The organism is Bacillus sp. GW823-FHT06A11, assembly GCF_058795355.1.
The window spans coordinates 57,672-115,342 of the sequence record NZ_JBXAHS010000005.1 but is presented as its reverse complement, the minus strand read 5'-3'; the positions used below and the strand labels follow the sequence as shown (position 1 = coordinate 115,342).

Here is a 57,671-nt window from a genome sequence, read left to right as displayed (position 1 = left end):
AACCAAATAATGATATGATTTTCTTTACGTTTAACCAATATTTTATTGAGAAGGAAGTAAAGTTATCAGATGCTGAAAGTGATTTAGGAAACGGTACCGGTTCAAAAAAATCATTTAATTTGCCATTTTCAAATTTTGATGAAAGTCGTTTTATGGTTTATAGAAATAATCAGATGGTCGATCCGGGGGAATATACAATTTCAGATACAGCAATTGAATTTCAAACTGCCCCAAAAAGTTCCGAGAACATTAAATTTTCTGGAGTGTATTTTTTAGCACCAAAGGCAGACGGAACGTTAGATACTTTAGTAGCAAAGACATCATTTGACGTGCAAAAAATGGAAAGTATTATGGCTGAAGTATACTCTACAGTTAATTTTGTAAACCCTTCGCCTTATACACCAATTAGTTTTACACCGGACGCTCGTTTTACGAAAGATTGGAAACGTGATTCTGTCGTTTATATGTATGGAAATGGAAACAAAGACCGTATTGTTATGTTTATGCGTGTAGATCCAACACCAAGTCCTGTTCGAGCATTATTTGTACCATTATATATTGGAAGAATGTACACATTTGATAATGCACCGCGTAAAAACACTGTAATTATTGGTGGTTGTCGTAACGGAGATCAATATAATTATGCGCCTAATAAAAAAATTGGAAATGCAAATTTAGACTACGGAGAAAATACAGGTAATGGAAATGATTCTGTATTATTAGCTCAATCATACACAGGTGCAATGTATCAAAAACATTATTTATCATTTATTACGCACGATATGGATATTGATAGTGGACAAGGTCGATTTAATCCATCTGTCTATAGTGGAAAATATCATCTGTCACAGATTTATATCGTTCATCCTAATGATGGATATGTTGGGAAATTAGATGATGTTTATGCTGTTCACCCAAAAAATATTCAACAGGCCGATGAATTGGAAATTGAAAAGGAAGTTACAAGTGAATCTTTAGGAAAAGGAAATGGAATGAGAAAAGTTTTCCATTTAGAGCATAAACCTAAAGCAGGAACACTTAAGTTGTTAAGTGGATGTACTTTAGTTCCTAATACTGACTTTGTTTTAAATGAAGATGATAAAACAGTGACGTTTAAAGAAATTCCAATTAACGGGGTAGAGATTACAGCAAGTTATGAATTTGCACAATTATATCGTTATACGTTGCCGACTACCGCAGTCTCTCCGATGACACAAGCGAAAGCAACGCCATTTAATCCAATTGGTCTAGCTATTTATAAAGAAGATATTTAATCATTAATCATATAAGGGGGAATGCAGAGAGTGAGTGAGAAAATTTATTCTATTGCTTCCCCTTCTTTATGTACGAAAAAGAAGAGTCATGTTGTTTCGATTCCTTTGGGATCAACAATGAAGAAAACATATAGTCTCTCGCTTTCTGTTTTAAATCCTTTTGTAAAAAATGCGAATAATTTTCCAGTCAGTTTGCCACCATATTCAAGATTCAAAGCTGTTAAGGAAGAAGATGCTGGGGTATTTGCAACCAAAATAGTAAAGGGAAAAGGTATATTAACAGACCTTGTTGTAGAGGCAATAAGGCAAGTTGAGGTGACTGCTAATATTGCTAAAGTGGATATTGCAAACCTAATGCGGAGTATCAACATGGAACTGTTAAGCATACAGGATTCTAAACCGCTTAAAGAAATTCTTGCAGATGTTCATTACTATCAGAAAGCAATGCAACATGACCGAACTTTTGATATGGAACATATGGAAGGGAACAATGGAAGCAGATTAGATACAAAGTATGCAGATGTAACAGAAATGTCTAGTACAGATCGTAAGATATATAAAGCAGGTAATATGCTCCCAATTGAGCAAGAGAGAGTAAAACAGAAATTACGAGAATTTGCAACCAATGTAGATGAAATACCGCGATGGGTACAGATTGCACGTATTTTATATGGCGAAGGGTTTTATGAAACAATATTGACTGAAAGAAGAGAGCAAGAAATATGTAGTACTCTAGTTAGAAATGTGGATCATGTAGAGATTAGCCAAAAAGAATTACCTGTACAAGATATAAGTGATTTTGAGCTTTATAATAACATGTCAAGAGAAGTAACTACTTCTTATGAGGAATTTGATTTATTTACTGATACAGGAATTCCGGTTTATATGCCAGATTATGATTTGTTTGCTCGTAAACAAAGAGAAATACAGGCTCGTAATATAAATTACAATACAGCGAATAGAAATGCCATTCAGCGAAATGGTGAAATAAATTATTTTGAATTTGTAAATAGAAAAGCGCTGAAGATAGATGGAAAATTTATTAATATAGAAGATTTAGAGCGTAAAAAGTTGGAACTTCAAACTAATGAATATGATGTGTCATTTGCGGACCGCATAATGCAAGACATATATACATATGGTGGCCATGTATATAATAACGCTCAAAAACTATTAATAGAATATGATTCATCTCACATAGAAATGAATGACATGAATCATATAACGCATGAATATGAAAGTAAATTCATAAGTGAATATGAGTTATTGGAGAGACAGTACCATTCTAATGAGGTAATTTTAGTAGAAACATTGATGGTATCCAGTCAGAATTATTTGTACATGGATTATAATCTTCCAGAAATGATACAGAGTGATGTGCTCACAAAAGAAGTAGAAGTAAAATTAGCTGAAGACGAACAAGTTAATAAGAAAACGAAACATGTATGGACTGAATATATACACCATGAGGAAATGGACCTAATACATAAACAATTATGGGGGACTATTCAAGATAACTATGAATTTGCTAGTAGACAAATCAAAAAATTGACTGGATTTTATGAGGAATTTGATCTTTTTAATAGTTTAGGAATCCCAGTTTATATGCCAGACTATGATTTATTTGCTCGTGTACAGAGAGAACTACAAGCGAAACAAATAACAGTTAACTCAGCTAAAAGAGACATACGTTCAGTATATGGTAATGTTCGTGATACGGATCTAGCAGATAGAAGCATACAAGAGAAAGAGGGAGTCTTTTTCGATGTAGCTGCTATTGATAGAAAAGTATTACAAATGGAAGTGAATGTACCTTCTTATGAACTTTCTAATCGAGTTATAGGTGAGCAAGAAGATATAGGGATATATGGATATGAACATTTCAATCGAGTAAATGGACAGTATCATACTGCTCAAGCAGATATATCTTCCATGAATCGGATTCTATGTGAAATAGAAACTCCATTTACAAATGCGTATGAATTAGCAAAGCGTGACCTTCATGAGTTGTTAGTGGAGGATGATAAAGTAGCGGATTCTGTATTGTATGATCGGTTGTTTATAAGTGAAGAAAGTAATGAACCAATAACAAGTGAAAGAGTTAGAGTCGATAATGAATCAGAATGTATTAGCCCTGTAGAGTTTACAAAGCAAGAACAATTGATAGCGCATAATGATGAAGGATATGAACTTGTTAATAGACGCGTAAAAGAACAGGATTCTCGTTACGAAGAATTTGATCTTTTTGATTTAATAGGAACTCCAGTTTACTTACCGGAGTATGATTTGTTCGCAAGGATTCAAAGGGAATTACTAACGAATATAGAGACAGCTGAAATAGCAAATAGAGAAAATAATATAGAAGCAGAAATTAATACGGTTGATTCGATTGGTCATCTAGTGAAAGAAGTAGCAACTAATATAATTGATAGTAATGATATAGGACATATTGAGAAAGAGTTACAAACTAGTATTGAACAATATGAAACTGCAACGAATGATAGGAATTGGTATGCAGAAAGTACTATATCTAATCTGATGACAAAGCGAGTGCCAGAAATAGATACGCATATAATCGTTACTGATCAATTAGAGAGAATAATAAAAGAACGTAATACAAATGTAATTAAGGATGAAGAGTTAGAACGACTTACGAAACAACTCATAATGAAAATTAAGCATTTTGATGATATGCGACAAATTAATAATGAGTACGAGTCAAATATTTTTGAAGCAGACGAATGGCAAAGAAAAGCAGATAATAAAGCATCAATACATGAATATGATGTAAGTGAGTCTGAAAGAGAACTAGCTAGTGAAGAAATCCGTACAACTTTAACGAATAAGTACAATACTTTTAATACTACTATTGGTGAGATAGAACAATCCAGCCGAACAGTAGACAGCGAAAGTATACTTGTTGAAAGTGATACTTTTGTATTAGAAAAAGAAAAAGAAATAGAAGCATTGTATGAAGAGTTTGATCTATTCGAAGGATTAGGGATTACAGTTTATTTACCAGATTATGATTTGTTTGCAAGAATCCAAAGAGAATTACAAACAAATATAGATACATATGAAATAATGAATAAAGAAAATGAAACAAGAGCAGAAATTAGTTCATTCTATCAGTTTGGTAATGTCTTGCAAGAAGTTGATGCGACCGTTGCAACGATAGATAATGTAAAAGTCGTAAAAGAATTAGCTGCAAAAATGATCGATAAAGAGAATTTTAAGATTATTGACAGAGAGTTACAGATTAGTATTGAACAATATGAAACCGCAATGAATGATCGAAATTGGTATGCAAAGAATATTACATCTGCCCCAATGGAAAAGCTTATGAAAGAGGCAGAGGCAAATATAGTAGTCACGGATCAATTTCATAAAGATGTAAGAGAATTTAATACAAATGTAGTGAAGAATGAAGAAGTAGAACGTACAGTACGAAATATAATGATGAATATTTTAGAATTGAAGGATATGCATCGGAAGTCAATTGAAGAGGCTTCAAATATTCATGAGCTAAATGAATGGGAAAGAAAATCAACTCATAAAGCATCTATAAATACATACGGTATGTTTGAAAATGTAAGAGAATTATCTAGTATAGAGATCCAATCAACTCCAGTGAATAGAAGAAATCTCGTTCATACGAATATAGATGAAATAGAACAATTTAATCGCATTTTAGAAAACGAAAGTATACTTGTTGAAAACGATACGTTTAAATTAGAAAATATCTATCAGGCAGAAGAACCGGTTGAATTTGAGGAAAGCGATATATTAATCGAAGAAGAACCAAAAATATGGTTAAAACATAGCCGGGAATCTTGGTGGAATAATTGGAATTGGAAGAAAACGAGATAATAAAGTAGAGTGCTAGATTAGCTTTTATTTAATTATATTATATCGAATATTCGTATTTTATGGCATTATGTAATTGTTAAAATTGAACTGCTAGAGCTGTTGTAAAAGTAAAAGCTTAAGCAGTTCAATTGTATTTTAAATGTCTTTTAGTAAGTAAATTAGTTCCTTTCTGTTATGCATGAAATATTTAAATTTATTGATCCATCAAGCTGTTGGCTAGTATGGTTATGCCATAGTAGACCTTACTGGTGGAGCAAGCGGAATTATCGTAAGACAAAATAGAGAGGTGATATTATGGCAAAACTTGGTGACCAATTACTTCAGCCAGAAACGGGCTGGAGTCGTTTTGATGATATAAACACGAATATTTTTTATACAGGTGATTGGCTAGTATCTACAAATAGTCCTGCTACTTATAATAACTCAGTTCATATGAAAGCTTACCCTAAGACTACACCTTACGGGATTAAGTTTACCTTCACCGGTACAGGGTTACGTTTAATGTCTCAGAAAACGTCCGTTACTGAGTTTAAAGGTTTAAAAACAAATGTTGTTATTGATGGAGTAGATTCCGGAACCTTTGAAATGTACGACAGTTCTGTAAGTACTGTATATCAATGTATAATGTTTGAGAAATTAAACTTAGCACCCGGTCCTCATACAATAATTATCAGTACAGATGCATTGTATTTCGATGCAGTTGATGTTCAGGGAGGGTCTATTTTTACTCCTAAAGTAGACCAAGTACTGACAGAACCAGAATCGGGTTGGACTCGAATTGATGATACAAATGAGAATATAACGTATATAGGTCAAACTTGGACACCTCGTACGTCATTAACTGGTTATTACAAAAATACTTACACAAACAGGTCTTCTAATGCTACTGACGAGGGTACTGTTCAATTCCACTTTAAAGGTACAGGTATTCGAATAATTAGTCCGAGATATCAATCACAAAGACCTGATATGAATGTTCAAATTGATGGTGTTCCTTACGGTAGTTATAAAATATGGGATTCGAAAGTAAATAACCTTAAGGGTCAAATTGTAGCTTACGAAGTCCTAGGTCTCGAAGATAAAGTACATGAAATTAAGTTAACCGGAACAACTCACATGGTTGTTGATGCATTCGATATTTTAGGTGGCACTATTGTTCCTAAAGCTAAACAAGGTGACCTCCTACCAAACCCGGAACCTAGTTGGAAGCGTCATAAGTTTAATGCGAAATTAAGTGATGGTACAGTAGCTATAAAATACTACCCCGAGGGTGCATGGGAACCCTACAAGGACACTGATAAATATACAACAACTCGAGATTTCGGTTACCTTAAATTTAAATTCTATGGTAGTGCTATTAGAGTTATATCAACTCACTTTAATAACTCAGCAACTAATGCAAAGATAACTATAGACGGCATCTCGAGTTACTACAACTTCCGAGGAGATTCAGATGGAGATCGGATATCTGTTGAAAAGTTAGGGTTACCATTAGGAATTCATACCGTAGAAATCTACGCTAACAAGTCGGGTAATTTAAGTTTATCTGCTATAGACTTAAAAGATGGTGAGTATTTTGTTTCTGAAATAAATGTGGGTGAACAATTGCTAGAACCTCAACTGGGTTGGAAACGAATTGACGATACAGATAATAATATTGAATACACTGGTGTATGGGCAACGAGTACAGCTGATGCTAGATACTACAACAACACGTTTCATTATAAACATGCAACTTCAAACACGCCAGCTGATTCTAACCCGGTTTCGATAAAGTTTAACTTTTCAGGAACAAAACTTAGAATTATCGGACTTGCATTATCATTGTATGACGCAAATGCTAAGATTTTAATCGACGGTGTAGAGGAAACTATCAATTTCTTCAGACCTAAAGACTTCCCACCTATCCACAAGGCGTTAATATACGAGAAGACAGGTTTACCTAATCAGTTGCATACTGTTGAAATAAAAGGTAAATTTATGAATCTCGATGCTATTGACATTGATGAATCTGGTTCAATTGGAGGTAAGCCACCAGTAAAGGTTGGGGACCAACTGTTACAACCTGAAGATGGTTGGAAACGAATTGAAGATTCTAATTCGAGCTTTAAATATACAGGAGACGGATGGGCAACTCATTCAGATGCCAAATGGTCTGGAGGATCTACTCACTATTGTCCGAACTCAGATAAACTTGCTACGGTTGAGTTTGTATTCAATGGCACTAAGTTACGAATAATAGGATTACTTTCTGCTGGGTATAGAGAAGGTCAAATTTGGATTGACGAACAACCGGTTGAGACTATAAACTTCGAGCAACCAAATGCTCAATATCAGTCCTTAGTTTATGAGAAACTAGGTTTAGCAAACGGTGAGCATAAAGTTAAACTATCCGGTCTTAATATAAACTTCGATGCTATTGATATTGATAGTGACGGAAGTATTCAAAAACCGCCTGCTAAAGTAGGTGACCAATTAATTCAACCAGAACCGGGTTGGAAACGAATTGATAATATAGATACAAATATTCAGTATCTAGGTAGCAATTGGACAAGTGATTCAGATTCTACCAGACAGTACTACAATAACACTTGCCATAACAACCTGAACACCGATAAATCAGCTCAAATTAAATTTAATTTTAAAGGTACTAAGCTGAGATTGATGTGTTCTGTTTATGAGAATCATAGTAACAAAGTTGCAATAAGTATAGATGGTCAAGTTCAGTACTATTCAGAGTCGAGAGTTGTAGATAGAGCTTATGGAAGTGTTTTATGCTACGAGAAATTAGGATTAGCTGATGCCGTTCACGAAGTTACTATTAAGTGTGAAAACCCTGGTGCACTCTCACTTGACGCTATAGACATCGACGACAATGGTTCAATGAGTAAACCTCCTATTAAAGTAGGAGACCAATTATTACAACCGGAGGCGGGTTGGAAGCGTATTGACGATACCGATTCTAGTTTTAAATATGTAGGTGATTGGTGGAAGTCGGGTGATACTACTCCTGAATGGTTTAACAATACATTCCACTATGTTGACGGAGCTTCAGGGGAAGTACAATTCCAATTTTCAGGCACTAGACTTAGAATTATTGGTTGTATACACGAGTCCCAGTATCGAAGTAACGATATTAAGATTATAATCGATGGTCAAGAGGAATTTTACAGTGAGCAAGCTACTAAAGTTGGATATCAAACATTGGTTTATGAGAAATTAGGTTTGGCAGAAGGTGTTCACGATGTGGTTATTAAATCCGGAACTAATTCGCCTTTCCCGTTAACTTTTGATGCTATTGATATTGATAGTGACGGAAGTATTCAAAAACCACCTGCTAAAGTAGGAGACATTCTATTACAACCCGAACCAGGATGGACTCGTGTAGATGATACAAATCCGTTAATTCATTACAGAGGTGATTACTGGGCTTTAGCTAAGGATGGAGGGTATGAAGGCGGATACAATAAAACAGCAACTTTTAGAGTTCCTGACCACTCGAACAGAACATTAGGGACAGTAGAGTTCTCTTTCAAAGGTACAGGCCTTCGTGTCATTTCAGAAACCTACTCCGAAAGTTCTTGGGAGGATGTTTCCATTGAAATTGACGGTGTGACTGAGAAATATAAGGTTAACACTACAACTGATCGGGCCAAGACTCAGTATCAGGTTATACTATACGAGAAAAACTTACCCGACAGCGTTCATAAAGTAAAACTTTCAGGTACTCAATGTACATTCGATGCTTTTGATATAAAAGGAGGAGAATTAGTAGAAACTCCTACTAACTTTGGTGATGTATTATTCGAGCCTCAACCTGGTTGGCAACGAATTGACGATACAGATAGTAATATTGAATACAATGGTGTATGGGCAACAACCGATGCTGATGGTAGATGCTACAACAAAACCGTTCATTATAAACATGCAAGTTCAAACATCCCACCTGATTCTAACCCAGTTTCTATAAAATTTAATTTTACAGGGACAAAGCTTAGAATTATTGGAATTGGGTTATCTGAGTATGAATCTGGCGCTAAAATTCTAATTGACGGAGTAGAAGAAACTATCAATTTCTTTAGACCCTCAGGTTTAACTGCTGTCTACAAGTCGTTAATATACGAGAAGTTAGGTTTATCAAATAAATTGCATACTGTTGAAATAAAAGGTAGATATATAAATCTCGATGCAATCGACATTGATGAATCTGGTTCAATTGGAGGTAAATCACCAGTTAAGGTCGGGGACCAACTGTTACAACCTGAAGCTGGTTGGAAACGAATTGATGATACTGACTCGTTACTTAAATACCAGGGTACTTGGGAAAAAGGGACAAATAATTCTTGGTATAACGGTTCTTGGCATTATGTACCATCTAAAGACTCTACTGGTGCAGTTGAATTCAATTTCTACGGAACTCGACTCAGAATTATTTCTCTCTTAGATGCAGCAGCAGACCATCCAGATGATGTAACAATTACAATTGACGGTGTAACTGAGCAGTATAGTCAAGTATCACCTGCTAGGGTATATCAAGGACTTGCTTATGAAAAGTTAGGTTTAACTAAAGAGTTGCATAAAGTTAGAATTCAGTGTGGAACAAAGAATATTCTTTATCGACTTTGCTTAGATGCAATTGACATTGATGCAGATGGTTATATTGAAAAACCACCAATAACAGTTGGAGATTTCTTAGCTACACCAGAATCAGGTTGGCAACGTTTTACGAAGGAGAATATGTATTTCGATTATACTGGTGGCATGGATTACCAAAATCAAACACCACCTATCAAGTACTCGTTCGATAAAATTCAGTTTAGATTCTTCGGTACAAAATTTAGATTGATTTATTCGTCTAACTTAGGCTCAAATGAAGAACAACTTGGTCACGTATTAATTGACGGAGTGAAGTATCCTGTTAATATGTTCCCTGTATCCGGACCAGCTAAAGTTGCTTGTGAAGTACTTAACCTAGATGAAGGATACCACGTGGTAACAGTCAACGGTGGAACTCATGAAGGTTGGGACCCTCAATTTATTGGTGTTGATATCGACGCTACTGGACACATTGATAGACTACCTGTAAGTATTGGTGATGTTTCTACTTATCCAAACTATGGATGGAAACGTTATGATGACAACGCCACATACATTCAATATGATGCTAACTGGAGTAAAAACGTAGCCTATAACGGTGCTTATGGCGGAAAAAGTACTTGTGCTAAAAAGGGTAAAAATGCAAGTATGGTATTCAGATTTAAAGGTACTAAGTTACGACTCATTGTTGGTTGTGCTACTAAACAATATTATTCAGATAGAATCAGAGTAAAAATAGATGACTTACCTGAAGAGGATTTTGACGCTATTGCACTACAAGATACAAACCAAGTCTTGAAATATGAGAAACTCGGTTTAGAAGATATTGAGCACGATGTAACGGTAACAGTTATCACAACTCAACCCGGTGCTTTAGAATATGACTTCCGAATGGATGCTATTGATATTGATGACACTGGTAGTCTTGTTTCACGACCTGGTGTAGGTACTGTTCTTACAGAGCCTGAAAAAGGTTGGAAACGAATTGATGATAATGACCCTTTAATTCGATATATCGGAAACTGGAAACTAGCCACGGGTAATGATAAGCACTACAACAAGACAACTCATTACAATCTCGACAAGAAACTTGACACGAGTTTCGAATTTGAGTTCGTAGGTACTAAACTTAGACTTCTAGCTTATGGCGACAGTGGTTACGATGCAACTTCTAAAGTACTTATTGATGGTAAAGAAGAAACTATGGTTTACAATAGTCCTTCAGGTAACCAAGTCATACGTTACGAGAAAATAGGTTTAGACCGTGGCAAGCATACTGTAAAAGTGATTGGTAAAGCTATGTCATTAGATTCCATTGACATTGACGCTGACGGATACTTACTTGCTAGATTAGGTGACCAGTTAGTTGAGCCGGAACCTGGTTGGGTACGTTTTGACGATACTCACAAGAATATTGAATACAACGGTTTCTGGAAAACAACTGAAGCTGATGTTAGTTGCTACAATAATACTCATCATTGGAAGAGTAAGGAAGACAATAACGATAGCACCATATCAGCTAGATTTTTATTCAAGGGTACTAAGTTCCGATTAATTAGTATGACAAGTCCATCTTATCCGGAAGACATTGAATTGAAAATCGATGGTAAAAAGGAAATCCTTAAACTTTCAGGAGAAGATATGCAATACCAAACACTTGCATATGAAAAGAAAAACCTTGAAGATATGATTCACGTTATTGAGTTGTCAGGGAAATACATCAGTATCGATGCTATTGACTTAGAAGAAGGTGCAACACTATTAAAACTACCTGATGAGAAATTAAAACCATATCAAATAAGAAGTGGTTTAATCTTTAAGGATGATTTTGATACGTTTGATTCCAGATGGATTGCATCTCCTGTCGGTAGCTATTCTTTAATTGATCGAAAAGGATATTTTAGAATGCTACACAATGTTTCGCGTGACACATTATTACTTGCAGATCTTCCAAATGAGAAAGAATTCGCATTTGAAGTATCTGCTGATTATACGCCAACCCATGAAGATGACAAAGGCGGTATTATCGTTTGGAAAAACGGTGAGGAAAATATCGAGTTCTTAGAAACAGAAGATGGTACTCGAGAAACAACTGAATTGAAGTGGATGGCGTGCAAAGATAATGAAGATTGGACGTTTTTTTCTGATTATGGCGAAGGTTTTAATTTTTACGACTCAGATAGAATGAACTGTAGTAAGTTTGGTGTTGTATTAAAAAAAGGATCGAATTCAAAATTTGTGAATCTTGATATTGATTCCATTATTGCTACAAGAGGAAGAAAGTTAACCATTGCTAATATAGCGCCGAATATAAGTGTGGAGATGGAAGATGAATTTGGGAGAATTATATTCAATGGAAATACAGGGTATAACACTGGTATTCAAATTACTCTCCCGTCACTAGAATTTGCAGGTAAAGTTATTTTGAAAAATGTAGAAGGTAAAGAATTGGGTGTTATTAAGAATACATTTTATGGTGGAGATGTATATGGGTTCGGATCTAATTTAGAAATTAAATTTTCAGGTGAGGAGCTTTCAACATTAGCACAAACTCGATTGCCAGATATGATATCAGGGAAATCAGAAATTATGCTAGAACTTGTGAATCCTTCAGTTGCACGAGCGAATAATGTGAATTTAAGTATTGCTCAATATGAAGATAAATTTGGATGGTCATGGGCGGATCTTGCGTTAGACAGTAATGGTAAACCAGGTCAATATCAAGATAGTATCAATATTCCTTATGTAAATCCAGAAAAAACAATAAAGTTTTGGTTAAAAGTAACAAAGGGAACAGATTATGTTGGGCTTGCTCCATTACAATTTCAAATACATCTTGAACATGAGTAGTTGGGGGTGAAAAGATGGGAACATCAATGGTCGTAAATCGATATTATAAGCAAGAGGAACAAACAGAAAATATTTTTCCAAAGCTTATCGAAAAAAAAATAAAGGTTGAGATTAGTAGTAATGAAAAGAAGTATATACCTATTGAACTAGGTATAAACAAGTATGAACTTAGGACAATCTTTATTGAAAATACAGCAAATAATGACTATGAGTGTACAATTTTTGATAAACAAAAAGATGGACAAATTCAGTACAGCAGTATTAAAGAAAAAAGAACATACGATATAATCAATATTCCTTGTGACGATAAAGATCAAACAAAGTCTTGTCACCTATTTATTGAAAATTTTAGTAATGTTCCTTCGTTGTATACTGTGGTATTAAAAGTAACGACGTTAGTATAAAGTAAGTTTTATATATACAAGTAGTTTTGGGTTATCAATAGAAACAGTGAGGAGGATAATTTATGACAAAAGCTATTTTTACAAAAGGAACTTGCAAGAAATCTGAATTATTCGAAACGTTAATTAATATTATGAAAAATGCAGGTTGGATATACCATAACGAAGATACGCCAACTTCATATCCCGTTTTGTACACAAACGGTAAAAATGGCAACAGGCATTTTGCTATTAATTTATGTTGGGAGGATGGTTTCGTAACTGCTGCAGATATTCGAAAGACAACATATGCAGATGGAGTTTTTAAATTAGGCTGTGTTACCAAAGATCCTGCAAGCAACTCTATAAGTTTCCGTAGTGGAGACCAATGGGATACATTAGCATTCTTCCCAGGGCGGAGATATGATACGTGGCAAAATGGAAGTAGCTACAATCGTGCAGGTTACGAGTTAAACTGGGATATAGATTATTATTACTATGCAGATAAGGATTGTGTTATCTTTGTTATTTTACCATTTAAATATACAGGAAAAGAAAATACTATTATGTACTTTGGCTTTCCGGAACAGTCGTTTGTGGAGGAAGCTCAACGAAACTACACTAAACCATTTTCAGGTGGAATTTATGCTAATAGTGGTCATGCTGGGACAACGATTGGTTCTAAGCGTATTCGGGTTGTAGACAATCCGAAAAATCTACCAGAATTAGCTACTTTAACAAGCCAACCACATTCTGTAAACAGTTTAATACCTCAAATGTCACCAAACCTAGATAATAAGTTTTGTTTAAGTGAAATATTTATTAGTTATGGTAACAATATCGGAATGCGTGCACGGCTAGGGAGAGTATACGCATTACCGCCGGGTGGGATGCTTGATGGTGATATTATTCAAATTACGATTAATAGCGAAGTTCAAAGATATCGCTATACAACACTGGGAGCGGCTGATCAGACCTATACATCGTTCCCTACACAAGCAGTAGCAATTCGAGTAGAATGAGGTGATATAAAATGGAAGCTATTTTTACAAAGGGTTCAACGACAAAAGCTGGGTTATTTGATACATTTATTAATATAATGAAGGACGTAGGTTGGAAAGTTATGAATGAAGGCATTAAGGTGTCGGCTGACGGTAGTGTAGTCCTTCACTCAAAAGGTAGTTTAGGAAATACACCTATGTATATTGAATTTATTCCATATGAAGGTACTAACGTATTTGATAATGTTAGCTACGATATAAGAAGAGGGACCTATGGGTCAAACTGTTTATATCGATACTTTACAAACTGGGATGACGAGAAGAAAACTGGGATAGGGGGTTCTGGCTATCAAAGATTTAATTTTTTCAATGGTAGATATCCTACCACTTCCTCGTCTGGATATATCTCTATGCGTTCTGATATTAAAGTAGATTACTACTATTATTGTGATTTGGATCGAGTAATATTTGTAACCGTACCTGATAATAATGATTTTACTACGTATAAGCCAGGGGGATCAAGTTATCAGGCATGGGGGCAAGTTATTCAACCTCATATTAACTTTTTTGGAATACCAGAAGAGTCTTACTTGGAAGAGAGGAATGAACCAAGTTACTCATTTGTTATTCATGCTGCGTCATCGACTTCTTATTACAACGTTGATTCAAAATGGGGGGCGGATAATTATCCGTATATCATAATGGATAAACCTGCAAATGTTATTACTAATAATAGTCCATATTATGCAAGGTTCGACTATATGGGGATAAGTCCAGGACCCGAAGGTATGATGTATCTTACGGACTTTTATTTAAATATACCAACGGAAGGATTAAGAGGTAAATTAGGATTTATAAAGATATGTCCTTCTAATGGTAAAATAGTAAATGGTGATATTATTGAGGTGACCACTGAGAATAATATAGAACGTTATTTGTATATAGTTCATCCTTCTGGATATTTTGGTAGTGACTCTAATTATAAATCTACAGGTTCATTTTTTGGTACTAACATAGCAATTAGAATAGGGTAGGGGGATATCAATGGAGGTATTTAAAGCTCAGTATTTCACTCCTTTGTTAGTTCAAAATAACTATTCAAAAATATATCTTCATAGAGCGAGTGAGTTTGTTCTTACAACTTATTATTCTGGTGACAAATTATCTCAGAATAATACGATGAGTGAATTTCCAGCAGTATGGTATGGTGATGGTGAAGCAATGAGTATGCTTAATGAGGCAGGTGATTACTTTGTACGGTTTTTCTACCTTGGTGGTGTTCGAGTAACCCCCAGGGATACAGAAGGATTCTTTTTGCAGAACTCATTTTTATCAAAAGAAGAAATTTATGAGCAGAATTTACCAAGAAAAGAACCATTAGAATCACCATGGAAAAAGCGAACATATAGCAAGTAAAATAATTACAAATTTTATTGAGAGGAGTATACAAATTACAATTGAACCAGGGAAAGTTCTATATACGCCACTGGATGTAGGGTGTAACAAATACGATATTCGTACGATTCAAGTTACAAATGATTCAAACGTTGAAGCAATGTTATTTATGTACGATCAAAAAGAGAATGGGAATCAAGTCTATAAAAGCTTATCAGAAAAAAGAACATATGATATTTTGGCTATTCCTTGTGAGGATAAAGATCATACAAACAAGGTACATCTTTATATAGAAAATAGGGCGTAGCAACCTCTACTTTTAATGTTTCTATGAAAGCAATACGTTTAAATTAAGGAGGAACATATAAAATGACAAATAAAATTTGTAGGTTACACAGACTAGAGCGCAGAGAAGTCTTTATGAAGATTATCGATGAAATGAAAAAGGCTGGATGGCAGCAATTAAATGCTGACAAACCGGATAAGAATAATATTTTTGTTATGTATTCTACAGGTAATGATGGAACCAAAAACAATTATATTGAGCTGCGTCCTTATGATACGCTTGCAAAAAATTCTTCATTATCAAGTTCGTATGACATAAGAGAACCGAATGTGAAATATACAGATGGTAGTTACAGACTAATCAGAGGTTATGATAAAGAGGGTGGGAGTGGAACTGGAGAAGAAGTTTGGTTCTCTTTAGTATTCCATCAAGGGAAAGCAAATTATTCTAGTGGGGCAATTGCTTTAAATTATGAAAAATATATGGTTGACCTATATCTATACGTCGATAAAGATACTGTCATTTATTGTGTATATGCAAATGATGATGAAATCCCATCTCACAAAGGAAAGACAGTGATTGGTTTTATAGGTCTGCCAGAGGAATACTATCAACCGGAATTATTTTCACCTTATTCATGTCCCTTCAGTGTTATGTTAAGCTGCGGCTCTCGCAGTCAAACAGCTACACATATAACTGATAGAAGTAAATTTTTAGGTACCGTTTCATATTCTGATACAAACTCTACATTTTATTGGGATAAAGTCTTTCTAAAGGCACCCTCTAATGAAGGAAAGATAGTTTTCACTCCTTTATACATGGGAGATAGTCGTGAAGGATTTAGAGGGAAGTACGATGGCTTTTACATCTATAAAGGTAGCGGTTTTATTTATGGTGATATTACAGAGGTTGTTGAAAATGGGGGAATTCATAAGTACAAATTATTTTACACGTCGGCCCCTATATCTAATCAATTTAATTCATTTAGTGATTACTATGTAGCTTTACGAATTGAATAAGTAGGAGGTAAGTATATGGCAGTACTTCAAGATATGATCATATCTCCAACAAATCTATACCGTACGGGAACACGCGAAATTAATACACATCAGGGTATAATCATATCTCCAACAACGCTATATCATGAGGGAATACGTGAAATCAATACACATCGTCAAGGGGATATTGTTAATCCAATCGATTTTTCACATACAGGCGTTAGGCAACTCCTAACACATCAAGGGGGTATTTTAAATCCCGATGATTGGATACGAACAGGTATTAGGCAAATCTCTATTCGTCGAGGCGTTATGCATAACTTATCTCAAAATAAGGGAGGAACTTCTGAAAAAGAAGTAATGAAACCGCCACGAAATGAACCACTAGAGTATGCGTGGAAGAAAATGAATATGTAAATCTTTTATACGATAGCGTGCCAAAGCAGGCTTTTTTATTTTGCTTTGAAATGTAAAAAGGGGGGGTGAAAGTTTGGAACGGATTCATGAGCTTGTAAAAACATTAAATGTACTGGATGTTATTAATAACACCCAATTTAAAGTTGCTTCCGTAATTAGTGGTGGATTGGGAACTATATTTAATTTTTTATATGGTAAATCTAATTTAATTTGGATTATCATTTTGGTATGGGTAGTTGTATTAGATTGGATAACTGGTAGTAAGGCTTCAAAATTAGATGGTACGTATTCATCACAATATGGAATTGAGGGCATTGCACGAACTGTAGTGCTTTTTTTATTACCTTCTTTAGCGCATTTATTTGATATTGCATTTAAACTACCAGAGTTTTTCTATTTTATGGTAACGGGTGGTTTGATTTATCATATTTTTAATAGCTTTACAGCCAATTGTGTACGGATTGGCTGGGATAGATGGATTCCTACTTGGTTGTTAGAAAGTGTATCTTCTGAAATTGAAGCGAAAATTAGAAGATCGGAATCTAGAAAAGAAAAAAATTAAATAAAGACAAATATAAATAATGATAGCAAAAGGAGCAGTCTCAATTGAGTTGCTCTTTTTGTTTATCGAGATTTTATTTCAGGTATTCAATAGGGAGCATGCGCAGCATTATTTGTGTGGATGCTTTTTCCTACACAAAAAAACAACGAACAGCGTGAAGACAGTACCAAGCTGTTATTCAAAAGAACCAGGAAGTTATTGAAGAATAGGCAAAAGCTTTTGGATCTATTTCTAAAGACGTAAAAGGAAGTAAACAAAAACTATTTGAAGGAGATGTTCAGTAATGGGACACATTGTAGATATTTCAAAATGGAATGGAAGTATTAATTGGGATGTAGCAGCAACACAATTAAACTTAGTAATTGCTAGGGTACAATATGGTTCAAATCTAGTAGATCATTTGTATAATGAACATGTAGCAAAATCAGAACAATACGGTATTCCACATGCTGCATATGCTTATGGATGTTTCGTATCAGTAGCAGATGCAATTGTGGAAGCTAAGGATTTCTTAGCAAGGGTAAATCCTAATGCTAAATTCCTTGTATTAGATGTGGAAGATGACACAGTAAAGTCAATGAAAAGCAAAGGTAACCTTAGTGATTTAGCTAAAGCATCACAAGCTTTTATTGATACATGTAAAGCTGCAGGTTGGAAAGTAGGATTTTATGTAGCACATCATATGTACGGTGACTATAATTTACAAAGTGTGCAAGCTGATTTTATTTGGTTACCACGATACGGAACAAATGACGGTAGTCCACAGAAGAAACCATCCTATACTTGTGACATTTGGCAATATACCGACAATGGTTATATTGATGGTATTGGGAAAGTGGATATTAATTTATTGCAAGGTGACAAAACCCTGGATTGGTTTACCGGAGAGAAACAATCAAAACAATCTGTTGCTAATGGCGGTTATCAATATGTTAAATCTGGTGGTTTTGGTATTTCATTGGTTCAAGAGGCTCTATATGCTATGAATGAGCGTGGAACTAAAGGACAAGTTATTTCTAATCCATTAACTGGTTTAGCATACTTGCAAACCGAAGTGTTACCAAATGGTGAGCTTGATAAGATTACAGCTTGGATGGACGAAAGAAACTGGTGGTACGAGTATTTGAAATAAAACAAAAGCCGTCCTGTTGGGCGGCTTTTTTTATTTCTATGTAAGTGAACTACCCGCCACTTAACGTCCTAACGGACTGTTTGAAGTGGGGTAGTTCAACTAGAATATCAGTTCATTAAATTAGAATCTTCTAAGCCAAATGAACATCAATTTGAACTAAAATATGCTGGATTTATGGAAATGAAAAAATAAAATATATAAGAGATTGGAAATACATTGAAATTAAAATAGATATCTTACCTTTTGGACTATTGATAAAGGAAAACTATGATGAATTTGTTCTACTTTACATGTTGGCATGCAGTATTATAAGTTAAAAGGCGATTCCGAATTCTGGTAATGAAAAATCGATCAGAAGCTTTCTTATATAATGTTTCAAAGTCCATTTCAATTGAAATGGACTTTATTATCTAAAGAAGTTTATTTGAATTCGGTTCTATTTGGTTAATAAAACATTTTTATTGAACAAAAAACTCAATTAAAGATTGAATTTTCTTAATAATTAGTCTGAATTTTATAAAAATGTTATATAATCCCATGGAATAAAATGTATGATATATTTGGATTGTAATATATAAAATTAAGAGGAGGAATTATAATGGGTAAATTCAGAAAAATAATGGGTGTTGCGTTAGTAAGTGGAATGGTAATTAGTGGATTGGGAGGGATTGGTACAACTCAAGCCAATGCCGATGAAATGAGAGCGCATTCATATATGAATGCGCTCCAAGCGGAACCGATTAAAAAAGGAATTGGTGGCCGTTCAATCTTAAATAGTACAGGCTCAGTTTTAACTACAAAAGTAACATTACCCGAAATCAAAAATAGTAATGGAACTCTTAAAGCGAAAGGTGGCGAACTTTATATTTATTCTGGTTTTTCTGGTCCGGTGGAATCAGATATTGGATTTTTGTATAGTGAAACATATAATGTTTGGAAACCTTATATGAAAGTAGGCGGCAATAAAGAACCCATTTATATTGAGGGGAAAGATGAGTTTACGAACTTGAATGGCTTTAAACCAGGAACTGAAGTTCAACTTACGATTTATAAGAACTTAAATGGCAACACTAGGGCAACCTACTGGGGAACAAACGGAAAAGGCTATACAGGAAGATTAATTTCTGAAATGAAGAATACTAATATTAGTAAAGTTAATAATTGGAAAGCATTATCTACAATTGCAGTAAAAGATGACAGTCAAACGAAAAATATTAAAGTAAATACCCAATATAGAGCTACGTTTAGTGATATTTTAATAGATAACAAACCTGTTAATCCTATTAGTAATGCTACTGAATTTGCAAAAATCTATACAAATAATAATAAAGTATCAATTGATATTATTGAGAAAAAGTAGTTATTAAATTATTAATTAGATATTTATCTACTATATGTTGAATTTAATCTATCCATACAAATTACACAGAAGTAAAGGCAAAACGTACTATGTCACTGCTAATCAAGCATATGTATATGTGAGATAAGAACAATAAAAGCAGAATCCTCGCAAGGTTCCGCTTTTATTGATTGTAATTAAATCCTATTACTTCGTATAAACCCTCATATGATTTTTTCTTCAATTAACTCCAACATCTATTTAATTTATCTTTATATGAAATTCTCTACAAAATGATACAACCATTGATAATGCATTCCTAAATCGAGGGTTATTTATTTTAATTATGCAAAATAAAATATTCCGAATAATCAATCTATTGTTTGGAAATATCAGAATTGAAGGTGGTATCCATATAGACGGAATATTCTGTTAGAATTAAATAGATATACATAATATGGGTGAGGGGATTTATCATTTTAGCCAAGAAAACTCCTTCCTCAAGGAGCGTGAGGGGTCACGGCCCAGTGAGTAGGTGGGAGATGAATTGGCTTTGAACAAGGGATGGCAGGGAGCTATCTTAATTGTTCGACATACATAAACCGTGACTTCACTATCTATCGAATATACGTTTGGTGTATAGTAGTCATATACCGAAATGGAGGTGAATCAAATGATGATTAATAAAGCCTATAAGTTTCGTATCTATCCAAATCAAGCACAAGCAATTCTAATCAACAAAACAATTGGTTGTTCGCGCTTTGTATTCAATCATTTCCTTTCCCTATGGGATCACGCATATAAAGAGACAGGAACAGGTTTGACATATGGTACATGTTCTGCCAAACTCCCTGCCATGAAGAAAGAGTTTGTTTGGCTAAAAGAAGTGGATAGTATTGCAATTCAGTCGTCTGTTCGCAACCTTGCGGATGCGTATACACGCTTTTTCAAAAAACAAAACAGTGCCCCACGCTTTAAATCTAAGAAGAACAACGTACAATCCTATACCACAAAACAAACAAATGAAAACATTGCTGTTATAGAAAACAAAATTAAATTGCCAAAACTAGGTCTTGTTCGATTTGCCAAAAGTCGTGAAGTAAAGGGACGTATTGTAAATGCTACAGTTAGACGTAACCCTTCTGGCAGATACTTGTAAATACCCAATATAGAGCTACATTTAGTGATATTTTAATAGATAACAAGCCAATTAATCCTATTAGTAATGCTACTGAATTTGTAAAGATCTATACAAATAATAATAAAGTATCAATTGATATCATTGAGAAAAAGTAGTTTTTAAATTAATAATTAGATATTAATAATCAGTGTATTTATTTTGTATATCAATTATGGAATATAATTAAAGTAATCCAATACTAAAAAATCAGATTGCAAAAGGACAAACCTAGGCAGAAACATGACGGAGGGTTGTCTTTTTGTTTAAGGAGAAAAAGTTATTGGAAAAACGTTATTTTTATCATCAATTTCATATCACTCTAAAGGAGGTTTTTCACACATTGTACTTTTTTCTATTATAGGAAAAGAATTGTATGTAAAGTGTAAGGCCTATGTTTTTATGTGCATGGAAAAGTTGTAGCTTCCAAGAAAACGAAACTACAACTTGTTATTTTTTTATGGGAGAGGTACTGGGTGAAGAAAAAGTATTTAGTAGATTTATTTTATTTTGAAATTAGTTTGAATGATAGGGATAATTTGCTAAATACACTATGTTGTTCATTACCTTCTTGATTCATACTTGCTTGATAAGTTGAAAATCCTTTATACGTTTTTCTTTTCCATTGCCACAAACCATTACTTTGACTGAATTCCCCAAAGTAATGATTGGAATCAAGTTTGTTTCCGGAGTTTTAATTGAAATTATTGCTAATAAAAATACAGTTATTGCTTGCATAGAGGTGGTTATTGGTAATTACGTTGTTGTGGGTATCGTAATTTAATTCGATTTGCCCAATCTCTTGATCTTTTGTGTCATTTTAAATAAATAATGTTATTTGTAATTGCATTATTTTCGGCATATCCCTGTTTACTGTCATATCCACCAATTGCAATTCCGCTCATTATATTATTGGATATTGTATTGTCCCTAACAGTAATTTGACTTGTACTTTCTCCCGCATGTTCGCTAGCTACTTCAATACCGAGATCATTTTCGTAGCTTTGATTTTGCTCAATGATAATTCCCTTCCCACCATCTACGTAAATACCATCTGTTGAATATTTATTATAACTAGTATTATTGAATAATGAATTGTAACGAACAATTCTATTCCGTGCTTGATTTAAAGCCGTTACTGGAGATACTCCTTCATGTCCAATCAGAACAATCCCTATGTTGTTATCATGTACTTTGTTATTGGTAACCTCAAAAGAATCTACATTCTCATTCACTACAATTGCTTCACTCATTCTTAATTTGAAATTTGTTACTTCGGTATCGTCTATGAAAATATGATTTAAATTATTTTGGGTATGAGATGAAGTACCATAGACAGCAATCCCGTTTGCGTTTCCATCTTTTACATTCGTTTCAATGTGATGGATATAATTATTTTTAATATCAATGTAATTTCCTGTGCCAGTGATATAAATATCAATAGGGGTTTCATTAACTTTTGTTGATTTTAAATTGCGAAATTCTAACCATTTTACCTGAATATAATTTTTATCTTCTATGGTAAATAATCCATTATCCTCTAACTTGACTTTAGAACCATTGAGAATTACCTTTTCATTCTGGTAATTTTGAAAAGTAATCGGTGCTTCTGAGGCTCCTGAATAAGTTACATGTATTTTTTGGTTATAAACTCTGCCTCTTATGTAGAGACGGTCCTTCCTTCTTTAGCGCCGTTTGTTGCTTATTCTTAATCCACTTAGAATTATTTTGTCTATTTTTGATATTGTGATATTACAATGAGTGCTATAAAATAAAAAATGTATAATAAATGGTAATAATATTTTATTCGCTTCATTTATAAAAAGGTCTGAAAAGTAAGCAAACCTTTTTATGTGTTTGACTCTTGGGTTGGATATTATATCATCTCAAATAAGATATATATAAATGTGTTTTTTGAAGGGTATCATGTAAGAAAGAGGCTTTATTTCATCAATTTAAAAAATGTGGGGTGGAGAGAATAAATGAATAGTGTAAATTTAGATTGTTTAATTAAAAAGAAACAAGTAGAGATAGAGGATAGAAGTTCAGTAAAAATAAACGAAAAACATAACAATTTAATTTCTCTCAATGATTTATTGAGTAAATCAGCATTCTTATCAAGTATAAGAAAGCCAATACATCAAAGGAAGTTTTCTTGGGGAATGTCATCTATTATTGAATATTTAGAAAATGTAATAGAAAGAGAAACATTGGTAGTAGTTAACGTTTTGAGATTAAATGATGATGAGGTCTTGATAATTGATGGTTTTCATAGATTAAGTACTTTAATAGGATGGGTAAATGATGATTATGGTGATGGTACTATATCAACAGAATATAATAAAGTAACAGAAGAGGATAAACAAAATGCTGAACAGTTTCGTTCATATATTAATGATAGGATTGGTACATATAAAGAAAAAAAGCATACAGAAAAAGTAAAGGCAATTAAAATACACTTAAAATATTTAGATAAATTGAATGAATTAGAATTAAGTCAAATATATAGTGAAATTAATCAAAAAGGTACTGTGATGGTTGAAGAAGTAAAAGAGAATGAAGTGTTTTTTGCATTTTTAGATATATTGGGATTCAAAGATTTGGTACATAATAATAGTAATAAAAATTTAATAGATTTATACTCTAAGATTATTGACGGAAGTGTAGAAAATGCCCTTTCAAAGGGACAGATAAATATTGATGAAAATGGAAATACTAAACCAAATTTAGATTACGCTTCAGTAAATACACTGGTTATTTCAGATAGTATATTATTATGGACTAATCATGATCACCCTTGGAGTTTTATGGATTTAATACTTGTAGTTAGAGAAATCTTATATAATAGTATGGAAGCTGGAATTCCATTAAGAGGTGCAATTGCGAAAGGGCCCCTTGTGACACAACAACATGACAAATCTAAAAGGGATATTTCAATCCATAGGTTTACAGTTGTAGGAAAAGCTTTAGTAGAAGCATATAAAAAAGAAGCTATTCAAGAATGGTCAGGCTGTCTAATAGATGAAGCGTGCATTAATGCAGCAAGTGATAATCTAGATATACTACTGAAGAAGAATATAATAATTAAGTATAAGGTACCTTATAAATTAGGAAATATAAAAGAAGAATACGTCTTAAACTGGGTTGGTGAAAAAATGTCTACTAAAACAGTTCGTGAGTCTTTTTCGAAATATAACAAAAATGTAAATAACTGGGCTGTCGAATCTAAAATAAAAAATACACTTGAATTTTTAACTCATGTTCAGGATTTACAGAAAACTATGAATTCAAAAAGTAATTTAGTATAGGGATAAAAAGTTACGTAAATTTATTGTCATTAAACAGGAGATTTAATTGAAGAATAGGGATCAAAATAGTTGGAATTCTGTGCCATAAGGTTTGGAATATCTTATTGAAAAAATAGATATAAAGGTTTTAAAAAAGAGAGTGAATTTTAACTATTTAAATTATCATATGCAATTTAACTTAAGTAGAAAGAGATATGTAAAACTGATAGTTTACCAGAAGTAAGAAGACATTTATATTTATTTTCAAATGAAGCAGTCTAACGTTAGTTTAACCCCTTTAGATATGATGTATCAAAAGGGGTGCTTTTCTACTTAATATTAATTTGATATTTATCTACAATGAAGAAAAATATCAAGATAAACATGAGGGAAATGTAAATACAATTAGGCTTAACAACTTTTAGTATGAAAAATGTGTATAAATAAATTGTTTTTACCTGTAAACAATTGTTATTACATCTTTTTTTCTATGATTAACGTAGCTATTACCAATCATAATAAATGCATCAAAAATACTATAGTCTAAATTAGTTTGTTTATAAAGTAATTTACATACATTTTCGAAAGTAGGGTTTTTCGGTAAATAACATATATCTAAATGTCTTTTAGTAATTAGACTTTGAGAATTTTGTAGTATCAATTTTATATTATTGTATTCTACATTTGCATCGAGTTCATAATTATCTATTAACAATATAGTTTTGTCATGTCGTGAAGTTAGCAGAGAATATATATTTAGTGTCTCTAAATAGTCACTTTTTAAACTATCTAAAATATTATATTCGCTATTTAGAAAGAGAGCAGGTAAAGAGCGAAAATCTTCTGCTATTATATATGAACTTTGCTTAGTGGGGATACATGAGAATAACGCATTCAAAAAAGGTTTTTTATTCAATGTAGCACTACATAAAATTAAAATATGATTTTGATTAGAGATTAGATTTCTTAGTTGTTCTATAGTAGTAGATGGTATATTATTTATTTTTTGATATTCATCCATTGTATGTGTTTTTTCGAGTTTAAAAATGTCTATAGATGGTGTTAAGCATGCTTGAGAAATTACTTCTAAAAATGACATATCCTCAATTGTTAAATATCTAAAAAATTCATTGGATGATCTTGAATTTGCTTTAAGGTACATGGAAATTTTTTGGAAGTCATAATAATTTTTGTTTTCAATCCTTAAAAATTCATCAGGTTCGGCTCTAATAAATAGTTGTTCAGGCTGAATTGAAATTTCGTTTATTTTCAAATTCATTAAATAAGCAATAAGTCCAAACCCTTTTCCGTACCATATGAATCTATTAATCAATGCATTCAAATCTGTTTCAGGTCGGAATTTTCTTTTGATTTTAATGAAGTATTCTTTTATTGAAGAGGAATTAAGTATATCTACATGTTTTTTTAAAGACTTGAAATCTTGAAATTCTATATTAAAATTAGACAAAATGTTCTCTTCATTTAGGTTTGCTTTTTCTTCTATTTCTATTAGTTTAAGTTCAAGTATATCTTCTATATATTCATCTAAATATTCTTTGTAATCATTTATATAAGCGATAACGTCTTTTTTAGATATTTTTTTGTGCTCTCTGTAATCCACTACATCTTTATTCTTAAATAGTGAATTTGCTACAGTTGAATCAAAAAATTCCATGGCAATTTTATTAGCAATAGCATTTAAAATTACATCGTCTAATTCCTTGGTTAGACATTTGAAATTCTCTTTGAGGGAATTAATAATTTTTTTTTTAATATTTGTATTGAATTGTAATTTATTTTCGTTTTCAAAATTAAATTGTATTTTAGTAGCAAAAGATGTGAAATCAATATTTGTATCTATAGTTATAAACTCTTTTAATTTAGTTATATCAGTAGCAATAAAATATTCTATAAAATTTGATATACATTTATTACACAAATTGCAGTTGGTTTTGTTACAAGAAATATTTTTTTTCTTTATAGTATTCATTAATTTTTCTTTTAATTGTTTATCTTTAGTTAGAATGAACTTAATTAATAGATGAGCTATATATTTAATTTTTTCTTTTTGGATTTCATAACTATATAATTTACTATCTAGTTTATTGAAGAATTCTAAGTTTGGCCTTTCAGTATTTGTACAAAATCTTAATTTTATATCAGAGTATGACTGCTGATAAAAATTATATATCGTTTTTGCAATTTCCATTGAGTATGGACCCAAATCTCCTTTATAAAATTTTACCTCAATGGATTCTTTTGAACCATCCTCGTGAAATATTCTTATATCGGCGCCGCACTCTATTCCCACGCTTGAAGTTTCTTTCTTTAAATTTAATAGTTCAAGTACAGCAATGTGGATTTGTTGATAGTAACCTCCAATTGCTCCTGAAACGTCAGTTTTCAAAATAACAGCACTCCTTTTCTACATAAACTGAATAATTTGGTTGTTAATATGATAACATAATTATATAAAGATATACTTATGTATAAGTTTCTATAAGGAAAGGTCACATTGCTATAAAATATGATTTCCTAATATAACTTATATTAATTAAGAAATAAAGAGCAGCTTTTTATAATTAAATTGATGAAGATTTATAGAAAAAATACTCAAAAATTGTTAAAGCAGGATAAAAAATTATATTTTATTTGGAGAGGAATTGATTGTGAGAAGAAAAGAGGTCAGTTAAAAAAGTTCTATTTCTATGCTTTAAGATGTATCTATTTGGATTAATTATTTTGTAAAGTTAAGATTATAAGCGATAGTGTGTAAAAAACATCCATATGATTTCGGAAATTAAAGGATTATATAAAAGAGTTTTACTAGTAAGATTAACTTAGGGAGATTTGAACAATGGATTTATACTGTGAACGAGTCTTTTTTAATTATAAAAGACAAGCATATGAGGTAGTCTTTGATTTTAATAAAATGTCAGATTTAAAAGAACTAGCTTGGTTTCTAAATATAGAGATCTTAAAAGAATCATCTAAAACATTACTAATCCTTAATGATGTTAAAGTAGAAAGTTATCAGGGACCAAAAGCTGGATGTTGGTATAACATACCAATTTGTTTTTTTAGTGATTTTAACATAGTAAATGAAGATGATGAAAATAGATTAATTAGGTTCAATTTAACAATGCGTGACAATCAAAAACTAAACTTCCGAAAATTTAGAGTGATAGATAAATATCTATATAACGACCATTTATACAATAAACATGAGAAAACTATTGATTTTAAGAATTCTAAGCTTTATAGAGATATGAAGGAAATAGAAGACATCCCAAAATTGAAATTAATTGTTAGGGATGTTGGGTGTGGTAATTGGAATGAAGTCGTTGGAGATAGATTTCGTCTTATTTATGATCTTGGTGGAGATATAAAATTTAGTAATAAAGAGATGGAGAATATATTTACTAGAGTAAATTTAACAGGACCTTATTATGCTGTTATTAGTCATTGGGATTTGGACCATTATAGAGCGGTTTTAGATTTAGATGATGCTCAACTAGCATTAATGAAAAATATAGTTGTACCTTCTAAGATGCCTAATACCCTTCAGTTAAATAAGGCGTTACATCGTTTGCAATCATTTGGGATAACTATTGATATCATTACACCTGCATTTAAAAGTGGAAGAGGTCGAGGAGTTGAATTAATTTTTCGGGGAGGAGTAAATAACTTTAAATTCTTTCGTTCAAGTGACGGTGCGAATATCAATCAAAGCGGTATAGTACTTACCATTGAGGGTATTAAAAAAGTTGCGGTATTAACTGGAGATCACCATTACACACAAATTTATAACGGTGTATTAAGTAGAAAATTTTTAAAACCTTATGAGTTTGTTGTTCCTCATCATGGTGGAAATGCAGGTAATTTTGATTTAAATATTTGGAACAGTATACCTTTTGCATCAGGTGTGTTATCTACAAAGTCACTTCGATACAAAAATTTACCCCAAGGTAAAATACACAATTTTTTTATAACAAAAAAATCATTTCATTGTACAGAATGTAAAGCGTCTGATTATGTAACGACACTATAGGTAATTTAATAAGGGGTTCTATCAATAGGAAGTGATGATAGATTACTACTATTCGTCACTAACCCATTTCAAAATGAATTAATATATTTAGCGCTTGCACGCTTCCATCTTTATAGTGAAAATCTTGATTATACGAAACGTTAGAAAAGTATATCCAGGTGTTGAAGAAAAATCCATATTAATCACTTTACTGAGGATAGTTGAGTTTATATAATTCTTATTAATTGTATAAAATAAAAAAAGGATATAAAATTATATTGTTATACATCTAAAAATAATGGGTAATATCTATTTGTATATTTAATTAAGGGACTAATTATAAATATATGGAGAGAATGAGTACAGGTTAAAAATAAAATAACTAATTAAACAATAGCATTTGAAGCGCTGATTTTTGTAACATCTATGATTTTTTAATTAGAAATTGTACTTAATGATGGAAGATATTGAAGTAATTAAGAGAAAGGGGAATTTAAATGTATCAAGTTGAATTGATGCCTTTTTCATTGGATAGGAGTATAGAAAAATACTGCGCTACAATAAAGAAAGGTATTACAAGGTACACAATTTTATTTGAAATTTTGGTAGAGGATAAAACCATTGAAATAACGAGTCCTGATAATGATTTTTGGCAGGATATAGATTCTAATTCAATAGATGAATTAAAAAAAACTTTGTATCAACAAGCGAGATTACATAGTATATATGATAACAATCCAAATGCTAGTAATTCGGAATGTGCGGTACTATTAGAAAAACCACCTTTGGCATAAAAGTGAACCGCCATTAATGTGATATCAAAAAACACATTCTTAATCTGCATATTACATGTAAATTAAGAATGTGTTTTTTAGTTTAAAGAAAAGTGAATATCTATTCTGAAGAAAAAAACTAAGAGTAAGTGAATTTAATAAGAAAATTTACTATGGCTAAATTGTTATGGAGATATCATGGTTGGAAAAATGAAATTAATTTAAAATTAAGAGGAATTGCTATCATACAGTTGACATTTATTAACTTTAACAGCTGTTGGTAAATCATAGCCTACTTGAATTTTCGTATCGAAAGAGTATAAGAAAGCAAGCATTTAAAAATTAATTGAGAAGTACAGTAATCGCAGGTGGTTTTTGACAAAAAAGTATACATTATGAAACTGAAAATTTAATATATTATTTTATAAAAAGATGAGTGGTTCAATTAAAGGTACTATCTTATTCTTTAAAATATGATTAAATTTGATTGTATTTAATTTACAATAAGAAAACTATAACATTAATGATGGAAAGTTTTCTTAATAATTCTAGAATTAATATAGAATGGAGTTTTAAGATGAGGTTGGTATATTTTTGGATCAGTAATGTATTCAATACTAATGATATTGAATTCAATTTGGGAGCAAATTATCAATTTAGCTTTGAAGATGAAATAAATACATTAAGAGCTGAAAAAAATGAATCGTTTGTAGATAATTTTTATCATTTACCTATACTAGAAAATAATATTGATATCAATGTAAACGCAATTGTTGGTGAAAATGGAACAGGAAAAACATCTATCATAGAGGCATTGAGAGATGTGCTCCATGGTAATTATAAGTATAAATTTTTATATGTCATTTCTAAGAATAATAAATTTGAATATTGTTCAAATAATGAAGGAGTAATTGTTAAGGGAATAAATATGCAATATAGGGGGAAAAGAGCAAGGGGTATAAAAAGAATACTTTATTCTAACGTATTCGATACTGGGGCATTGAATAAAAAAGTTTTAAATACACATAGCTATCAGGATGTTACTACTAATTCTTTAATAAGATTTAATGGTAGTGTTAATTGGTACTTATCAAAGGAGCTTTCTAGTCAAATAAACTTTTGTTTAAAATTTCAAGAGAGCTCGTTAACTGAATCTTTAAAAATACCTAAAAATATCAAATTAAAATTAACTAGTGACAAGAATACAAGCGATATATTTCCTAATAACCTTGCGGAGTATATACAAAAAATTAGCTCACGTGCTTTTACAAACAAGATTTTTTCTGCCTTTGTGGAATCGGATGTATATACTGAAAAAATTAAGGGGAATAAAATAAAAAATGATTTTTACTTTTTTTATTTAAAACAAGTAATTTACTATTACTTTTGTGAAATCGATGGATTTATTTACAAAAAATTTCCTAGATCAAAGTTCTATTTGTTATTAGGTGGTTTTTACTCGAGATACTATAGAGCGCTAGAGTCCTTTATCGATATGTTAAAAAAGGCTAATGGTAATCCATCAATTGAACGGTTAAATAAATTTTTACACAGAGCTTTATCTGGGAATAAAAGTGAACATGAAATTAGCCTAGATAAAAAAGAATTTCTAAAATTTTTAAATTCATTAAATGAAGAAATTACTAGTTTATTAAATTTAATAAACGAAGACTTTATAATACCAATCAACGGAAGTTCGGGAAAGGCAGAGCTTGCTAATCTGTCCCCAGAAGTAGTTGCTATCTTTCAAAAGTGGACGAATTATACTTTAGGTAGTTTAGTGTGGACAGAATTAAGTAGTGGAGAGTATGCAATGTTAAGTATGTTTTCTAGAATTTATGCTGCAAAGAATCAATTGATTGTAAATAAAGAAGATGCAATGACAATGATTTTAATTGATGAAGGAGAACTATACTATCATCCACAATGGCAAAAAGACTGGTTATATATGTTGTTAAAAGGGTTAAACGTAATTTTTGAAGATCAGAAGAATGAGGAAATTCAAATTTTATTAACAACTCATTCACCTTTTATTTTGTCAGATATTCCTAATGATCGAGTGTTATTTTTAAAGAAAAGCAGGGATGGTGAACATACAATCATTGAAAACTATTTATTGGAAAGTCCTTTAACATGGGGAGCGAATATACATAGTCTGTATGCAAATTCATTTTTTTTATACGATGGATTAATGGGGAGTTTTGCAAAAGAAAAAATTAATCATTTAATTCATGAGTTGATTCATATAGAACCTGAAGAACTTCGTAATTATAGTGGGGTTATTCGTAATAAGATTGATTTAATTGGAGAGCCAATCATAAAAAATAAATTAATTGAACTCTATCAACAAAAAATATCATTACTAAAACCAGAAACAAAGTTAATTTATGAAGAAATGAAGTCTTTAAAAGAGCGTTTAAATCAATTAGAACAGTTAGCAAAGAAGAGTGGTGAGATGTAATGATTCAATTATCAGTTCCTATGGAGGCTAGAGAGAAACATTGGGTTTATATATCTAAGGATACTGTAAAACGTGTATCTTTATTATCCAGGCTTTATAAGCGCTTAAACAATTTAAAAGACGACGTGTGTCGATGTAAGGAATATTTTGCTGAAATTAATTTAAATACTAAAAATACCTGTCCTTGTTCAATTAATTTAAGTTTACGTAATCAGTATCGAGAAGTTTTTAAATTTGTCATTCAAAATTTATATGAGATTGTAACTGGGAATGTTAATGTATTAAAAAAACTTTTGAATGAATTTTATACTGTAACGTATGAAATTCGTAGAAATAACATGATGTATATTTTAATTGAAGAATTGAAAAAACTATTTATTAGTACATATACATCTTTTAGTAATGGTGTAATAATTCAGGGTAATGGAGAATCTTCTTCTGTTTGGGGGGCATATGAATATGTAAAACTATTAGAAAGTACTGTTTGTCCATATTGCAATGCACAATTCACATTAATTATAGAAAATAATGTAGGGGAAAAAGGAAAAACACGTCCGGATTTAGATCATTTTTTACCGAAGCATATACATCCTTTATTCGCCATTTCTCTATATAATTTGGTTCCTTCATGTAAAATATGTAACTCAAGTCTTAAGGGACAGCAGGAAACATCATTTGAAAAGAACTTTAATCCGTATGAAGATAATATAGAGGATTGTTTTAGATTTTCACGTAATTTTATTGAAACAAAAAAAGAAGACGCAGTACCTAATTATATTCAAGGTATTTTAGGAGAAAGTGAAAATTATGATTTGAAAATTCAACCTGTTTATAACAGTATAAATAAAAAAGAAAAAAAAGTTATCGCAAATAAAGTGGATGGAAATGTAAAGTTATTTCATTTAGAGAAGGTATACAAATACCATAAACTACATATTCAAAAAATGATATTAAATGCTCGTATATACAATTTAGTATATCAACAACAGTTAAAGAATAATTTCCCAGATGTTTTTAGTTCCGAAGATCAAGTATTATCACTAATACAGTACAATTCAGAGGAAATGAAATACACAATATTAAGTAAGGTTTTTACAGATATCAGTAGATTTGAACTATCACTAAATAATGATTAAAAAACAATAATTATTTAAGGGTATTTAATAATGATTAAATTTAGTAAAATAGTAATTGTATAGAAATGGGAATTCAAAATGAATACTTAATAATATTATTAGGAAATTGTATAAAGTATGAGAATAACTCTTATAAAAGTATTTAATAATCGCTAAATGTTTCTAAGTTAAAAATTAGGAGGATTGAAATTGGAAGAGATTGCAGATGAGAAAAATGTATTTTTAACAATAACGATTTATGCTATGGAAAAAGAGGGGGAATATTATAATATATTTACTCTTGCAAGACAGCGCTCTAATATCACTACCAATGACTGGAAGTGTTTTTCTTTAAAGAATAAAACAAAACGTTTTGAGGCTTGTTTTTCTTTGGAACAGGGAGAAATAGAATTAGCAAAAATAACTTCAGAAGGTACTATGTTAATTAATAATGAAGAGAATTCATATAAAATAAATTTTGGTTTATTTCAAAAAAGAGAGCCTGTTTTTATTCCTAATTACAGTCAAAAAAGCATAGCAAATGGTTTTTGGCCTGGAACTTTAACAGAGGGATTTAATTTGGAACAATGGTTTAGCTTAAATCGTGGTACAGAAGTAGGATTACGAAATCATACCCTTCGTGATATTCATTTGCACTTAGGTATTAAAATAGATAAACTGTCTGATTTTTTATATTCTATTATAAAGATATCGGCATTAGAGGATTTTACACCTGAAATTTTATACAATCCAGATAATCAATTTGTATCTTTTTATATAAATGGGAGTGTGCAAAAGTTAAAACATCGGGTTGTATTATTATTAGGTGAAGGGGAAGAAGCTGTTAGTAAAATAATGGTTGACTTGCCTGTTGGTAAAAATAATTTTTCAAAAAAAATACCTTTCTCACCAACAAAATTAGGCTATGAGCTATTCCAATTAACGGATGAAGGATATTGGAAGCTAATTGGATCAAAAGAGGCAAATTTAATTAGATCTATTTCACTTTCTATGGGAGTAGTACAAGGAAAATTAAAAGTGATAAATAAGGATAAAGAAGAGTCTTATGATGTTGTATCTTATGAAAAATCTAATGTCATGGGAGAAAATGGAGAAGAGAGTAAACAACCTTGGCTTCAAGCTGAAGCAGATAGGATTCGAATAAATAAATCTATAGAACTTCAAGAGCTTGGTTCAATATTTGTAAAGTTTGATGGACCTAAGACTCAAGAGAAAATTCAGAGAATTATTCAGGAAAAAATCTTTGAACCAGAAACGCAATATGTCTTTATTTGGGATCCGTATTTAAATGATAGTGTTTTGAATAACCTTTTAATTCAAGCAGTTCGTTATCCTAACTTGAAAATTAAACTTTTAATGAGTGAGTCTGGTGAGGATTTACCAGATAATTTAAATGAAGAAAATCTAGAATTATTTCAGCGTTCTGCCTCGATAAAAAAGGTTTTTGATAAACATGAAAGTTATAAAATTGAGAATGTCGAAGCTAGAAATTGGTATAGATCTAGTCGTAATGTGTTTCACGATAGATTTATTATTACTTCACGTGGAGTATGGCAATTAGGGAGTTCATTAAAAGATTTGGGTAACTACCATACAACTATATATAGACTAGAGGGCAATTTACCCGAACAAGTAGAAAATGAATTTCAGCGTGCATGGGATGGGGATTTCAGTTCAATGAAGCCTTCTGGATTCCAGATTATCCCTGAATTTAAAAAAATATATCGAAAGGAATGATTTAGATGAATGGTGAATCCAAATCGAATTATGCTAGTACAATAACAACATGGTTAGATACTGAAGATGCTTCTTTAGATAGAATGCAAGAATTGAATAAAAAAGATATTTGTACAGATATAATTGAATACCTAAAGTTGGAAGCTATTAGCGAGTTGAAAAAACAGGGGGATTACCGTTATCGTGAGGTAAATTATTTGCAACAAGAGCTTAAGACATTTCATAATGATTTTTCTAAGGCGTTTAATGAATGTAAATGGTCAAGAATTAAGGATGTTTTTGATATGTGTGCCCATTTACTACCGACGCGCGCTTATAATGCAATAAGATTACTCCATTTTCTATCTCCTAATGAATTTAATAAATTCATTAATGAACATGTACAGCCTTTATGGTTATTTCCTTTATTAGAAGAAAAGGAAATAACTCCTTCTAATGTGAAAGAGCTTTTGCCAGCTTTACAAGCTGTGTATGCTTTCATTCTTTATGAGAATGCAAAGACGGGGAAAGAAAAAGCAAGTAGTATTTTGGGGGATTTAGAAAAAGCTTTAAATAGAAGGGATTGGATTGCAACTTCTGCTCTTATGTTAGAAGAATTAATTAGAGAATCATTTCCAATCAAAAATCAATCGATTAAAAAAGAAACAAGTGGATTAAAAGATGAAGTTTTTAAATGGTTAGTTATTTTGTTTTCAGAAAAGAAACTAACAGATGGGGAGATAGATACATTTTTATTAAATTTAACAGGACGAGTAAATCGCGAATCATGGATAGGAGCATTGTTTTTAGCAAACCTACTAGATAACCAAGATACGGAATGTTCTATATATAATGCGAAAATGCTTCGTGTAAAGGTACTAGGTGAATATTCTTCTTTATGGAAAAAAAATGATGTGAAGACTTCAAAAAACTATTTTCATGGAGAAATGTCGATTGAGTTAATTAGTGAATTAGCTACTGCATTTTATGCTACTAAAAGTAATTCAGTTAGTTATTTATTAAATAATGATGTTGTGGATAAACCTGAAAAGTTGTGGCATTATCGGAATTCACACAGATATGATCAGTATTTAGATAATAGGATCCAATGTTTTGTAAACATTTTAGTTATAACATTAGTTATAGAAAAGTATGTAGAAGAAACAGGGGATTTACCTACTGAATGGAATCAGTATATAGAATTATTTTTATCGTATGTTAAGCAGTGGAAAGGTCGCTATATAAATGATGGTGAGGAATTAATTTTATCAGAATTATTTTCTAGGATAGGAAATCTAACTGGGAATTTTAACCACCTGTTACATGTCGCACCTGTTGTATTTTCTTACTTCCCTATACCCAAAATTACTATGAATTTAATGAAAAATATAGAAGTGGGATCGGAAAATTTCCTGTTTTTAAAACAATTAATTGAGGAATCTATAAAAGTACATGTAATTGGAATGAGACAGAGTAGTGTAATTGAATTAGTAGAAAATCTATATAAAATGTCTGTTTGGAATTTAACTGTTCAGTTATGTGAGGAAATACAGTTTAATCGAATAAAAGACGTTAATACAAAAATCTATTTAGCAAAAATATATGCTTTATCTGTATTGAATTTAATTTATCAATTGGACAATGAAGAGAATAAAATAAATATTTTGCCCAGAGCATTTGAAACTTTAGGACAGATTCGACAGGATTCTAAGTATTATAAGGATAGTCATTTTGAAATTCTCTTTGGCTATATTATTGGAGAAATGATTAATAACAATTTAGTTAATTATAGTGCTGCTGTAATTGATTTTCTGAATGAAAATAATAGTAGAAATGTAGAAGATGAATTTTCCGAAAGTTTAGCATATGTAAAATCAGGGCTTATTATTCATCTCATTTCATCTGATCAAGTTTTACTTAGTGAATACCTTCCCAAGTTAGAATTTGAGTTAGATCTTGCAAGAAGACTGCCTGATATAGAGGGAATAATGTATTTGATGGATGCTTGGGTAGCGGAGAGGTTATCTAAATTTGAAGTGATGAATTCTTATTTGAATGGAGCAAAAAAGTATATTGATCAAATCTGCCAAGCTAAAGATATGCTTCCAATTCCATTATTACCTTTAGCTTTATCTGTCATGGAAGGTGATGAGTATGCTTCCAGGTCTTAGTAGAATCACAAAAAAGAATTATGTTAAAAGCTATATTTACCATATATCGGCAGAGTCATTGAATCCTAATGGGAGCTTAACATGTTTAGTACAGGCAATAGTAAATGATGAGATAATTGATGAAGATAGGATAGTAATCAAATCTTGGGATCAATTAAGTATGATGTATGGGGCATATGTTGCAAAAGTGTTCGGTTTAACAAGTAATAATACTAGGGATAAGAAGATTATTTCTACGGAAAATAGTATACAGTTTATAGGATCCTTGATCTGGAATGTTATTCATGAAAATTCAAAGATATTGGCGATCTGGTCACAATGGAAAGCAGCTGTTGAGAAAAATAATCCCAGTAATACGATTATTTTAGTTTCAGGTGAATATTTTAATGTAACAGTACCTTTTGAGTGTATTCGTTTCGCACCAGAAATGAGAGATTTTATTAATAATTATGATGTTTCAATTCTCAGATCTTTTAATGGATTGAATTCAAAAGAATTATTAGACGAACTCTTACCTTCAAAAATCATTATATTGCTGGGGAATGATGATGGTGAGCCTCTTAGTATAAAAAATGAAATAAGGGAGTGGTTAACTCTATTACAGCCTAATCGTGAATGGACAGATGAGGATTTAACGCAGTTATTAGCAAGGGGAGATTCCATACGTAGCGAATTAAATCCTAGTCTCTGTGAAATAACAATTATCCCAAAAGGAGATGTGGCGTATCTTGAAGATAGTTTAAAGGATGAAGATGAACCATTTATATTTTTATATATTGGGCATGGATCTTATTATAACAATATAAATCATCAAGATGGGAATCTCTTACTTAATCCAACAAATATTCACTTGCAACAAAAGGCTAATGGAACAATGGACCATTTTAGCCTTTCAAAAATGTTAAGACGCTCCAATGTGAAGGCAATATTAATTAATTGTTGCGAGGGAATACGTAATTTTCAGGTTGTAGAAGAAAATGGAGTTGATGATTCAAGAATGGAACAGATATATTTTCAAGATATAAAAGAGCTAAAGTTATTATCTGGATTTAGAAGTAAAGTATCAGATTTGAATGCTGCTAGATTATCTATTCAATTAGTAGATTCCATTATAAAAAAGCAAACTTTTATCGAGTATAACTCTAATATAAGTCAAAATAGTATTTTTATATCGACAGGTGTGTCTTTAGAAAAATCTATTAGAGATCATGTTTCTCGTGTAAATATAATGCGGGTTTAGTAAAGATATTATATGTAGTAATAAAAATAATAACTGATTTTTATATAATTAATTAGGGGAATAGAAATAAAAAGCTATTCTTGTATGTGAAAATTTAATATATAAAATGTAAAATGCGATTGAAAAATCGTTTAATTCTACTGGAGATAGTTTCATCAGCTAATCCAACAGTTTGAGTACTTTCAGGCACGTAAGCATGACCTTCAAAGCGTACATATATAATAAACCCAGTCAGAAATGAAATTTGTTGTAATATCAGTCATATAAAACTATAGAAGAGACTGAATTCGTCAGTTTACAACGGTTTACATTTTATCAGTCTCCATCGTCTTATACACACCTGCATGGAATTTTCGGAAGTGAGTCGTTTTTAGCCCTATATATCGTATAAAAATAGCGGTCTATTCGTTGATAAAACGCCATTTTAACGTAAATTATGCCCTCCCGGATAGACTTGAACTCACGACCTCCACCCTGTCAAGGTAGTGCTACGGTGTTCAAACTAACGTTGATGCATCAACATCCCCGGAAGTTATGTTAAATTAATTATACAGAAATGAATAAAAGTTTACATAAGTTTTTAATTGTATTATTTAAGCGTTAGCAAAGAATTGAAGTGCAAATTCAAAATAATATAAGAACAATATTCATAAAAATGTGCTCGTTAAATCACTAAGTTCCTATACATATACTATATATAGTGTCTAAGTTTAATGTAGGGAGCTCATAATGTGAACTCCCTACATTAAAAATAAACGGTGGTCACATTGTGACTATCCTCGAAGGTTCATAATACTATTACAAACCTTCTTTTTATATCAATGCAATTATCTAAAATACAATCATAAATAATGGAGCTCAGTCATGAGCTATCGTCCCGTCACCGTCATTGAAGCTGTGTAAATTGTATCTACAGAACCATCGGCATTTGTAACTTCTTTTATAACTAGTTCTACAAAATCTTGATCGAGTTTGCTAATTTTAGTTTTCAATCTACTTATATGTACGGACATAGTATTTTAGAAATCTATATAAGGTGGATGAGGGAAGACAGGTATAGTGGGTCTGATCGTAACAATATTTTGTAACTTACTTTGATCTGGTATCTTTGTATTAATCCTGACAACTAAAGTGGTATTATTTTGTATTTACTAAGTATTAAACAGGGGACTAATTTATTATTAGTTAATTCGCCTTGAATTTCTAACAGGTAAATATCGCCAAGCTTCAAAATGTATTCACACTCTTATAATTTAAATTTCTTTAAATGATATAATACAAATATCTTACCATTAGCAGAAATAGTTGATATTGTTAAAATTAGAGAAGATATTAAAGAATTGTGGGAGCCATTAAGATTAGAGTATAAAAATGTAGAAATGTGAGCAGCGTATCAAATTTTTAAAAAATAAAATATAATATCTCACTCTCTACAAGGGAGTGAATATTGTATGTAAAATAATTTGATTTTTTAATATTAATAATTTACAAGTGCCTTTTAGATTGTTATATTAGATTTAAGCTGAAAGATTTGGCTAATGGAAATATTATATAAACATGAAATAAGTGGATATCACAGTATGGTGAACATTGTAAATTAAAAAAGTTCGTTAAATTACGTACTAGCTATGCAAGGGCATGAGCCTAGGAATCCCTATAAATAGGTATTCTAAGTAATTTATGAACTGGAGGAGTTTAAATGTTTGTTTTTCTGTTAATCCATCTAATTTCTATGTTTGCTTTAATTCCATTAAAAAAGCTATATCCGAAAGTTGCTCTCATTCTATCAGAGATTCTTGAACTAGGACAGTTTGAGGTGAATATGTTTTATTTTGGGTTGACTGCACTTTATTATTATAGTGTCTATCAGTGGGCTTCAAACTTTTTGGGTCATTAAAAAACATAGTATGGGGGGAGGCGTAGTTAATAACTACGTCTTTTTTATTAGTCTTAATTAGTAATCTGTTTTTGACTAAAAATAATTATTCTTTTCGAGAACTTAGATAATGATTAGCTATTATGAAGGAGTTAGAATAAGGGAACCGTCTAATAAAAATTTTAGGGTATTTCTATTAGAAAAAACTGTAATTAAATAAAGTGTAAAATAAGTCGATAGTAAGATAGGTGAAAATGTAATAATTACTAGGAGTGAGATTAATTGAGACAATATTGTAACAAATGCAAACAGTTAACTAATCATCTGTTGATTTATGAATATAACAGAGAATATACACCAGAAAACACTCCACAAATGCAGATCGAGTATGCTAAGGAAGCATGGAAAATTATTGAATGCAGTGGGTGTGAGGAAGTCTCCTTTTCTGAGACTTGGGTAGCAAGTGAGGATATAGATTATGAAACTGGAAGTCTCTATGAGCAGGTCAAATCATATCCAGAATGTCAGGAGAATACTTTAAGTTATCAAGAATTTAAATTTCTGCCTTTAAAGGTAAAGCAGATTTATCTTGAAGCGATTGATACTTTTAATAAAGAGCTGTATTTTTCTAGTATGGCATGTCTTAGGGCGATTATTGAAGCTGTTTGTTCTAATGTAGGTATAAATAGAGGGAGTATTGAACAAAAAATAAATAAGCTATTTGAAGAGGGGTTTCTTACAAAACAGCATGCTAATATCCTGCATGAACCTAGATTAATGGGTAACAAAGCATTACATAATCTACAAATACCTACAAAAGAAGAATTAGTAATCGTTATTAAAATTATAGAGCATACCTTGGAAAATATATATGAAATTCGAAGCAAATGTGATGAGTTGAAATTCCTTATCGAGAGAAGAATGACATAAAAGGGATAGCATTTAAGTAAATAAACCTTAGATTATAGATAAGTTATAGAGATAAAATTGTTTAGCTTAAAAGAAAGAATCAGGTATCTGAGCAGAAGGATGGCTGGTCATAACGTAATATTGTTAGTTTTGTGATGCGGTAAAGCGTATAATAAATGAGTTTTTGTTATAAATACTGAATATACCCTTTTGAAGAAACTAAAGTATGAACTATAAACTGAATAATTAGGTAAATAATAAGGCACAATAAGTCGTCCAAGGGGTGCGCTGTTCCTTTTGTAATTAAATTATAGTTTTAAAGAAAAAATGATTATTAGATAATTATAGTAAAATAGAGATAAGAATTAGGAAGGGATAGATGTAATGAGAACTTTAGGTAAATCGATAAGCATAGTTTTAATTTTTATATTAGGTTATCTTTTGGGGCATTTAGGTTTAAATAATGTGATATTAAAGTTAATAAAACAAATCGAAAAAATGAATTTTATTACGTTAATAGGTGTTATTTCTTCAATTGTTACATTAATTTTATTTATTGCATACATTGCTGGAAGGATATTTTTGATAAGGAAAATGGAAATGACACTCTTGGAGAGTTTGGAAATATCACATAGTTCTACAGATAAACAGTATAATTTGATTGAAGAATTACAGGTAGGGGATAATACAGTAGAGGGAGTATTTATTACCCCGTCACAGCCTTTGCGCTATATTAAGATCTATAAGTTTGATGTGGGGAAGATGGAGAAAGGAGAATTAGTAAAAGAAATCGGACCTATTAGAAATGGGAATAGTATTAAAATTAATACTTATTTAACATGTGGAATACCTAATTTTGTATTGGAATACCAGAGGTTTGATTTTGTCATTGGAAGATTAGAGTTAGCTGATAATGGGAAAAATGGCATTCTTACAGAGAATTTATTAATTAATCACACATTCAGCAGTTATATTTATTATCTTATTAAATAATAGACTCATATTTATGTACAAACTCTATTTGAAATCCATTGTAAAGGCTTATCCATATAAATATACAAACTCGAATCTAGTTTAATAGATTCTGTGCACGTTAGTGAGATAAAGAAAAGCTGGTTCTAGTACAGGATTAACGAGTGTACTAGCTGTTAATATGAAGATTTATTCTAGCAAAAAGGCTTATTTATAAGGGGAATTTTAATAAACTACTACATTACAAAAGATGAAATAATAAGTGGGTATCTATTGGGGGAGAAGCCATGCTCTTTTTATTTAATTAGGAGGATGAGTATGGTGAAAATGGAAAATAGTAATATGGGATAAAAAGTAAAGGGGATTACGATGAGTAGTTGGAAGAAGATAAAAGTAGAAACTTTAGGGAAGAAAATTGAACTTTATGTATGGGAAGAAAAGAAATTAACAGAACCAGAATTTCAATTCATTGGTGCTTATGTATTGTATGGGTACCATAATGATATAATATATGCCGGTATTACCGAAACCAGAGATGTTGGTACAAGAGTGAGAGAGCATTTGAAATTCACCGGAGCAAAAGCTTCTAATTATATATGCAAAAATATAGATGCTAATACAGGGAAATTTAATGGATTTGATACAGGGTATGAAAAATATATATATCGGATAGAAGTATATCAATTCGAAAAAAAAGAATCTCATATTTGGTTTGAGCAGTTCCTAATTAAAGAATATAATCCCCCATGTAATATTGCCGAGAGAACCGATTTAGTTGCTACGGGAATAGAACGATATGTGGAATGGGATTTAAAAAGGAGAGAGTACTTTGAAAAGGCACCTTCGATACAGACATGGGGGAGTTTTGAACAAAAAGCAGTGAAAACAAAAATGAGAATAGAAGAAGTGGTGTTAAAAGAGGTAGCGGCTAAGATGGGGTATGATTTTCCTTATTTTCATTCTGATGAAAGTCCGATAGCTAATCGCCTTAATAGAAATTATCCAACTGAAAGTGAATTTATAGAAGAACTAATTCAGAAATTAAAGAAAAAAGGAAAGGCATATAACCAAAAGCAAGTTTATCAATTGGCTCGACTAATTGGGGTGAGCGACAATGAGATAGAGAGACAGCGATTAAGAATAGAGTATAAATCATTGTCGGAACTTATTCCGTGAGAAAATGTTTAAAAAACTTTCTTCGTAAGAAGAAAGTTTTTTATGCCCTATTATTGAATACTCCTACTTTATGCTTTTGTTGTTAATTCATTATTTGTTTTCGTGACAATTTCAGTAGTTTTTTTGCCGATTCTATCTTGAATTTGTTCAATTCGTTTCGGCAGATTGTAAACGTAATCTAAAATGATATTAGTGAACTCAATCATTGAAGGCACTAAATCATGATGGAATTTAGCTTCATCTGCATGAGCAGCTGCATTTCCAATTTCCCTCAAAACACTTGCCATTTCGTTTAATATTGGAGGTAATACGCCTTTGTCTGATAAAGATTTTAACATTGAATATAAATTTCTGCCTTCTTCTCCTTTGTCCTTGCACATCATTTCAAGTGTTCTTCGGATAGCAATAGCACATATTGCACCATCAATTTGTCTTACCTTTAATGCGGCTTCAAAAGCTTTTGCAACATGTTTAGGAATGTAATTTACCTCTATGGTTGTAACTGGATATAATAATTTTTTGGAGACAATATGATTGCCCTGAAGGGTAAATTCCAAACTATTATAACTTGCGTGTTCTAAAGTAACGTTGGTACATATCGGACATATAAAAAGGCGCCATTCATTTATGTAAGTAACAGCATTAACCGGGGTATAAGGGTTAATATCGTAATCCCAAATATCTTCATCTTCATTATGCTGATATTTTGCAACCTCTTTCATAGATGTTTTATTGCCACAATGATGACATGTTAGTATTTTTTCATTTTGTATAGTCATAGTTTATTACCACCTCTATTTTATGTAGTTCAACAAATGGTGAGAATTTCTAAGAAATTTTAATGCTAATATGAGTTGTGAAATCAGTATGTTAATGTTGGTATTTGTAATGAATCTTAATTAAGTATATTTGAAAATGGAAAAATAAATTTAGCAATTATTTTTCTATTTTCAGAATATTCATAAATTTAACCGGAATATTCGTTAGCTTGGTTTACTTTGTTCATTACATATTTTTAATATGCCATCAACTTACTCAAGAGTTTCCACTATAATCACTGTGAATACTTCCTGAAATAATTCGAATGTATGCTCATTAATTTCGTTATTTTTTACGGAGCTGATGATCTCTTATTTATTTTTTGTATGTTTTCAACAATTTGTTCAAGGTATTCCAAAGAATTTGTTTGCATTAGCTTTGCTAATCTTTTTTCTTCATCTTCCAATCTGATTTTTATTTCAAATTATTTCGTTATTCCAGTAGCTTGGTGATTAAAATTCCAAATTGTCTTTTCATAATCCATGTCTGCACCTCTGGATATTTTTTGAACTTTATATAATTCTACAAAAAACGGTAATTTTCTGCAAATAAGATGAAAAATCAACTACCTAAGTTCGTCAATTATTGCTTTGGGGTGATAAAATAATAATGTAAATTAACTGTCAGGGGATTTAAAATGACGTAAGTGCATTACTTTCATTGTTAGGGGGTGTTTTCAGTATTCAATTTTACATGTCTCACAGACAACGAAAATGGGAAGAAGAAAAAATGAGAAGGGATAATCATAATAAGATAGATGCCCAAAAATTTTAGTATTTAGCAAAATGTTAAAATTTGATGTTATATATATTAGATTGGAATATACATTATGGATTTCAATTTCAAACCAGTAAATACTTGGAATGAATTTGTCCCTTGTTATATGAAATATATCATTTATTAGACGAATTGATTATCAGTGAAATAGAAAATATAGAAGGAATTCATGAAAGACAATGTGTTTTTGAAGAAAGGGAGAATGAGCAACTTATAGAATATTATTAAGCACTCTTAAAAATAATTAAAAAAGAATGCGAAGGTTGGCGAGAATTTGTAAAAAATAACAAGAAGGATATATAGAAATATATATATCCCTTCCCTTCATATTCTTAAACATTTCCTTTCGGTGTAGTCGTTGGGATTACCCCTCTTATTTTTGCTTTTTTGTAAAACAAATCTTCCCACATGGTCATAGCAAACGTTAGTATCCTTATTATTGCTGATACGAATAATAGGATCGTTTGTATTAGTTCTTTTATTTTTTTACGCTCTTGATACAACCGTTCTTCATTTTCAACTATGGTGATTATAACTCTTATCAATTCAGGTGTTTCCACTAAGACATTTACTTGGTATTAAGGATTATTTTTATTTTGCATCTTAATATAACATAAGATTATAAATAGGCATAGTAATGGTCAAAATATATTAGTAAAACATTTATCTATATTATTGTAATAAAGGAGTGAGTATATGATTATGCTAAATTATACAGAAATTGTGGATTCAAGTTCTGGACGAATAGAGTTTATTGTCTTTTATAATAGAATTGAAAATTTAGTTAGGTTTTATAACTATTCTCAAGATAATTATGAAGATTATATTAAGATTAAAAGGAATGAACTTAAAGATTTTGAAAAAGAGATCGAAAATCCTGAAAATAGGACAATTAAGGATGAGCATTTAGGAGAGTATACATTTTCAGAATATGAAATGACTATGACCATTGAGGACGAATTATATGGTATTGAAACGGATTTTTTAGAATTCCAAAAAATGACATTTATTATATTGTGTTACTCGGAGATAGAGAAGTTTTTTAATAATATTATCGATTTTACTATTGGGAAGAATAAAAGTTTAAGAAACTTAAGAGAAAAGATATTACGTTTAAATAATGATTTGCAGATTGATTTAACGGAATTAATAACTAGGGTAGATTCTTTAAGGCGGATAAGAAATAATATTGTACACGACTATGATTATTGGGAATCAGAAATACTAATTATTGAAGAGGAGACACAAAAAAAAATTAAAGACCTAAAAAACTTAAATGATGAAATTCTAAGTAATATTTTAAACTTAATAATAGAGAAGATTATTGAGTTTGAAATTGAATATGATAAAAAGGCGGTTATTATTAATAATTGATATTACTTGATTTAGTTACCTTATTCGTCGTTAGTATTAAAAGGGATTTTGGTATACATTAATTCCATAATAGGAAGAGTTGTAGAATGGATTCTACAATTTATGAAATTTTTATAGCTGCGTACTAATCGAACTGGCAAAAGAAATGGATGCAGCATATAAGCGTGATGAGCAAACTGGTATGAAAAAGGAAGAAATTGCTTTTTATGATGCTCTTGCTTCACATGAAACCGCTGAACAAGTTTTAGGTGATGATACGTTAAAAATTATTGCGCATGAATTAATAAGATCAATCAAAGAAAACATGAGTATTGACTGGAATTTACGTGAATTTGCTCGTGCGAAAATGCGTATAATTCCAAATTAGTTCAAACGAATAATAAAAAATTTTGAATTGAGTTTACCTCCAGGGCTTTTGAATTTGAAAAAAGAAGTTGTAATTTTTCGTAATTAACCATATAGTCTTCATTTATATCAAAAGACTAAACCCTCTTACAATTATCGTGGCATTGTCGAATAAAATATAATTTAAAGTTATAAATACACCAATTGTCACTATAAATTTATGCATGAACATAAAGAATATGATGGCAGCTATGCAATTACGGTAGGTCATGTAGGAGATGGACGAGTAGCATAAAGCATATATTGTGATGATTAAAAATGATGGTCATCATTTTTAATCATCATGTTCGAATCGTGGCAATTAGCAAAGTAATCTTTCTAGAGTGAGAGTTTAATGGATCATATAATGATATTAACCCAAAATATCATTATATATAATAAAAATAGCTAACTTTTGCAATGTATTATTTGATCCTCAAGGTGTAGATTTTAAATTGAACTTAATTTCAAAGTTTATAAGCAAGATAAAGCAAAGAAGTATACTTAATCATATAAAGTTTCTTTAAAAAATTCTTTATGTTATTAATGTCCAGGATAATGATGAGTTCTTTATTACTGAAGATTATATACTTTATACGACTGTTCATATTTGAACGATAGATATGATGTAGTAAGTATATTAACTAATTGTAAGAAAGGTTTGATTAAAAATAACTTTTTAAGATATTATATTTATTAGGGAATATTTATAGAAAAAAATAAGGTGGAATGAATATGTTACCTAAATACAATCCTGATAACCCAAGTTTATTAGATTCAATAGTTTGTTTTACCGATATCTTAGGATTTTCGAATTTGATTTTGCAATCACCTAATCGACTACATGGAAATCAACTATTGAAAAATCTTCATACAATTCTTGAAAATCAATATGCAGAGCTGAAGATTATGAATCCACAAGGTCAATTAAAAACGTTTACGGACAATGTTATATTGGCATATCCAATATTTGAAGATGGCGAGGGGCAATCTGGTAATCTATTTATGTCATTTATTAATTATCAATTAGAAATGACAATGAATGGTTATTTTTTAAGAGGTGGAGTAGCTGTAGGGGATTATTATGGTGATGATGATTTTGCGTATGGATCAGCTTTAATTGAAGCACATAATTTAGAATGTAGTTGTGCCAATTATCCTAGAATTATTTTAAGTAAGGAAATGGTTAAAATGGTAGCAAAACATTTGGGGTATTATGGGAAACCAGGAGAGGCGCCACAAAGCTTGCACTTATTAAAAGATGTTGATGATATAGTTTTTGTTAATTATTTATACGGTCTTAAAGAGGAATATGAATATACGACGGGGGACAAAAGTGAATATATTCAAAAAATACAACAGCATAAAGATATTGTATTTAGCAATTTAAGTATGCATAAAAAAAATAATAATTATAAGCTTTATAGTAAATATGAATGGGTAGCACAGTATCATAATTATTACTGTGATCAGTATTTTGAACCGAACGAAATTCAACAATTCAACTTGAAAATATTACCTATGGTACCTCGTAGATTCTCTAGAATTGCTATGGATAAATTAATACTTATTTAAGTGGAAAATGGTATTATAAAACAGTATAAAATTGGGATAACTATTTAAAGCATTTCATCTTAGACTTGCAACACGTTTAAAAAGAATAAAGATTCTTATAAGGTAGATATTTCCACTAGATTATAGTGAAACTACTTGTTTAAAGCTAACAAGAAAGTCGTTGAAGATTTTAAAAAGGAATTGAAAGAATATTTTCTATGTTATATAATAATACCAAGAAAATTTTTCCTTTTTAATCATTCCTAAATAACCACAAACCTTTCGGGTTTACGATTCATTACAAGTAAGTGTATAACGCATATACGCTAATTTGTATTACGAATGTATTCCTGGGAGGTTTTTTGCGTTGTAGGAATAGGGCAAGTATTGAACTAACAAGGAAGTGATAGGATGTCTTAACTTTTTAAGAAATGTAGTAAGGAAATATGAATTTTGGATTTCAAAATACAAAAGAAGGTGAAAAAAGATGAGAGGAGCAGTCTCGTCTTTTTTATTTCGAAAGGAGAAGGACATGGGTAAGAAAATTATGGTTCAATCTGTAAAGTTGGTAAAAGACAGTAATCGAATTTATGATATTGAGAAAAAGAAGATCACTTGTCCAGCGGATGCTGTACGCTTTGCACAGATTATATTTGATATAGAATCAAGGCCAAATGAAATTTTTGGTGTATTTAACTTAAATACAAAGAATGAAATTATTGGATGTAGCATTGTGTTTGAAGGAACTGTTGATTCATCGTTAGTCCATCCACGCGAGACGTTCCGCACAGCAATATTAAACAATGCATCTTCAATAGTATGTTTCCATAACCACCCTTCAGGACATAGTATGGAATCTCAAGAAGATGTTGAAGTAACTAAGCGATTAAAAGAATGTGGAATTATTATTGGTATCCCTCTTCTAGATCATGTCATCATTGGAGATAATAGTTATGTAAGTTTATTGAAAAAGGGGATTATCTAATACAAAGCAATAAGCCAACTATTTTTAAGGGTGTATATGGAGGAATAGGAAGATTCTAAAGCGTTTATTCGCATGGATCTTCTTATTTTTATATTTGTAAGGGTGATTTATAAATGTATTCATAATATGTGGTTCGTGGAAATGGTCAGATTAAAAGGTCAGAAATATAGGATAAGAAAAAAGGATCTATGCCTAATAAACTAACAAGATAGCTCTAACCTAAAGCGAGCAAAAGTAGCCTAAAGGCTTTTGATATGAAGGGAAAAGAAGCAGCAAGCTGCTCAAATGATAGAAAAGTAGTAGAAGAAAACCAAATAGCATTCAACGAGTAAACTTTGGAGTTATTAAACCATTTGTGGCTGAAGGGATTAATATGGGGATTGAAGATTTGAATGCACAACTTGTTCTCAAAGCAATGGAAATAGCTTTAGAAAAGAATACGCCTAAGGTGAACGTAAACGTTTAGAACAAGTATTAGCTAAATATCGAAAAGAAGCTTAAGTCAAATAGAATTTTCTTCCCTAGAAGAGCTGTTCCATTGTTATACATAAGAAACCCTCTTGAATATCAGGGAGATAACGGTATATTCTCGTTTAGGTTCGAACCAGCGACCGCTACCTTGGTAAGATGGCGGTCTTTTTGATATATTAATCTTCTTTCTGTATTATAAATTCCCAAAACTTCTTTAATTCCTCTCGCTTTTGAGGAGTCGCATTTTTTATATCTTCAAACCATTGATAAAGCTCAGGATCTTGTATGTCTGTAACTTGTCTCATTTCAGTTGTACCGAGGAGGTAATCAATTGATACTTCAAAGAAAGTCGCTAATTTTATCAATGTATTATAATCAGGTTCTCGATTTCCTTGTTCATACATTGCATATGTAGTTCGAGCAATCCCTAGTTGATTTGCCATGTCTTCTTGACGCAGTTTGCGTTCTTTTCGAAGAGTATGTAGTCTAGTGCCAAACATATGCTACCTCCTTTTAGGTGTTTTCTATATCAATTATAACGTCACAATATGTAACATTTAACAAAGTACACGAAATGTGTAAAAAACATTGATTTCATACTTATTATTGTGTAGTATAATTATTAATTACACATTTTGTGACAATAAAAGGAGGAAATAATGAGGTTTTGGTTATTAGAAAAACGTAAAAATAAAGAGAAAACACAAGATTGTATTGCATATAAGGCAAGAATATCTAGAAGTATGTATGCAATGATTGAAAGTGGTGAAAGAAATCCAAGTGTTCCTGTCGCAAAGAATATAGCTAAGGTACTAAATTTTGATTGGGCTCTTTTTTTTGAAGATTAGTGTCACGATACGTGTAATTTCGAGGGTGAGAATTTAATTTCTATATTGTTTTCCTAAAACGAAATAATTTATTACTTATTTTTAAAAAACTATTAGATAAGGGAAGTGTTTAATATGAACATGAAAACATTTGAAATGCGTGAAAAACGTTTAGCAGAACTACTAGGTGCAAAAGTACTATGGGAATTTATCAGTGCCGTCACAGAGGACATTGAAAAGCAGGAATTAGAGTCTACACCAGGTTTATTAGAAGATCTATTCATACATGTGAAAGAAACCATTCAAATTCAAAATATGAATCAACGCATAACAAAAGCCCCTGTAAAAACAGAGGCTGGTAGTATAGATAAAGAGACATTATTTATGGAAGCGTATGTAGAATTAATTAATCATAAGTTTCTTATTTCTGAATTAGCTGTAGAGCTTTCATCTGTTCTAAAAGAATTAAATTGTTTTGTTCAATCATCTTTGCCACAGCTTCAAAGTGAGCTTGATTCTCAAGAACCTCGAGCTGCTTCTCTTTAGGAAGTGATTGAAGTATTTCTTTTATTTCTTTACACTCGTAAATGTTATTCTCCGAGTCTTCAATTAATTTATTGCGACGATTGGTGTATTCAAGTGCACCTAAAGTCGCTAATGCGCGAGGATCTAATCCTAGAATTTCCATGTATTCCTCTCCTTTCCTCTACAATAATTCGATAGGGGGAAGGAGATTCCTTTAATGAATTAGTAGAGTCTTTATATAGCTATACAAATGGTTAATGATTAGTAGACATGTTACCTAGCAGGAATGTAATAGAATTAGACTTTAAAGAGCTTCTAAAAAGGATGAAAAGAAAGGAGAATCCAGTAATTCTCACTCTTTTCTCTTAAATAATCTACATATGATACGTTTGTTTTCTTTTATCATGAATTTTACATTGGATTCTTTGGGGAAGATTAGGTAGATATAGGACATGGGGGATGAATGAATAGATAAACAAAATGAAAGAGAATTGTAAGAATTACAGAGAATGTTGAGGGGTTATTAGGTAATAGATTTTAAAGTATTTAAGATTGGGAAGGTGTGTATCAATCGTTACTTAAAAAGTAAAGGATTAGTCATTAAATAGGGAGAAGTGTCTCAGTTACTTGTATAGATGAAATAATGGAGCATATGAAATTAAAGCATGATGAAACATGTTGAAATAAATAGAAGGGGATCTTTAGGTAGGTTAAGCAGAGAAATAAGGCATGCTGAGAAAGTGGCTATTGAATTCGAAGAAGTTAAATTGTGAAAGGTATCACTTATGTAAGAATATCTATTACTTATTTACTCTATATAAAAAAGCAGCTGCACAAAAGTACAGCTAGTCTTCTTCGCAAATTTATATGGCCTTAATGACGAATTGGGATTGAGGTATATATAGTAATTGTGCTGCTAAGGAAGTTGTTGTGTTAGCAAATGGGTATGCTTCCTTATAAAGAAAATTACTATACACTATTTCATTCATTTCATAGGTCGTACACAGTTTTTTTAGGATTTTTTGAGAAATTTTATTTGTACAAGCAGCAATAAAATCAAAATCTTTTTTACTTATCTCTTGAATGGCATGTGAAAGAAGGGTGGTGATTATCCCACTTCCCATCCAATCTGGATGACAAGCGCCCATATCTAGATAGACCAATTTTTCTTTATCTAAATGAGAAAACTCAATAGATTCTGTCTCTAATGTATCTAAAAGTTGAAAAATAGGCTCCATTTGTGGGCATAGTTCAGTCGCTTTATCTGTATCTATTAGTGGCTGGGTTACTTTTTTTGTTAAAAGAACCCCAACAATTTGAAAATTTTCTATTGCTACAAATGACATAGCTTGAGATACAGCTTGTTTCATCATTTCTTCGCACATTTTGTGAAAAGGAGCAAAAGGAATTTGTAAACTGCTTACAAGAGGTTCATTATTCACAAAAGAATGTGCAAGTAAATGTGCTGCATCTTTCACGTGGTGTGTATCAAGTAGCTCTATATTCATATGTTTTTCCTCTTTCCTGATGTAATTAAAAGTATTATTTAATTTAGTTAAGTTTAATTATTAAAGCGCTTACCAAAATGATTATTAAACATATGAATAAATCTGTTTAGTAGCAATCGAAATATATTCATAAAGAAATGCTACAATCTCATCTATACATTCAACAGTTGTATATGGAGAGATAGAAAAGAATTTTAATGTGGAAATTGAATTTCTATCACAACTGTTTATTGCATCTACTACACAAGAACGAGTTGTATCACCAAAAAATACTTGATCGCGATTTTTTCCTAGATAATTAAATAGTTCTATATTTAATCGGTTTGTATCCTCAATCTCTTCTTTTGTTGCAAGACCTATTCGTTCTTTTTCCCAATTTTCTTGGCCATCTCCATTCATATAGAAACGGAAGGTTGTAATTGGTCCATATGTAAAATCATTTGTGATTGCGACTTGAGGCAGGGCCTTGCGCAACTTCTCTCTAAATAATAGATTTACACGAATATAATTTGCTAATAATTTTTGATATCCTTCAATTCCAAAGGCTAATAGATTGATATACATGGGAATAGCACTACCAGCTCGTGAGCATTCTAAGGTATAGCCTGTATGATAACTACCATATGATCTATTACCAAGATAAGGTGTATCATCTTGTTCAATGTCCATCAGTTGTAAATCAGTATGATTTTTTACGATTAAAATACTTGAAGCATAAGGTGTTTGTCCTAATTTATGAAAATCAAAACATACACTATCAGCAAGTGCCATATATTGCATTTTATCTTGTACGTATAGTAAAGCATTTTTTAAGTTAGGTTCAAATGAAAGTGGATTTTCTTTGAAATTATAATTATTAAAGAAACTATAGAATCCACCCATTGCAGAATCCGCATGTATATAAATAGGTTTTAATTTATATTTTTTTTGTATTGCTTCAGCGCTCTCTTTAATTTTTTTTATATCATCAATGGTAAAAGTATCTGTTGACCCCATAGTAGCTAGAATATAAAGGGGGATACCACCATTATTAATAACTTGTACCATCTTTGCCTCTAAATCATCTATATCCATAGAATTTGTATAAGGATCAGTTTTCACTTTTATTAAGTGATTTGATCCGATGCCAGTTGCTTCAGCTGACTTTAATAAACTATAATGTGCATTTTCAGAAGCAAAGCAATATACATTTTGTGGAGCGCCATGTTCTTTTGCTGATGGGAATTGTTTAGAAATTGCTAAGCGCAAGCTCGAAAACACGCATCCTTGTCCACCCCATGTTGTATAGCCACCGCTATTATGCGGATTATAACCAATCAGTTTTGAAAGCATGGATACAACTTTTACTTCTGCTTCAGCTGCCCCTGGACCATATACATCCCAAACACCATTACCATTTAAAAGGGCCATGGTTATTACACCTAATAGTGAAGGTATACTTGGTAGTGGTACAGCGTTAGACAAGTAATATTTATTTGGATAAGGATGACCATTCATAAATTGGTTTAGCTCTTCTATAACCTCAGACATAGTGATTCCAGCTAGTGGAATATGACTTTGGTGAATTAAGCCATTGTAGTACCCTTCAGATTTTTCCTCACATTTACCTAAAGTAGCTCGCTCTTCATTTTTTAATCGGTCAAGATTTTTAATTATTTTCTGCATAGATTCTAATAAAAGTTGTTGTTTTTCTTCATTTCCGTCAACGCTCGGAAATAATTTTAAAATATCTTGCATGCGGTCACTTCTCCTTGTGAAAAACTGGATTTTTATTTTACTTGGTTAAACATAAGGGTGTAATAATTTGTAATTTCCCTTTTGAATACTTAGAAATGAGGAGCTATTTAGAAAAAAATGTAATTCCATAGAAGATTATATGAACTATGGAATTTAAAGTAAAGAAAAATTTTTTGATTTATTTTAAAAAAAGTAATTGTGAGATAATGAAGTTTCTAAAAATATTTCTGAATTAATTGTTTATTTGATTTGCATGATGTCCTAGCATGTATTCAACTAATGTAGTAGATAATTTACTCTAATGTAGAACTATTATAAGGTAGTTGAATATAAGAGCTCAACTACCTTATAAACTGTAGATATTGTTGGAGAAAGAGAAAAAAATAGGGTGGAAGTGTTAAAAATATGTTCTAGTTGAGAAGAAGTAGTAGTATGGATTTGGTAGAAGAATCAGCATAATTTTTGTAGGTGAATAATGATCTGATCAAAGCTTTTTAATGAATTCAATTTCATTATCTAATAATAATGGACGAGTTAAGTGTGAAGAATTTTCTTCAACCTGAGTAGAATTTTTTGCACCAGGAATAGCAACTGAAACGGCTGCGTGACTTAAAACATAACGTAAAGCAACTTGCGCTAAACTTCGATTTGAACGTAAAAGTGAACGTAATTTCTCTACTGTGTTTAAGCTATCTTTAAACCACTTTTCTTTTGGCCAATCTTTTCTTAAATCATCGTCTGGAAATTGAGTTTCATGATTAAATTTCCCAGTTAAAATCCCCATCTTAAGTGGCCCTCTTATCACAGCACCTAAATTATGTTTTTCAATATAAGGAAGGATGTCTTTTTCAGGTTCTTTATTCAAAATACTATAATCGAATTGTACGACATCTAAATCATTATTCTGATTAAAATGTTTTATATAATCTAAATCATTAGTAGAAACGCCAACAGCTCTCACTTTTCCAGATTTTTTTAAGGTTTGGAAAGCTTGTAGAAAGGCTTCTGTTTCTTCAGGTTTATCCCACCAAATATGACAAAAGTACACATCTATATAATCCGTTTTAAGCCGCAGTAAACTAGCCTCAAACGCATCAATGATCTTTTGAGGATCTCCATAAACGGCTGGTTGATTGGGGTCATAATGATGACCAATTAAACCACCTTTTGTAGAAAGGATTATATCTTTCCTGCGATTATTTATAGCTTTTGCAACGAGTGTTTCACTATGACCTAGTCCATAAACGTCAGCAGTGTCAATAAAATTAACCCCTAAGTCGATTGCTTTCTCAATTGCATCAAGTGATTCATTATCTTTTACTGTTCCCCATTCATCTCCACCAATTGCCCAAGAACCGAACCCTACCTCTGAGACTATTAATCCCGTGTTACCTAATAATCTATATTCCATTATGTACGGACTCCTCCTTTACAGTTTATTTTATTAGAAGTATATATAGTGGCCAGTTGGAATATTCTTGAATTTATTTTCGGAGTATAAATTAGGCTATTTCCTTTAATAAAATATGTAAGATTACTGTATAAAAAGAAATTAGAATTATTAGTGAAATGATTTTTTATGCTTGAATTGAATAAAAGTATGAACTTTTACGGCATAGATATGAATTTTATTCATAATTTTAATAACTATACATTAACTGAATTAAATGTTGAATTTAGTCGGAATATATATATTTACAAATCGCAGAATCTGTACATATAGTTGTAAATGTAAATATTATCCGCTTTTAAATATTTATAAAAGGAGAAATTCATATGAAAGAAATACAAAAGCAATATGAAATTGTAGAAGAATTTGATGCAACAGTAGGGCAAGAAGCATTATGGATAGCTCATCAAATGGAATTAGAAAAAGGAATGAACAATGAACCTATCATCATAAAGCTAAAAGGAAGTCTTCAAATAGAGACCTTAAGGAAAACGCTTACTTTAATAGTGCAATCTCATCCGGCGCTACGTACACTATTTATTAAGAGGGACGAAAAAATTAAACAATTCATTCAAAAGAGTATAGACTTTGATATACCCATTAAGGATTTAACTGCTTTTAAAAACACAGAACAAAAATTTATTTTAAAAAAATTCTTAGGCTCTATAGTGAATGAGAAATTTAATTTAGAAGAAGGGCCTTTGTTTAAATTTCACATCATTAAATTTTGTGAAGATGAATTTATTTTACATATGATTTTTCATCACATTATTTATGATGGATGTAGTTTAGGAATTTTCATCCGACAATTATCCAATACGTATAGTGAATTACTTCAAGGGAAGACGAATGTAGAATTTGAATCTCCTTATAAGAACCTCGTAAAGTATGAGGAGAGTTTTATTGATGATGCAATATATAAAGAGGGATCATCGTATTGGAAAGATTATTTACAAGGTGAATTACCTCCTACAGAGTTTCCTGCTACTATTAATAAAATGAATGAACCGATATATACGAACAAAAATATAAGCAAGAATATTGATGCCGATCTATTTTATCAAATACAATGTTTTGCTAAAAGAAATAACATAAGTGTCTATCGGGTTATGTTAAGTACTTATTGTGCCTTGCTTCATCAAATGACAAATGCTGAAGAAATTATTGTAGGTATTCCAATTAATACTAGACCACAAACGGAAGAAGGGAATGCTTTTGGTTATTTTGTTAATACATTACCTATACGTATAACAATAGAAAAAGGTGATACATTTAAGGGAATACTTAACAAGGTGAATAAATCTGTTCATTTGGCTATTAAGTATAAACATAATCCATATTCACATATAGTAAGAGATTTAAATCTAAATAATAATACACATCATAATATGATTTATTCAACAGCATTTAATACGGTAAGGATACCTCAATTGAAAATTCCTGATATTGAGTCCACAGTTTTAACAGATTGTAAAAGAGTAAATCCTTTTAACATGACCTGGAGAATAATGAGATATGAAGGGGAAACAGAGAATAAAATTGAGGTTGACTATAATTCAGCATTATATAAACCAGATAGTATGAATGATTTAGTTGAAAGATATATATATTTGTTACAAAAACTAATGAAGAATGTGAACGAACCTATCCATTCATTGGATTTACTTTTAAAAAAAGATTATCGTTTATACAAAGATATAAACTCAAATACTCTTGCATATCCTAATTTAAAAACATTAGATCAATTAATTGATCTACAAGCATTAAAATCGCCAAATCAAATAGCGATTTCAATGGGGGATAAATCGATTACCTATTATGACTTGCAGCAAAGGTCAAATCAAATTGCGAATTATTTACGTGAAAATGATATAAAAAAGGGACAGCGTGTAAGTATTACTATGGTGAGAGAAATCGATACAATTGTATGGATTCTAGGCATACTAAAATCAGGTGGAGTTTATGTACCAATCGATCCAAAGTTTCCTGAAAAAAGAATAGAATTTATATTAAAAGATAGTGAAAGTCAAATGATTATTACAAAGAAAGAATTCAGGGGATTAATTGAAAGTTTTGCGATTCATACAATTTTTTTAGAGGATTTTCATTACACTAATTCTATAGAAAATATTGCGTCTACACATAACATAGAAGATGCTGCGTATATTATCTATACGTCAGGTTCAACAGGTTTACCAAAAGGAGTAGTTGTACCACATAGAGGAGTAATTAATTT

Annotated in this window: 36 protein-coding genes and 6 pseudogenes (2 of these 42 cut by a window edge); 35 read left to right on the top strand and 7 right to left on the bottom strand. The window is 31.2% G+C overall.

Annotated elements, in window-relative coordinates; translation table 11 throughout:
• The 15 genes and pseudogenes from AC1Q8L_RS22680 to AC1Q8L_RS22610 all read left to right on the top strand — a co-directional run.
• Positions 1 to 1,274: the 3' portion of a hypothetical protein gene (locus tag AC1Q8L_RS22680; RefSeq protein WP_000264163.1), read on the top strand. Its footprint begins 463 nt before the window's first position; 1,274 of the gene's 1,737 nt are visible here — the last part of the coding sequence; the start codon falls outside the window, past its left edge; it ends in the stop codon at positions 1,272 to 1,274.
• Between the two features lie 21 nt (positions 1,275 to 1,295).
• The gene (locus tag AC1Q8L_RS22675) at positions 1,296 to 5,144 is read left to right on the top strand and encodes a hypothetical protein (RefSeq protein WP_257147330.1); all 3,849 of its coding nucleotides are present in this window, start codon (positions 1,296 to 1,298) and stop codon (positions 5,142 to 5,144) included.
• A 294-nt stretch (positions 5,145 to 5,438) separates the two neighbouring features.
• Entirely contained in the window at positions 5,439 to 12,590 is a 7,152-nt protein-coding gene (locus AC1Q8L_RS22670) for a hypothetical protein (RefSeq protein WP_098312194.1), read from the top strand.
• Between the two features lie 14 nt (positions 12,591 to 12,604).
• Complete coding sequence (locus AC1Q8L_RS22665) at positions 12,605 to 12,994, top strand: hypothetical protein (protein WP_098312195.1); 390 nt, start codon at positions 12,605 to 12,607, stop codon at positions 12,992 to 12,994.
• A 62-nt stretch (positions 12,995 to 13,056) separates the two neighbouring features.
• Positions 13,057 to 13,992, top strand: a complete 936-nt coding sequence (locus tag AC1Q8L_RS22660) for a hypothetical protein (RefSeq protein WP_098312196.1) — start codon at positions 13,057 to 13,059, stop codon at positions 13,990 to 13,992.
• A gap of 11 nt (positions 13,993 to 14,003) precedes the next feature.
• A complete protein-coding gene (locus AC1Q8L_RS22655) occupies positions 14,004 to 15,005 on the top strand; it encodes a hypothetical protein (protein ID WP_000387295.1) in 1,002 nt (333 codons plus the stop codon).
• A gap of 10 nt (positions 15,006 to 15,015) precedes the next feature.
• Positions 15,016 to 15,387 (top strand): hypothetical protein, encoded by a 372-nt coding sequence (locus AC1Q8L_RS22650; protein WP_000451643.1) that lies wholly within the window; start codon positions 15,016 to 15,018, stop codon positions 15,385 to 15,387.
• A pseudogene (locus AC1Q8L_RS22645) lies at positions 15,377 to 15,720 on the top strand (hypothetical protein). Before AC1Q8L_RS22650 ends, AC1Q8L_RS22645 begins: the two are co-directional and overlap by 11 nt.
• Before the next feature lie 15 nt (positions 15,721 to 15,735).
• Complete coding sequence (locus AC1Q8L_RS22640; RefSeq protein WP_098312197.1) at positions 15,736 to 16,671, top strand: hypothetical protein; 936 nt, start codon at positions 15,736 to 15,738, stop codon at positions 16,669 to 16,671.
• Between the two features lie 15 nt (positions 16,672 to 16,686).
• Positions 16,687 to 17,067, top strand: a complete 381-nt coding sequence (locus AC1Q8L_RS22635; RefSeq protein WP_000279750.1) for a hypothetical protein — start codon at positions 16,687 to 16,689, stop codon at positions 17,065 to 17,067.
• 73 nt (positions 17,068 to 17,140) lie between these two features.
• Entirely contained in the window at positions 17,141 to 17,629 is a 489-nt protein-coding gene (locus tag AC1Q8L_RS22630) for a phage holin family protein (protein ID WP_025117883.1), read from the top strand.
• A gap of 114 nt (positions 17,630 to 17,743) precedes the next feature.
• Positions 17,744 to 17,913, top strand: a pseudogene (locus tag AC1Q8L_RS22625) (BhlA/UviB family holin-like peptide).
• Complete coding sequence (locus AC1Q8L_RS22620; RefSeq protein ID WP_098312198.1) at positions 17,913 to 18,761, top strand: GH25 family lysozyme; 849 nt, start codon at positions 17,913 to 17,915, stop codon at positions 18,759 to 18,761. The pseudogene AC1Q8L_RS22625 and the gene AC1Q8L_RS22620 overlap by 1 nt, the downstream one beginning before the upstream one ends.
• Before the next feature lie 598 nt (positions 18,762 to 19,359).
• A complete protein-coding gene (locus AC1Q8L_RS22615; protein ID WP_098312188.1) occupies positions 19,360 to 20,121 on the top strand; it encodes a YrpD family protein in 762 nt (253 codons plus the stop codon).
• Between the two features lie 652 nt (positions 20,122 to 20,773).
• Positions 20,774 to 21,253 (top strand): annotated as a pseudogene (locus AC1Q8L_RS22610) (RNA-guided endonuclease TnpB family protein); the annotation flags it as partial.
• Between the two features lie 529 nt (positions 21,254 to 21,782).
• On the opposite strand, the pseudogene AC1Q8L_RS22605 reads toward AC1Q8L_RS22610, so the two are convergent.
• Positions 21,783 to 22,979: pseudogene (locus AC1Q8L_RS22605) on the bottom strand (right-handed parallel beta-helix repeat-containing protein); the annotation flags it as partial.
• A gap of 280 nt (positions 22,980 to 23,259) precedes the next feature.
• Here AC1Q8L_RS22605 and AC1Q8L_RS22600 point away from each other — a divergent pair.
• The gene (locus AC1Q8L_RS22600; protein ID WP_098312187.1) at positions 23,260 to 24,585 is read left to right on the top strand and encodes a DUF262 domain-containing protein; all 1,326 of its coding nucleotides are present in this window, start codon (positions 23,260 to 23,262) and stop codon (positions 24,583 to 24,585) included.
• Positions 24,586 to 25,018: 433 nt separating this feature from the next.
• Here AC1Q8L_RS22600 and AC1Q8L_RS22595 read toward each other — a convergent pair whose 3' ends face one another.
• Positions 25,019 to 26,971 (bottom strand): hypothetical protein, encoded by a 1,953-nt coding sequence (locus tag AC1Q8L_RS22595; RefSeq protein ID WP_492339495.1) that lies wholly within the window; start codon positions 26,969 to 26,971, stop codon positions 25,019 to 25,021.
• A gap of 450 nt (positions 26,972 to 27,421) precedes the next feature.
• On the opposite strand from AC1Q8L_RS22595, the gene AC1Q8L_RS22590 reads away from it, so the two are divergent.
• From AC1Q8L_RS22590 to AC1Q8L_RS22540, 11 genes are all read left to right on the top strand, one after another.
• Complete coding sequence (locus AC1Q8L_RS22590) at positions 27,422 to 28,615, top strand: ComEC/Rec2 family competence protein (RefSeq protein ID WP_098312185.1); 1,194 nt, start codon at positions 27,422 to 27,424, stop codon at positions 28,613 to 28,615.
• 476 nt (positions 28,616 to 29,091) lie between these two features.
• Positions 29,092 to 29,388 (top strand): hypothetical protein, encoded by a 297-nt coding sequence (locus AC1Q8L_RS22585; protein WP_098312184.1) that lies wholly within the window; start codon positions 29,092 to 29,094, stop codon positions 29,386 to 29,388.
• Positions 29,389 to 29,944: 556 nt separating this feature from the next.
• A complete protein-coding gene (locus AC1Q8L_RS22580) occupies positions 29,945 to 31,828 on the top strand; it encodes an AAA family ATPase (RefSeq protein WP_179879490.1) in 1,884 nt (627 codons plus the stop codon).
• Complete coding sequence (locus AC1Q8L_RS22575) at positions 31,828 to 32,964, top strand: hypothetical protein (protein WP_098312182.1); 1,137 nt, start codon at positions 31,828 to 31,830, stop codon at positions 32,962 to 32,964. The genes AC1Q8L_RS22580 and AC1Q8L_RS22575 overlap by 1 nt, the downstream gene beginning before the upstream one ends.
• A gap of 189 nt (positions 32,965 to 33,153) precedes the next feature.
• Complete coding sequence (locus tag AC1Q8L_RS22570) at positions 33,154 to 34,701, top strand: VPA1262 family N-terminal domain-containing protein (RefSeq protein ID WP_098330969.1); 1,548 nt, start codon at positions 33,154 to 33,156, stop codon at positions 34,699 to 34,701.
• 5 nt (positions 34,702 to 34,706) lie between these two features.
• Entirely contained in the window at positions 34,707 to 36,851 is a 2,145-nt protein-coding gene (locus tag AC1Q8L_RS22565; protein WP_492339494.1) for a hypothetical protein, read from the top strand.
• The gene (locus tag AC1Q8L_RS22560; RefSeq protein WP_098817674.1) at positions 36,835 to 38,091 is read left to right on the top strand and encodes a hypothetical protein; all 1,257 of its coding nucleotides are present in this window, start codon (positions 36,835 to 36,837) and stop codon (positions 38,089 to 38,091) included. Before AC1Q8L_RS22565 ends, AC1Q8L_RS22560 begins: the two co-directional genes overlap by 17 nt.
• Positions 38,092 to 39,790: 1,699 nt before the next feature.
• On the top strand, positions 39,791 to 39,988 hold the full coding sequence (locus AC1Q8L_RS22555) for a hypothetical protein (protein ID WP_098817675.1): 198 nt from the start codon (positions 39,791 to 39,793) through the stop codon (positions 39,986 to 39,988).
• Positions 39,989 to 40,249: 261 nt separating this feature from the next.
• The gene (locus AC1Q8L_RS22550; protein WP_098817676.1) at positions 40,250 to 40,897 is read left to right on the top strand and encodes a DUF4145 domain-containing protein; all 648 of its coding nucleotides are present in this window, start codon (positions 40,250 to 40,252) and stop codon (positions 40,895 to 40,897) included.
• A gap of 363 nt (positions 40,898 to 41,260) precedes the next feature.
• Positions 41,261 to 41,869 carry a hypothetical protein gene (locus AC1Q8L_RS22545; protein ID WP_098817677.1) on the top strand — a complete coding sequence of 203 codons (609 nt, stop codon included), beginning with the start codon at positions 41,261 to 41,263 and terminating at the stop codon, positions 41,867 to 41,869.
• A gap of 348 nt (positions 41,870 to 42,217) precedes the next feature.
• Positions 42,218 to 43,024, top strand: a complete 807-nt coding sequence (locus tag AC1Q8L_RS22540) for a hypothetical protein (protein ID WP_098817678.1) — start codon at positions 42,218 to 42,220, stop codon at positions 43,022 to 43,024.
• 68 nt (positions 43,025 to 43,092) lie between these two features.
• Here AC1Q8L_RS22540 and AC1Q8L_RS22535 read toward each other — a convergent pair whose 3' ends face one another.
• On the bottom strand, positions 43,093 to 43,803 hold the full coding sequence (locus AC1Q8L_RS22535) for a DUF4145 domain-containing protein (RefSeq protein WP_098817679.1): 711 nt from the start codon (positions 43,801 to 43,803) through the stop codon (positions 43,093 to 43,095).
• Between the two features lie 1,513 nt (positions 43,804 to 45,316).
• Between AC1Q8L_RS22535 and AC1Q8L_RS22530 the strand changes: the two genes are divergently transcribed.
• From AC1Q8L_RS22530 to AC1Q8L_RS22510, 5 genes and pseudogenes are all read left to right on the top strand, one after another.
• The gene (locus AC1Q8L_RS22530) at positions 45,317 to 45,994 is read left to right on the top strand and encodes a hypothetical protein (protein ID WP_098817681.1); all 678 of its coding nucleotides are present in this window, start codon (positions 45,317 to 45,319) and stop codon (positions 45,992 to 45,994) included.
• A 124-nt stretch (positions 45,995 to 46,118) separates the two neighbouring features.
• Positions 46,119 to 46,349 (top strand): annotated as a pseudogene (locus AC1Q8L_RS22525) (type I restriction enzyme endonuclease domain-containing protein); the annotation flags it as partial.
• 764 nt (positions 46,350 to 47,113) lie between these two features.
• Positions 47,114 to 47,953, top strand: a complete 840-nt coding sequence (locus AC1Q8L_RS22520) for a hypothetical protein (RefSeq protein ID WP_098817683.1) — start codon at positions 47,114 to 47,116, stop codon at positions 47,951 to 47,953.
• Positions 47,954 to 48,464: 511 nt separating this feature from the next.
• The gene (locus AC1Q8L_RS22515; RefSeq protein ID WP_000516687.1) at positions 48,465 to 48,917 is read left to right on the top strand and encodes a JAB domain-containing protein; all 453 of its coding nucleotides are present in this window, start codon (positions 48,465 to 48,467) and stop codon (positions 48,915 to 48,917) included.
• 263 nt (positions 48,918 to 49,180) lie between these two features.
• Positions 49,181 to 49,371: pseudogene (locus AC1Q8L_RS22510) on the top strand (DnaD domain-containing protein); the annotation flags it as partial.
• A gap of 193 nt (positions 49,372 to 49,564) precedes the next feature.
• Here the strand turns inward: AC1Q8L_RS22510 and AC1Q8L_RS22505 are convergent.
• Entirely contained in the window at positions 49,565 to 49,888 is a 324-nt protein-coding gene (locus AC1Q8L_RS22505) for a helix-turn-helix domain-containing protein (protein WP_000468121.1), read from the bottom strand.
• A gap of 159 nt (positions 49,889 to 50,047) precedes the next feature.
• On the opposite strand from AC1Q8L_RS22505, the gene AC1Q8L_RS22500 reads away from it, so the two are divergent.
• Positions 50,048 to 50,236: a helix-turn-helix transcriptional regulator gene (locus AC1Q8L_RS22500; RefSeq protein WP_098817684.1), complete on the top strand. Its 189-nt coding sequence runs from the start codon at positions 50,048 to 50,050 to the stop codon at positions 50,234 to 50,236.
• A gap of 114 nt (positions 50,237 to 50,350) precedes the next feature.
• Positions 50,351 to 50,761, top strand: a complete 411-nt coding sequence (locus tag AC1Q8L_RS22495) for a hypothetical protein (RefSeq protein WP_098817685.1) — start codon at positions 50,351 to 50,353, stop codon at positions 50,759 to 50,761.
• A gap of 842 nt (positions 50,762 to 51,603) precedes the next feature.
• Here AC1Q8L_RS22495 and AC1Q8L_RS22490 read toward each other — a convergent pair.
• The 3 genes from AC1Q8L_RS22490 to AC1Q8L_RS22480 all read right to left on the bottom strand — a co-directional run bounded on the left by AC1Q8L_RS22490 (position 51,604) and on the right by AC1Q8L_RS22480 (position 55,396).
• A complete protein-coding gene (locus tag AC1Q8L_RS22490; RefSeq protein WP_098368421.1) occupies positions 51,604 to 52,248 on the bottom strand; it encodes a GNAT family N-acetyltransferase in 645 nt (214 codons plus the stop codon).
• Between the two features lie 84 nt (positions 52,249 to 52,332).
• On the bottom strand, positions 52,333 to 53,985 hold the full coding sequence (locus AC1Q8L_RS22485) for a pyridoxal phosphate-dependent decarboxylase family protein (protein WP_098817686.1): 1,653 nt from the start codon (positions 53,983 to 53,985) through the stop codon (positions 52,333 to 52,335).
• A 484-nt stretch (positions 53,986 to 54,469) separates the two neighbouring features.
• Entirely contained in the window at positions 54,470 to 55,396 is a 927-nt protein-coding gene (locus AC1Q8L_RS22480; protein ID WP_098391338.1) for an aldo/keto reductase, read from the bottom strand.
• A 365-nt stretch (positions 55,397 to 55,761) separates the two neighbouring features.
• Here AC1Q8L_RS22480 and AC1Q8L_RS22475 point away from each other — a divergent pair, with 365 nt between their 5' ends.
• Positions 55,762 to 57,671, top strand: partial view of a non-ribosomal peptide synthetase gene (locus AC1Q8L_RS22475; RefSeq protein WP_492339493.1) — the 5' end (the start) only. It continues 5,689 nt past the right edge of the window; 1,910 of the gene's 7,599 nt are visible here — the first part of the coding sequence; its start codon is at positions 55,762 to 55,764; its stop codon lies beyond the right edge, outside the window.

What these genes read in the sequence shown, in the direction of transcription:
- AC1Q8L_RS22675 (WP_257147330.1), top strand. Translation starts at nt 1,296, where the DNA reads ATGCAGAGAGTGAGTGAGAAAATTTATTCTATTGCTTCCCCTTCTTTA.
- AC1Q8L_RS22670 (WP_098312194.1), top strand. Translation starts at nt 5,439, where the DNA reads ATGGCAAAACTTGGTGACCAATTACTTCAGCCAGAAACGGGCTGGAGT.
- AC1Q8L_RS22665 (WP_098312195.1), top strand. Translation starts at nt 12,605, where the DNA reads ATGGGAACATCAATGGTCGTAAATCGATATTATAAGCAAGAGGAACAA.
- AC1Q8L_RS22660 (WP_098312196.1), top strand. Translation starts at nt 13,057, where the DNA reads ATGACAAAAGCTATTTTTACAAAAGGAACTTGCAAGAAATCTGAATTA.
- AC1Q8L_RS22655 (WP_000387295.1), top strand. Translation starts at nt 14,004, where the DNA reads ATGGAAGCTATTTTTACAAAGGGTTCAACGACAAAAGCTGGGTTATTT.
- AC1Q8L_RS22650 (WP_000451643.1), top strand. Translation starts at nt 15,016, where the DNA reads ATGGAGGTATTTAAAGCTCAGTATTTCACTCCTTTGTTAGTTCAAAAT.
- AC1Q8L_RS22640 (WP_098312197.1), top strand. Translation starts at nt 15,736, where the DNA reads ATGACAAATAAAATTTGTAGGTTACACAGACTAGAGCGCAGAGAAGTC.
- AC1Q8L_RS22635 (WP_000279750.1), top strand. Translation starts at nt 16,687, where the DNA reads ATGGCAGTACTTCAAGATATGATCATATCTCCAACAAATCTATACCGT.
- AC1Q8L_RS22620 (WP_098312198.1), top strand. Translation starts at nt 17,913, where the DNA reads ATGGGACACATTGTAGATATTTCAAAATGGAATGGAAGTATTAATTGG.
- AC1Q8L_RS22615 (WP_098312188.1), top strand. Translation starts at nt 19,360, where the DNA reads ATGGGTAAATTCAGAAAAATAATGGGTGTTGCGTTAGTAAGTGGAATG.
- AC1Q8L_RS22600 (WP_098312187.1), top strand. Translation starts at nt 23,260, where the DNA reads ATGAATAGTGTAAATTTAGATTGTTTAATTAAAAAGAAACAAGTAGAG.
- AC1Q8L_RS22590 (WP_098312185.1), top strand. Translation starts at nt 27,422, where the DNA reads ATGGATTTATACTGTGAACGAGTCTTTTTTAATTATAAAAGACAAGCA.
- AC1Q8L_RS22585 (WP_098312184.1), top strand. Translation starts at nt 29,092, where the DNA reads ATGTATCAAGTTGAATTGATGCCTTTTTCATTGGATAGGAGTATAGAA.
- AC1Q8L_RS22580 (WP_179879490.1), top strand. Translation starts at nt 29,945, where the DNA reads ATGAGGTTGGTATATTTTTGGATCAGTAATGTATTCAATACTAATGAT.
- AC1Q8L_RS22575 (WP_098312182.1), top strand. Translation starts at nt 31,828, where the DNA reads ATGATTCAATTATCAGTTCCTATGGAGGCTAGAGAGAAACATTGGGTT.
- AC1Q8L_RS22565 (WP_492339494.1), top strand. Translation starts at nt 34,707, where the DNA reads ATGAATGGTGAATCCAAATCGAATTATGCTAGTACAATAACAACATGG.
- AC1Q8L_RS22560 (WP_098817674.1), top strand. Translation starts at nt 36,835, where the DNA reads ATGCTTCCAGGTCTTAGTAGAATCACAAAAAAGAATTATGTTAAAAGC.
- AC1Q8L_RS22555 (WP_098817675.1), top strand. Translation starts at nt 39,791, where the DNA reads ATGTTTGTTTTTCTGTTAATCCATCTAATTTCTATGTTTGCTTTAATT.
- AC1Q8L_RS22545 (WP_098817677.1), top strand. Translation starts at nt 41,261, where the DNA reads ATGAGAACTTTAGGTAAATCGATAAGCATAGTTTTAATTTTTATATTA.
- AC1Q8L_RS22540 (WP_098817678.1), top strand. Translation starts at nt 42,218, where the DNA reads ATGAGTAGTTGGAAGAAGATAAAAGTAGAAACTTTAGGGAAGAAAATT.
- AC1Q8L_RS22535 (WP_098817679.1), bottom strand. Translation starts at nt 43,803, where the DNA reads ATGACTATACAAAATGAAAAAATACTAACATGTCATCATTGTGGCAAT.
- AC1Q8L_RS22530 (WP_098817681.1), top strand. Translation starts at nt 45,317, where the DNA reads ATGATTATGCTAAATTATACAGAAATTGTGGATTCAAGTTCTGGACGA.
- AC1Q8L_RS22520 (WP_098817683.1), top strand. Translation starts at nt 47,114, where the DNA reads ATGTTACCTAAATACAATCCTGATAACCCAAGTTTATTAGATTCAATA.
- AC1Q8L_RS22515 (WP_000516687.1), top strand. Translation starts at nt 48,465, where the DNA reads ATGGGTAAGAAAATTATGGTTCAATCTGTAAAGTTGGTAAAAGACAGT.
- AC1Q8L_RS22505 (WP_000468121.1), bottom strand. Translation starts at nt 49,888, where the DNA reads ATGTTTGGCACTAGACTACATACTCTTCGAAAAGAACGCAAACTGCGT.
- AC1Q8L_RS22500 (WP_098817684.1), top strand. Translation starts at nt 50,048, where the DNA reads ATGAGGTTTTGGTTATTAGAAAAACGTAAAAATAAAGAGAAAACACAA.
- AC1Q8L_RS22495 (WP_098817685.1), top strand. Translation starts at nt 50,351, where the DNA reads ATGAACATGAAAACATTTGAAATGCGTGAAAAACGTTTAGCAGAACTA.
- AC1Q8L_RS22490 (WP_098368421.1), bottom strand. Translation starts at nt 52,248, where the DNA reads ATGAATATAGAGCTACTTGATACACACCACGTGAAAGATGCAGCACAT.
- AC1Q8L_RS22485 (WP_098817686.1), bottom strand. Translation starts at nt 53,985, where the DNA reads ATGCAAGATATTTTAAAATTATTTCCGAGCGTTGACGGAAATGAAGAA.
- AC1Q8L_RS22480 (WP_098391338.1), bottom strand. Translation starts at nt 55,396, where the DNA reads ATGGAATATAGATTATTAGGTAACACGGGATTAATAGTCTCAGAGGTA.